Below are 57,154 nucleotides of genomic sequence, written 5' to 3'. Positions count from 1 at the left end.
AACAGCGTGACGGCGAATTCGCCCAGCGCGGTGGCGGCGGCGAACGCCAGCCCGCGCCGGAACGCCGGCTGCAGCAGCGGCCACACCACGCGGACGAAGGCTCGCGGCGCGCTGGCGCCCAACGTGCGCGCCGCCTGTGGCCATTGCGGCGGCACGCCGTCCAGCGCCGCCGCCACGCTCTTGGTGACGAAGGGATAGGCCAGCAGGGCATAGGCACCGAGCAGCAGCGTCAGGCTGGCACTCCACCCCGGGTACAGCAGCAACAGGCCGAACGCCACGCACACCGGCGACAGCACGAAGGGCAGGAAGGCGGCGGCGCGCAGCCACAGCCAGCGTTGCGCCGCCAGCGCGTGCGCCAACCCCAGTACCGCAGCCAGCGTCAGCGCCAGCGCCGAGAAGCGCAGGGTGTTGGCCAGCGCCGCCAGCGTGTCGCCCTCGCCCAGCACCGCCCACGCCTCGACCCCGGCCGACAGCGCACGCCCGGCCACGGCCAACAGCGGCGCCGCGGCGAACAGCGCCAGCAAGGCCAACGCCCCCGCCAGCAGCGTCCGTTCCGCCAGGGTTACCGCCGGACGCGGCGGCAGCGGCTCGACCTTGCCCGGCGTGGCCAGACGCCGCTCCAGCCAGGCGTAGCCGAACGCCACCCCGCCGCTCAGGCACAGCAGCAGCAGCGCCAGCGCGCCGGCGTCGGCCAGGTTCAGCTCGTACGCCACCAGCGAGTAGATCTCCACCTCCACCGTGGCGTAGCGCTGCCCGCCCAAGAGCAGCGCCAGCCCGAAGCCGGAGAAGCAATACAGGAACACCAGACACAGCGCCGACGCCAGCCACGGTCGCGCCACCGGCCACTCCACGCGCCAGAAGGCGCGCCAGGCGGTGCAACCGAGCGTGCGCGCCGCCGCCAGGCGCGAGGCCGGCACCGAGGCCAGCGCCTCGCTGGCGGCGCGGATCACCAGCGGCAGGTTGTAGAACAGGTTGCCGTACAGCAGCAGCCACGGCGTGTCCTGCAGGTTGAGGCCGGTGACGCCATGCGGGCCGAACAGCGCCAGCACGCCGAGCGCGGCCACCAGCGTCGGCATCACGAACGGCAGCAGCAACAGGCGCAGGATCAGCGCCCGCCCGGGAAAGGCGAAACGCGTCAGCACCCAGGCCAGCGGCAGGCCGATGGCGAGCGCCAGCACACAGGTGACGACGGCCTGCGTCAGCGACCAGAGCAGGCGCCAGCGCAGGTAGTCGTCCTGGAAAAGGTTGGCCGAAAAGCCGCTGCCGCCCTCGTACAGCAGCCGCGCCAACGGCGCCAGCGCCATCAGGGTGAGAAACGCCAGCGGCAGCAAGGCCAGGGCCTGGCGGGAAAACACGGCACGCATCGCGGCCCTCGACAAAGACCAACGGCAGACAGGCTGCCGTATTGGAAACACCTAACGTAAGGCCCGGGAGCTTGTGAAGAAATCGTCCCACAGGGATTCTCTGCGGTCATCGCCCCCCCAGGCCGGTTCGACCCGAGGAAAATCGACTGACTCAGCCGTACAAGTGGTACGGCAAGCATCACAGAGCCGGGATGGGGGTGCGCGGCAGAGTTATTCCAAGCTCTCAGTAGCCGGACTTCAACACCACGCGGGTCCAGCGGCTCACCCAGCCGGCGCTCTTGGCGGCGATGGCCCGGCTGTCCGGGGTATCGTGCGCCGTCGGCTGTTGCGCCAGCGCGAACACCGGGTTCAGCTTGACGCCGGGCAGCACCGGGTACATCCACATCTGCGTCGGCAGGTCGGCCTGCACCGCGCCGGAGCGCAGGAAGTCGACGAACTGCTGGGCCGCCTGCTTCTGCCCGCCGCCCTTGACCAGCGCCACGCCCTCCACCTGCTGGAACACGCCGCCCTTGAGCAGCAGGTTGCCGGTCGGCGCTTCGGCCAACTTCTCCTTGCTGTAGAACACCTCGGCCGCCGGGCTGGTGGCGTAGCTCACCACGATCGGGCGGCTGCCGCCGTTCTTGCTGAAATCGGTGTAATAGGCTTCGCTCCAGCCCTTGGCGACCTTGACGCCGTTGTCGCGCAGCTTGCCCCACCAGGCGAAGGCCGGCTCCTCGCCCAGGCCCTTGACGGTGGCGAGCAGGAAGGCCAGTCCCGGACTCGACGTCGCCGGGTTTTCCACCACCACCAGGTTCTTGTAGGCCGGGCGCGTCAGCTCGTCGAGCGAGGTGGGCAGCGCCAGCTTCTGCCTGGCGAACCAGGCCTTGTCGTAATTGAGCGTGACGTAGCCGTAGTCGACGCTCACCATCCCCGGCAGCGTCTGCTTCACGGCGGCGCCGGCCGGGCTCGCGGTCGGCTCCAGCACACCGGCCTGCTGCGCCTTGCCGAGCAGCGTGTTGTCGATACCGTAGACTACGTCGGCGATCGGATTGGCGCGGGTCAGGATCAGCTTGTTGACCATCTCGCCGGCGTCGCCGGCCTTGATCACCACCACCTTGACGCCGGACTGCTGCTCGAACCCCGCCAGCAGTTCCTTGGACAGCGCGAACGAGCTGTGCGTCAGCACGCGCAGTTCGGCCGCCTGGGCGCCCAGCGCGCTCGTACACAACGCCAGCCACAGCACTTTCTTGAACATAGGAACACTCTCCTTGCCGATCGCGGGGCCTCCGCCTCCGTCTTGCCAGGGCAAAACGGGGCAAACACGGCCCCGGCCTCGGGCCGCCGCCACGGCCGGGCGCCGATGCCTGACGGCACCGTCACGCTCCCTCCGCTGGCACGACCCAGATCAGGTTGCGGGGTCTCTCTCAGCCGCGACGAATCGCGGCACCCCCGGTGACGAAAAACGGCAGTATAGCGCCAAGCCGTGCGGCACGGCAGGCCGGGAAGACGGGCAGGCGACGGGCAAAAAAATGGCCTGAAGGACGAATCCTCCAGGCGAGGCTTACACACGTAAAAGAGGCTAACGAAACGAGAGACTGACTCGCGCGGCCCACGCACAACAAGACCGCAGGTGAACTCTTTGCAAACGCCATGCCAGCCCTGGAGCCGGCTTGTGCCGCTGCCGGATTTGCGCAATGCACCACAAGAAGACCGTGGCGCACCACAACATCACGGGGGTGCGCCACCCGAGCGCCGGTGGCCTGCGTTATGATTGCGCCATGGATAGCCTGCCCAACACCAAGAAGCCCGTCGTCGCGGCGGCCGAGAAACCGGCGCTGCCGGCACCCGAGAGCGAAGCCTACCTCGCCAGCCAGGCCATGCCGCTGGGCGAGACCGTGCTGATGCTGTCGCGCGATGGCGTGGCGATCTACGGCATACTGCACCGCAGCCGCGCCATGACCGGCCAGTCCGACTATTTCCGGCTGCAGTTCCGCGGCTACGCCGCCGCGGCCGGCACCCAGTGGCAGCCGTTCGGCGGCGACGACGCGCAATTCCACACCGTCTACAACAGCGCCTGGGTGCGGGCCGACCACCCCAGCCGCACCGCCACCTTCGGCCCCAAGGGCGGCGTCATGGCGAGCGAGACCTTCCGTCACGCCGGGCTCGACACCTTCCTGCTGGCCCAGGTCATCGGCTGGATCAAGGGCATCTACCCCGATTACGCCGTCAGCCCCGGGCTGGTCACCCTGCCCGCCACCTGCAGCGAGGACGAGCGCCTGCAGCGCAACGCCTTCTTTGCGCGCCAGGGCTTCGAGTTCGAATGGCAGGACAGCAACCAGAAGAACGCCCTGTTCTTCAAGGACAAGGTCAACAAGCTGCTCGGGGTATGGGACAAGGAACACATCACCGAATACAGCGGCGAAGCCATGCTGCAGAACATGGCGCAGCAGGAAGAGACGCGCGCCCACCTGGAACAGCGCGTGAGCGCCCTGGAGTCGCGCCAGACGACACTGCAGCAGGCGCTGCAGAAGGAGCGCAGCACCGCCCAGATCATGACCGGCGTGGTGATCCTGATCCTGATCATCGGCATGTGGGCGGTGCTGTAAGCGGGGACCGCCCGCGCCATGGCTGAACCCGTTTCATCCATGCCATGAGCAGCCATCGTTTGTCCGTCGGCGTCCGCTCTGGCCTAATACGGCCATTCGCCCCCCGGGCGCCAAGGAGCACGCCATGATTCACGGCAAAACCCTGCAGCAATGGTACCGCGACCATCCCCTGCTGGAAAAACTGGTCGCGCTGGAGGAATGCAGCTGGTTCAACCCGGCCATTACGCCATTTGAAGAAGCCCTGCCCCACGTCGGCCTCGGCGTGGACGACGTGGCCGAGGCCAGCGCCCGGCTGCAACGCTTCGCCGCCTACTTCCGCGCCGCCTTCCCGGAAACCCGCGACGCCGGCGGCATCCTGGAATCCCCGCTGCAGGCCATCCCCGCCATGCAGCAGGCGTTGTGCCAGCGCTACGGCATCGACTCCGTCGGCACCCTGCTGATCAAGCTCGACAGCCACCTGCCGATCTCCGGTTCGATCAAGGCGCGCGGCGGCATCCACGAGGTGCTCAAGTACGCCGAAGACCTGGCCCTCTCCGCCGGCCTGCTGCACCTTGACGACGACTACGCCCGGCTCGACAGCGACGCCTTCCGCGCCTTCTTCGGCCAGTACGCCATCGCCGTCGGCTCGACCGGCAACCTCGGGCTGTCGATCGGCCTGATCGGCGCCAAGCTGGGTTTCCGCACCACGGTGCACATGTCGGCCGACGCGCGCGAATGGAAGAAACGCCGCCTGCGCGAGCACGGCGTCACGGTGGTGGAATACCCCTCCGACTACAGCGCGGCGGTGGCCGAAGGACGGCGCCAGGCGGCCGGCGACCCGCGCTGCCATTTCGTCGACGACGAGAACTCGCCGCAGCTGTTCCTCGGCTACGCGGTCGCGGCCGAACGGCTCAAGTGCCAGTTCGACCAGGCCGGCATCGTCGTCGACGCCGAGCACCCGCTGTTCGTCTACCTGCCCTGCGGCGTCGGCGGCGGCCCGGGCGGGGTGGCGTTCGGCCTGAAGCTGGCGTTCCAGGACCACGTGCACTGCATCTTCGCCGAGCCGACCCACGCGCCGTGCATGCTGCTGGGCGTACTCACCGGGCGGCACGACGAGGTCGCGGTGCAGGACTTCGGCATCGACAACGTCACCGCCGCCGACGGCCTGGCGGTGGGGCGTCCCTCCGGCTTCGTCGGGCGGGCGATGGAACGGATGCTGGACGGCTACTACACCGTCAGCGACGACGAGCTCTACCGCCTTCTCGCCCTGCTACAACAACAGGAAGGCATCGCGCTGGAGCCGTCGGCGCTGGCCGGTATGCCGGGCATGGCGCGCGTGCTGACGGAAAACCAGGGCTACCGCGAGCGCATGGGGCTCACCCCGCAGCGCCTGGCGGCGGCGCATCACCTGGTGTGGGCCACCGGCGGCAGCATGGTGCCGGCGGAAGAAATGGCCGACTACCTGCAGCGCGGCCGGGAAGCCTGATCCCGCACCTCGCACGGACAATACGCCCTTGACGCTCCCCGGACACCCCACCCGCCTCGACAGCGGCCAGCTCGCGGCTCTACATACCTTCGAGTGCGCCGCACGCCACCTGAGCTTCACCCTGGCGGCGGCCGAGCTATGCCTGACGCCCAGCGCCGTCAGTCACCGCATCCTCAAGCTGGAACAGCAACTCGGCTTTCGTCTGTTCCAGCGCCGGCCCCGGCAACTGCAGCTGAGCGACGAGGGGCGGCGCCTGTTCGCGCTGCTCAACGACTCGCTGCAGCGTGTCGGCCAGGAGATCGACGACATCCGCCGCCACGAGCTGTCCGGCACGCTGACGCTATTCGCCCGCCCGTCGCTCGCGCAGTGCTGGCTGGTGCCGCGGCTGGCGGATTTCGGCCAACGTTACCCCGCCATCCGGCTCGACCTGCGCACCGGCAACGAAGAGGTGGATTTCCGCACCCAGCCGGTCGACCTGGCGCTGTACTACGGCACCTTGCCGCCAGCCGGGCAACGCGTGCTGCCGTTGATGGACGAAACCCTGACGCCGGTCTGCTCGCCCGACTACGCCCGCCGCCGGCAGCTGTTCGAGCGGCCGGAGCAACTGGCGCACTGCACCCTGCTGCACGACGCCCGCGCCTGGCCGCAGGCCGGCCACGATGCCGAGTGGCAGGCCTGGGCCGCGCAGCATGGCATCATCGGCCTCGACGACGCACCGGCGATGATCTTCGACCGCTCCGACCTGGCCGTGACGGCGGCGCAGCATCACGTCGGCGTGGCCATGGGGCGGCGGCGCCTGGTCGAGCAGGCGCTGCGCCAAGGCAGCCTGGTCGCCCCCTTCCCAGTGCTCTCCAGCCGCGCCGCGCAGCATTACTACCTGGTCTTGCCCGAGCGCTCGCCGCCGTCGCCACGCCTCGGGGTGTTCATCCAGTGGCTGATGGCGCAGGCCGGCCATGACCAGTCCTGGGAGCCCGCCGACGGATAGCGGTCCGCCCAAGCGGCAGAAAAACAGAAACCCCGAGGATTGCTCCTCGGGGTTTCGTCTGCTGGCGCCAGCGGCGCTCGCCGCCCGGCTTACTCCGGCAGGGCCACGGTGTTGTCGGTGCTGAACTGGTAGTCGCGGAACACGTGCTCGGCGCTGAGGATCTGGTAGGTCCCGTCCTCGTTGCGGCGCGTGGTGTCCTTCAGGCGATAAGTGTAGTGGCCGCAGGTCCAGCAATCGAAGTTGCGCATGTGGGTGCACAGGCAGGTCTTGTCCCACACCTTGACGCGGCGCGCATCCGGGTGCGCCGCCACCTCGCGGTTGTAGGCGTCGATGTAGGCGCAGCTGCCCTTGGCGTCGAGCAGGTAGCCGTAGGCCTCGCAGTTCGGGCGGATGCCGTCGCCGATGGCCGGGCAGTGCTTGATCATGCGCATCGGGTAGCCGGTCGGGGAAATCTGGTTGACCTCGATGTCGTCCTCGTTGGCCTTGAAGTACTCCTGCTGCACTTTCTCCGGCAGGCCGCACTCGTGGGTCACGGTGAAGCGCGTCGCCACCTGCACCGCCGCGGCGCCCATTTCCAGGAAGCCCACGGCGTCGGAACCGGTGAAGATGCCGCCGGCCGGAATCAGCGGGATATCCAGCTGCTCGGCTTTCAGCCAGTCGCGGATTTCGGCGACGATGGTCGCCAGGTCGTACTCGGCCCAGTCCATGCCGAAGCCCAGGTGGCCGCCGGCGAGCGGGCCTTCCACCACCACGTAGTCGGGCAGGCGGTTGAGACGGGCATTCTTCTTCAGGAACAGCTGCAAGGCGCGCAGCGACGACACGATGATGCCGAGCTTGGCGTCGCGGAAGCGCGGGTGATCCTCGATCAGCGCGAACGAGCCCAGGTGCAGGCCGGCCGCCAGCGTGATGCCGTCGATGCCGGCATCCAGCGCCGCCCGCATGCGCACGCGCAAGGTGTCCTTGGGCGCGTTCATCGTCAGCTTTTCCATGCAGTTGATGAAGATCAGGCCCTCGCCGCGCTTGGCGTCCATGGTGCTGCCGACGTGCATCTTGGTGGCTTCGGCCAACAGGCCGAGGTCGAACTGCACCACCGACTTGTCGGTGTTGGCGACGTTGAACTTGTACTGCTGCAGCTTGTTCTTAACGTACTTGGTATTGAAGCGGCGATCGGCAACCGTCGGCACCATGGCGTCCGAGATATGGCCGATGCCGCCGAGGCGGGCCGCCTCGAGGGACAGAGCAGAGGTCGAGATATCCACCCCCATGCCACCGACCATGATGGGCACCAGTTCATGCTTGCCCAATCTCAGGCGAAAGTCATCCACGCGCTTCATTAGTTGCCTCTCCGTATTTCGTAACCCCACATTATCACCCAGGCGGGGCCCGAAAGCCAAAAAAGCCGCTACATCAAGCGTTCGAATCACCCAAAATGGCTAGAGGCGAGGGGAAAAACGGCAGCGCCGCCCGCTCGGCGCCAGGACCCGAGCCAGGGCGCCATACGCGGCGGCAACACATGATGTTGGACGGTATAATACCAAGATCAATTGTCACCCACGTTGCTATTTCATGTCTTCACTGGATCCACACCACCGCCGGGCGATCACCCTGCTCTCCTGCGCCGCCTTTGCCAGCTCCGCCTCGGCGCGTCTTTGCGACCCGATGCTGCCGAACCTGGCCAAGGCCTTCCTCGCCACGCCGGCCGATGCCGCCCAGGTGGTATCGTCGTTCTCCGTAGCCTACGGCCTGATGCAGTTGTTCTTCGGCCCGCTGGGCGACCGCTTCGGCAAGTACCGGATGATCGCCTGGACCACGCTGGCCAGCCTCGTCGGCAGCCTGGGCGCGGCGCTGTCCTACTCGCTGGGCTGGCTGGTGCTGGCGCGCCTGCTCACCGGCGTTACTGCCGCCGGCATCATCCCGCTCTCCATGGCCTGGATCGGCGACACCGTGCCCTACGAACAGCGCCAGGCCACGCTGGCGCGCTTTCTCGGCGGCCAGATCATGGGCGTGATCGGCGGCCAGTTCATCGGCGGCCTGTTCACCGACACCCTGGGCTGGCGCTGGGCCTTCGCCGCGCTGGCACTGGTCTACCTCTTGGTGGGATGGCGCGTGCTGGCCGAGTCGCGCGCCAACCCGCTGGCGCGCCCCACCCCGGCACCGGCCGGGCACACGCTCGGCGTCCTCGCCCAGGGCCGCACCGTGATCGGCGTCGGCTGGGCGCGCGTCATCCTGCTCACGGTGTTTCTGGAAGGGATCGTGGTGTTCGGCGCGCTGGCCTTCGTGCCGTCCTACCTGCATCAGCGCTTCGGCCTGTCACTCACCATGGCGGGCGCCCTGATGGCGTTCTTCGGGGTCGGCGGCCTGTCCTACATCCTGTTCGCCCGGCATTTCGTGCGCCGCTTCGGCGAAGTGGGGCTGGCCGCCGGCGGCGGCGTGCTGATCGGCGGCGCCTGGCTGCTGCTGGCGCTGGGTGATGCCTGGGCCTGGGCCATTCCGGCCAGCTACCTGGTGGGGCTGGGCTACTACATGATGCACAACACGCTGCAGACCAACGCCACGCAGATGGCGCCGCAGGTGCGCGGCACCGCGGTGTCGCTGTTCGCCTCGGCCTTCTTCCTCGGCCAGTCGCTGGGGGTGGTACTGGCCGCGGCCCTGCTGGCGCGCTCCGGCGCCACCACGGTGTTCATCGCCGCCGCCGCCATCACGCCGGTGCTGGGCACCGTCTTCGCCCGCCGCATCCGGCTGCAGCATCGCCGGCTGCAGACGGCTCAGGCCTCGTGAGGCCGGCCGTCAGCGCGCGGCCAGCGCCCGCTCGATGAAATTGCGCGGCACCCGCGGGCGCGGCACCCGGCCGTAGAACCAGCGCCGCACGTCCTCGTCCAGCGCGATGCCGTGCATGTAGTTGTACAACGCCTTGTTCAAGGCCTCGCCCATGGCGTCGTGATCGACCCCGGTCGGGTCGATGAAGCCGACGTCGTTCTTGGCGAAGCTCACCTCGGGCAGCGGGACCAACTGCACACCGTACTCTTCCGGATTCTGCCCGACCGGCGAGTGCACCGTGCAGGCGAAGCGGTGGAAGAAGCCGGACTGGATGCAGCCGTTGTCGAACAGCTGGCGCACGTATTCCAGCGCGTCCACCGTGTCCTGCACCGTCTGGGTCGGGAAGCCGTACATCAGGTAGGCGTGCACCAGGATGCCGGCCTCGGTGAAGCCCTGCGTCACCCGCGCCACCTGCTCCACCGACACGCCCTTCTTCATCAGCTTGAGCAGCCGGTCCGACGCCACCTCCAGCCCGCCCGAGATGGCGATGCAGCCGGATTCGGCCAACAGCTGGCACAGTTCCGGGGTGAAGGATTTCTCGAAGCGGATATTGCCCCACCACGAAATCGACACGTTGCGCCGCAGCAGTTCTTCGGCCAGCGCGCGCAGCATCTTGGGCGGCGCGGCCTCGTCGACGAAGTGGAAGCCGGTCTGACCGGTCTCGGCGATGATCGCCTCGATGCGGTCCACCAGCGTTGCGGCCGAGGCGGTTTCGTAGCGCGAGATGTAGTCCAGCGTGACGTCGCAGAAGCTGCACTTCTTCCAGTAGCAGCCGTGCGCCACCGTCAGCTTGTTCCAGCGCCCGTCGCTCCACAGCCGGTGCATCGGGTTGAGCATGTCCAAGAGCGACAGGTAGCGCTCGATCGGCAGGCCGTCCCAGGTCGGCGTGCCGACCTCCTCGAACGGGATGTCGGCTTCCATCAGGTTGACGTAACGTACCTGGCCCTCCTCCCGCACGAAGGTGCGCACCAGGCGCGAGGTGGAACGCTGGCCCTGCAGGTGCTCCAGCAGCGCCAGGATCGGCTTTTCGCCGTCGTCCAGCGTGACGAAGTCGAAGTAATCGAACACGCGCGGCTCTTTCAGCTCGCGCAGCTCGGTGTTGACGAAACCGCCGCCCAGCGCGGTCTTGATGTTCGGCCAACGTGCCTTGATGGTCTGCGCGATACGGAACGCCGCATACACCGAGCCTGGGAACGGCACCGACAGCAGCACCAGCTCGGGCTGGTGGCGCTCGATGGCGTCGAGCGTGAGCGCCTGCAAGGTGTCGTCCACCAGCGAGGGCTTGGCGGCCAGCGCCTTGGCCAGCGGCTCGAAGGTGGGTTGGCTCATCGCCAGCGACTCGGCGTAGCGCACGAACTCGAAACGCGCGTCGACCGCCTCGCGCAGCACGTCGGAGATATCGTTCAGGTAGAGCGTGGCGAGATGGCGCGCGCGGTCCTGCTGCCCCAAGGCGCCGAAGGCCCAGGCCAGCGGATCGCCGCCGTAGGGATCGTCCGGATCGACGTACACCTCCAGCGAGGCGAAGCGCGCCCCTTCCGGCAGGAAATGGCGGCTGCAGATGCGGTGGCTCACGGTGGAGTCGCGCCCCTGCAGGAAGGCCATGGTGGGCGAGATGGTAGCGAGATAGCGCTCGAACTGCTCGACGAAACCATGCACCTGGGCGCTGCGCTTCTTCGGCGGGATGGCGTCGATGCGTTCGCGGATCGCCTGCAGCCCTTCCGCGGAAAACAGCCGCAACACCAGCGCCAGCGCCAGGTCCTCCTGCACCGCGGGCACCCCGCGCGAACGCAGGAAGCCGGTGATGTAGGCGGTGGACGGATACGGGGTATTGAGCTGCGTCATCGGCGGGATGAGCGACAGCACGCGCAGGGACGAACTGACCACGAAGAAACCTCAGGAGGATGGACCCGCCATTCTGCCAGAATCGGTCGGCGCTGGCAGGGCGAGGCAGAGGGTGGCCGGGCCGTATAGAATGACAGCATCCCCATCCATTCGAGATCGAACCGACGTCATGACTCCCGAACCGCTGTTCCGCTTCCTGCACCTCGCCAGCGTCGCCCTGTGGGTCGGCGGCATGTTCTTCGCCTACGTCTGCCTGCGTCCGAGCGCGGCCGAGCTGCTCGACCCGCCGCACCGGCTGCGGCTGTGGCAGCGCGTGTTCGCGCGCTTCTTCGCCTGGGTGTGGGGCGCTGTCATTTTGATCCCGGTGAGCGGGCTCGCCATGATCGCCCGCGTCGGTTTCGATGCCGCCCCGCTCAACTGGCACCTGATGCTGATGGTCGGGCTCGCCATGATCGCGATCTACCTCTACGTGTTCTTTGGCCCCTATGCCGAACTCAAACGCGCCGTCGCCGCGGAAGAATGGAAAGCCGGCGGCGACGCGCTGGGCCGCATCCGCAAGGCAGTGGGTATCAACCTCTGGCTGGGCGTCCTGACCATCGCCACCGCCACGCTGGGGCGCTGGCTGGCCTGATGCGCGGCCGTTCAGCCGAACGGCCGCACGCCGATCAACCAGCCGTGCAGCAGGAAGGCAAACAAGCCCCAGAGCACGAGCCCGGCGACCACGGCGGCGACATCACGCTCCAGCCTCCCGGGCAGATAGCGCGTTCCCGCCACGCGGTCGCGGCGGCGCGCCGAGACGAAGTCCAGCACCGACCAGAGCAGGAAGGCGCCGAACAGCACCACGGCCGCCAGTGTTCCGTTGGCGAGAAGATGAGCAACGGCCCACAGCTGCACCCCCAGCACCATTGGATGGCCCAGCACGGCCTTGACATGATTGCCCGGCACCTTCGCCGCTGCGAACAACACGAAGGACACGGCGGTCAGTAACGCGGCGAGATGGCGCGCCCAGAGCGGCGGCGCCCACAATACCGCTGTCTGCTCGCGCGCCAGCCCATAGCCCCAGACGACCAACACCAGCCCCACCAGCGCCATTAAAGTGAACGCACCTTTCCACACCAGAGGCCCCCAGCGGGCGATCTGCGCTTCACGCCAAGGCTCGGCGACGATACGCACCGAATGCCCGCCCAGAAAGATCAGCAAACCCAGTAGCAATACCGTCATGGTCCTCCCCCTGCGAATGCGCTGGCCTGGTTGATGGCCACGGCGGCGCGAGCGCGCCGCCGTATTCTCAGTACAACGCCTTGGCGATGCCCGGCTGATCGATATTGCCCTTGGTCACGAACACCACCCCGGTGTCGACGTTGCGCACCTCGAGCGTCTGGCCCTGCGCTTTGCGGTAGGCCAGGAACACGCCCTGGTAGCCCATCTCGCGCGGGCGCTGCACGACCAGCCCGTAGAGATCGCCCAGACGCACCGCGCTGGCGAGATACTGGTTGCTGTCGAAGCCGATATGCAGCACTTTCCCGGCCAGTCCCATCTTCTTCAGCTGGATCACCGCCCCCAGGGTGGTCGACTCGTTGGGGGTAAACACGCCATCGATCTTTCCGCGCAGCGCCGCCAGCACTTTTTCCGCCTCGACCCGTGAATCCCCCACCGAGGTGCCGATGTAGGCACTGCGCACCACCTTCAGTCCGGCACGGGTGGCCGCCTCGATGAAACCGCGGGCGCGGTCTTCGGTCGACACCACGTCGGCGCGCTCCCGCAACACCGCCACGCGTTTTCTCTTGCCCAACGCCCGCGCCATTTCCTCCCCGGCCAACTGGCCGGCCCGGAGGTTATTAGTTGCCACCACCGCCGCGACATCGGCCCCGCCGGTATCGCGGTCGATGTACACGGTGGGGATGCCCTGCGCCTTGAGCCGCTCGACCAGTCGCGCCCGCTCCGGCGCGTTGGGCGCCATCACCAGCGCCTGGCAATGCAGATCCCACATCATGTTGGCGATGGTTTCCTGGGCGTCGCGGTCTTCTTCCTTGGCCGGGCCGCGGAAGTAGATGTCGATGCCCAGCTCCTTCCCGGCCTGATTCGCTCCCTCGCCGACCGCCTGCCAGAAGGCATAACCGCCACCGGCGGAGACCACCTCGATGCACTCCCGGGCCTGCGCGGGCACGCTCGGTACGGCCGAACCCAACAGCACGGCCAGAATGACTCGTCTCAACATGGTTGTGATGTCTCCTCGTTGGCAGCGCCAGCCATGACGGCGATGCCTTCTGCCAGCAGCCGGGCTGTCGCCGCCGCGCCCCCGCTTTGACTGTAGCCGATGCCCACCCGCTCTGGTGGAACACCGGGACCTCCTGCCGACACACGGGGGGCAAGGCGTCGTTGCAGCCACGCTTCTCGCACCGGTCACGCATGAGCCACGGCATGCCCAAATCAAAGGCAAGAAGAGGCACGGCTGGCATACCGGCGGCCAGGCCTCGCCATAACGCTCCTGATGGCGTAAGTTAGTATCGGACTTACCCACCCTGTGCCGACTCTTTCGCCGGAATTCATTCTCGTGAAAATCCCTATCGAGGCTGCCCTGACGCTACTGCATGAGTCCACATATGGGACGCTGGCGACCAACTCGTCCCAATTGCCGGGCTATCCATACGCCACCGTCGTTCCCTATGTCCTGGATGAGAGCCACTGCCCGGTGCTCTACATCAGCGCCTTGGCCGAACACACCAAAAATCTGCTGACCGACCCGCGTGTGAGCCTGTCGGTGGTGCAGCCCGGGGCCACGGATGTGCAAGCCACAGCCCGCCTCACGTGGGTGGCCGATGCGGAAAAACACGAGGCGACACCCGCATTCCTGGCCAGGTATTTCCGCTATGAGCCAGGCTCGGAACAGCTTCTCGACCTTGACTTCATGTTCTTCAGACTCAATCCCAAACGCATACGCTTCATCGGCGGGATCGGCCGCATGGGCTGGCTGGAAGAGCCGGAGTGGAAGGCGTTGACTCGACTGCCCGCTGCCGACGAGGCTCTGCTCGTAGATGAAGTATCGGCCGTGCTTCCAGGCCGCGCGCGCGTGCTGGGCATCGACCACTATGGCATCGACTACGAACTCGCTGGGCAACGGCAACGGCAAGCGCTACCGGGAGTGACGTTGTGCCTTGAAACCGTCAAAGAAGCGGCGCGCGCCCTGGCGGCCAAACTCGAATAAGGCGGGGACAGCGGCTTCCCAAGCGGATGCCTCAGCCAGACGGGACCCGCTCCTGCTCCACGCCCCCTACGCACACCATCACCTTGCCGAATAAAAAAGCCCCAGGCTCAGACAGCCTGGGGCTTTGTTTTACTGGTCCAACACCTCAAGCGGGCCCAAACCTCACCCGCACGCCCCGATATGGCCGCAGGCGGTGCAGAACTCGCAGCCGTCCTTCTTGATCAGCGCGTGGTGGCCGCATTCCGGGCAGGGTTTGCCGGCGACCGGGGCCACGGTTTCCATTTGCACGCTGTCGAACAGGTCGCCCTGCTCCGGCACCATCACGCCCATGTTCTCCACCGGCACGCCGTCTTCGGTAAGGAGACCGAGCATGGCGAAGCGGTGGATCAGCAGGCGCGCGACGTAGGCGACGGTGGAGGGCCAGCTTTGCGATTTGTCGCTGCCGGGCACGCGGGCGAAGAAGTCGCCTTGCGGTTCGGCGTAGTTGAGCAACTTGCGCAGTTTCATGCCGATCCAGGCCGGATCGATCACGCGCATGTCGAGGCTCAGCATCTTGCACAGGCCGTCCAGTTCGCGCGGGTAGCTGCCGGCGAGCCACATCGAGAACGGGCGGCGCTGGCCGTCGGGCAGCACCAGCTCTTTCAGGAACAGCACGAAGTCATCGCCGGTTTGCGGGTTGCTGACGTCCACCGACCAGCTCATGGTGCCGTCGGTGCCGGTCTTGGGTTCTTTCTTGGCGAACAGCGCGTCCATCACCGGGGAGGTGTCGTCGGCGTGCATGTCGAGCGCGCCGAGCTGCTCGACGCGGTGGCGCACCACCTGGCCCAGCACGGCGGCGGCGGAGCTGGCATGCAGCGTGCGCTCGCCCAGTTCCAGGGTGTAGCGCCGGTCGCCCATGGTGTGCGCCAGGGCGTCGAGCTTGAGCGCGAGCCAGGCCTTGTCGCGGCAGCGCATGTCCATCGACAGCGTTTTGGCCAGGGCGCCGAGGCCGCGCGGCTGTTCGTTGCCGTTGACCCAGCATTCGAAGGGCTGGGTGTGGCCGTTTTCGACATGGCCGACGAACACGGCGAAGGCGCCGTCGTCGTGCTCGATCATGTAGGTCCACGACGGGTTGCCACCCTTCAGGCGCGGGCGGTGCGGCCACTTCAGGCTGGCGAGCGCCGGGCTCGGGGTGCTGACCAGCGCGATGCGGCGGTCCGGGTCACCTTCCTGGCTCGCCAGGAGGTCCTGCGGCGCGGCCTGGGCCGGTTCGACCGACAACACCGAGCCCAGCACGCTGTTGGGGCGGTAGGTGGTGATGCCCTTGAGGCCGGCCTTCCAGGCTTCGAGGTAGAGGTGCTCGAACTCGTCGAAGGGGTAGTCGGCCGGCACGTTGACGGTCTTGGAGATGGCGGTGTCGATGTACGGCGCCACCGCGGCCACCATTTGCATGTGGTCGAGCGCGCTCATTTCCAGCGCCGAGACGAAGTACGGCGGCAGTTTCTCGACGTCGCCGCCGTTCAGGCGGTACAGGCGGTAGGCGTGGTCTTCGACGCGGTATTCCTGCTGCGAGCCGTCGGCCATGCGCTTCTTGCGGGTGTAATACCACGAGAACGGCGGTTCGATGCCGTTGGAGGCGTTGTCGGCGAAGGCCAGCGAGATGGTGCCGGTGGGGGCGATGGAGAGCAGGTGCGAGTTGCGGATGCCGTGCTGGCGGATGCGCGCCTTGATCGCTTCGGGCAGGCGGCTGGCGCAGTGCGGTTCGGCCAGGTAGTTGTCGGCGTCGAACAGCGGGAACGCGCCCTTCTCGATGGCGAGATCGACCGAGGCGTCGTAGGCGGCGTCGCGCATGGTCTCGGCGAACTTGGCTGCCATCTGCCGCCCCTGCGGGCTGTTGTAGGCGATCTGCAGCAGGATCAGCGCGTCGCCCAGGCCGGTGAAGCCGAGGCCGACACGACGCTTGGCCTGCGCCTCGCGTTGTTGCTCGGGCAGCGGCCAGACGGTGAGGTCGAGCACGTTGTCGAGCATGCGAATGGCGCTGCGCACCACGGTCTCGAAGGCCTTGAAGTCGAAGCGGGCGCGGCGCGTGAAGGGGTGCTCGACGAAGGCGGCGAGGTTGATCGAGCCCAGGTCGCAGCAGCCGTAGTCGGGCAGCGGCTGTTCGCCGCAGGGGTTGGTCGACTCGATGACCTCGCAGTAGCTGAGGTTGTTGTCGCGGTTGATCTGGCTGAGGAACAGCACCCCCGGCTCGGCGTGGTCGTAGGTGGATTCCATGATCTGGCGCCACAGCTCGCGCGCGCGCACGGTGCGGTACACCCACAGACCGTCGTCGCGGCGGAAGGCCTCGGGGAAGGCGTCGCTGGCCGGCTCGACGGCGTGCACCAGCTGCCACGGCCCGTCGGCCTCGACCGCCTGCATGAAGGCGTCGGAGACGCCAACCGAGATGTTGAAGTTCTTCAGGTCGCCCTGGTCCTTGGCGTGGATGAAGTCCTCGACGTCGGGGTGTTCGATGTTGAGCACGCCCATCTGCGCGCCGCGCCGCGAGCCGGCCGATTCCACCGTTTCGCAGCTGCGGTCGAACACGCGCATGTACGACACCGGGCCGGAAGCACGGCTGTGGGTGCCTTTCACCCGCGCGCCCTTGGGACGGATGCGGCTGAAGTTGTAACCGACGCCGCCGCCGCGGCGCATGGTTTCCGCCGCCTGCAACAATGCCTCGTAGATGCCGACCTTGCCGCCCTCGCTCTCGCTGACGGCGTCGCCCACCGGCTGCACGAAGCAGTTGATCAGCGTCGCCTTGAGTTCGGTGCCGGCGGCGGAGTTGATGCGCCCGCCGGGGATGAAGCCGCGCTGCAGCGCGTCGAAGAACGCCGCCTCGTAACGCGCGGGTTCGGCCTCGATGCCGGCCAGGGCGCGCGCCACGCGGCGGCGCACGTCGGCGACGCTCTGTTCGTCGCCCTTGGCGTATTTCTCCAGCAGCACTTCACGCGAGATGGCCTGTTCGCTCATGGCGGCCACGTTTTCCTGTTTCACTACTCCCCCTCCCTAACTGGCATTCGGTGCGGCAAAACCGGCATTTCACGCTATCCAGCGCGGCCGGGCGTTGATGTTGGTCAAGCTCCCTCGGTGGCTGGAGCGAGGACAAGAAATCGTTGCGAGCGCACCATCCCGTCGGACGCGGGAACGGCGTTCCGCAGGATGGGTGAAGTGCGGCACAACCCATCCTGCGCCAACGACGCGGCGTACCGCCGATCGTTCGCCGGCGCTCAGCGGCTGCCGAGCGCGATGGCCAGTGCCACCCCGTCGCCGTCGGCCTTGACCCGCTTCGCCTCGCCCAGCGTCAGCCTTTCGGCCAACGTCGGGTCGGTCTTGAGCATGGCCTGGCGCGCCGCCGTGACGCGGGCCTGGGCCAGCGCCTTGAGCTCAGTTTCGGAGACCGGCTCGGCGGCGATCAGCTGCTCGCGCAGCGTCTTGTAGCGCGCCACGTTGTCCGGCAGCGAAAGCAGCCGCTGCACCAGTTTAAGCCGGCCGATGCGCTGTGCGAAGACCGATTTCACCGCCGACTGCACCGCGGGGTCGTCGAGGTCGGGCAGCGGCAGCGGCTCGCCCGCTTCCAGCTTGTGGCCGGCCGCCTGCAGGATGGCGCGGTCGATGCGCGCGCGCGCCAGCTCGCGCGTTTCCACCGCCGGGTCGTAGGTGCCCGCCAGCACCAGCGTCATGCGCGGGCGCTTCACCAGCACCGCGGCGAGCTTGTCGAGCTTTTCGCGCTCGGGCGGCGCCACGTTGGCTTCGCCGGCGACGAAGCGCACCTCGTCGAAGCCCTCGCCGCCCATCAGCGCCCCCAGCGCCCTGAACGGCGCGGTGACGATCTTGGTGATGACGTTGACGAAGGCCTTCCACACCACGCGGCCGTAGCTGAACTGCGGGTCGTCGAGGCTGCCGCTGATCGGCAGGTCGAGGTCGATGCGGCCGTCGCTGTCTTCCAGCAGGGCCACGGCCAGGCGCAGCGGCAGGCGCGTCACGCCGGGCTCCTGCACTTCTTCGCCGAGCTGGATCGAGTCGATCACGACGCGGTTCTCGGCCTTGAGCTGGCGCTTGTCAAGCAGGTAGCGCAGGTCGACCGACAGCCGGCCGTCGTTGACCTTCCAGCCGGCGAAGTTCATCGAATACGGGTTGAGGCTGGTGAGCGGGATGTTGCGGAACGCCAGCGTGATGTCGGCGTCGTCGGTCACGGCCTGCGGCGCCAGCGCGCCGCGCACGCGCACGTCGCCGTACTGGTCGACGTCGCCGTCCAGCGTCACCGTGCCGCGCCGTCCCGGCTGGCTCGACAAGCCCTGGATCGAGCCGCGCAGGTTGTGGATGCGCGTGGCGAAGCTGGGTTTCATGCCGAGGTCGGCGAACTCGATGTCGCCGCCCTGCACGTGCACCGTACGCACTTCCACCTGAGACGCACCCGGCGCCGCCGGTTTCTTCGCCTTGACCTCGACCTTGACCGGCGCGGGCGGGGCCGCCGGCGTGGCAGTGGGGGCAGGAGCAGGAGCCGCCGCGGCAGGCTTGCCGGCCAGCAGGTTGCTGACGTTGAGCTGGCGCTGCTGGTTGAGGATCAGCCGCGCCACCGGGTCGCTCAGGCGCACCTCGCGCAGCTGTACCTTGAGCGGCGTGCCGCTGCTGGCGCTGAGGCCGTTGAGCGCCAGCTGGCGCCAGGCCAGCAGCGGCTGGCGGTTGTTGGGCTCGAGCAGCGAGAACCGGTTGAGCGCCCCCTGCCCGCCCACCTTCCAGCCCTTGCTGCCGGCGTCGACATCGAGGTTGGCCGAAAGGGTGCCGCCGGCCAGTTTCAGCACGGTGCCGCTCAGCGCGTACGGGGCGAACGGCGCCAGCGGCACGGCGCTGGCGGTGATCTTGCCGCCCAGCGCGGCGCCATCCGGCGCGAGCGTCAGCTTGGCCGCCAGCCGCCCGGACTCCAGCCGGCTGTCCACGTCCAGCGCCAACGCGCCCGAATCCTGCGGCGCGGCGTTGACGGAGAGCTCGCTCAGCGTGGCGCGCAGCGGGCGCGGCAGGGTCTGGTCGAGCCAGTTGAGGCGGCCGTTTTCCAGCGTCACCGTGGGGTAGTGCAGCTGCCAGCCGGGAGCGTCGCCCGTGGCGGCGGCCGGCTTGACCGCAGGGTTGGCCGAAGACTTGGCGAACACTTGCTGCAGGTTGATCTCGCCCTGGCGGTTACGCTCGACGTCAGCCTCCAGCCCGCCCAGCGTCAGCGCCCCCAGCCGCACTTCGTGCCTGGCCAGCCGCAGCTCGCTGTCGGCCAGCGCCGCCGTGGCGAGCCGGATGACGGGCGTGCTGCCGGCAGCGCCGACACCGATGTCCGCGAGCTGTGTGCCGAGCTTGCTCAGCACCACGCCGTCCTTGGGCTCGACGGCCAGCTGTGTGCTGAGCAGCGGCATGGCGGCCTGCACCTCGAGCGGCTGGACGAATCCGGCATCGCCGAAACGGTAGCGCCAGTTCTCGGCGCGGATTTCGCCGACCTTGACCTGCCATGGCGACGGTTTGGCCGGCGCCGTCTCGGCCTTGGCGGGCGGTAGCGCGGCGAGCCAGTCGAGCTGCCCGGCACCGTTGCGCTGGGCGGAGAGTTCGCCGTCGGAGAGGCGCAGCCGGGTGATGTCGACGCTGGAGCTGGCCAGGTCGAAACGGCCGCCTTCCAGCGCCAGCTGCTTCAGTGCCAACGCGCTGCCGCCGCCGGGGGCGGCGAGGTGCAGCCGGTTAAGTGTGGCGTTGAACGGCGCCACCTTGAGCTGCGGCGTCTTGCCGCTCAGGTCGAACTGGTAGCGCGCGCTGGCGGCCAGCTCGCCTTGTGGCGGGGCGGTATGGAAGAACGGCTGCACGTAGGGCCAGAGGCTGGCAAGCGTCAGCTTGTCGAGCCGGGCCTCGCCGGACGACTGCAGCGGCTGCAGCCCCACGTTACCCTTCCAGGCCAACTTCGCGCCGTCGCCAAGCTCGGCGGTCAAGGTGTAACTGCCACCGTCCACCGGCAGCGTGCTCAGTTCCTTCAGCGTCAGGTTGACCGGTTTGAGATCGAAGGCACGCGTCTCGCCGCCGAAGTGATCGACCATGCGCACTTCGCCGCCATTAAGCTGCAACAGGTCCAACACCAGCTTGGGCAGCTCGCCCTTGCTCTCGGTGGCGGGCTTGGCCGGACCGCTCACCGCCTTGACGAAGCGCGCCCAGTTCCATTCGCCCTGGGCATTGCGCTCGACGAACCACTGCGGCTTGTCGAGCTGGAACAGCGCGGCGCGCCAGCGACCGATGAACAGCGCGGTCGGCTCGGCATCCAGCACCAGACGCCGGGCGGCAAACAGCGGCGCACCGTTGCCCTCGGCCAGGCGCACGTCGCCCAGCTCCACCTTCATCGACCACGGTTCGATCTTCATCGTGCCGATGCTGAGCTTCTGGCCCTTGCCCTGCGCCCAGTCGGCGGCGGCGTGGCGCGCCACGTCGGGCACCCCCCAGGCCAGCGCCCCCCAGCTCGCCGCCACCAATGCCAGCGCGCCGCCGCCGACCCAGTACGGCCAGCGGCGGCGCCTCATCACGCCCTTGTCCTGCTCACGTTCGCTCACGGCATAACCCCTTGTTGTTTTCATTGTCATTATGACAGCCTGCCCGGTCGATTTCAGCGCCTACCCGCCATTCGGCCAGACGATAAAGCGCTCGGAAAGGGTGGCTGGCCGGCGTGATGCGCCCGCCTGGTCGGGAGGGCGGCACGGCATCGATATGACGGGACTGGCCCGCGTCGCGATTGTTCCCTTCCCGTCGCGGTCATGTGCCCGGCGAGGCCGCAGGCGCCCCCTGGGGATGGCGCCCCCCTGCCCGGCCGGATGAAAACGCGTCATGACCGGATCGCCGGCGGACACGGGGCAAAGTGTGGAAGCGAAGGCGGAGCGGGCACCTCAAAGCCGCACGCCACGGCCGCGGCAGCAGCGTCAGCCGGTGGGCGCGTCGTTACCGGCGTGGCTGCGTGCAGGGTTGGCCGAAGCCTCGTCCGGGCCGGGCGGCCCGCGGTGGATCAGCCACGGCCGGCACGCCTCGGCCGTCAGCGGCGGCGAATAGTAGTAGCCCTGGATCTGGTCGCAGCCGGCCTCGACCAGGAAACCCAGCTGCTCGCGATTCTCCACCCCCTCGGCGATGACGGCGATGCGCAGCGAACGCGCCATGCTGATGATGGCGCGCGTCATCGAAGCGTTTTCCGGGTTGACGTTGACGTCGTCGATGAAGCTCTTGTCGATCTTGAGCTGGTCGAAGGGATAGCGGCGCAGGTAGCTCAAGGCCGAGTAGCCGGTGCCGAAATCGTCGATCGACCACTTCAGGTGCAGCGCCTTGAGTTCGGACATCACCTGCTGCGCGGTATCGACGTTCTTCATCAGCAGGCTCTCGGTGACCTCGAGCTTGATGGCGTCAGGGGGCAGGCGGCGGCTGGCCATCTCGGCCGCGATATAGGGCACGATGCCGGCTTCCTGCAGGCTCAGGGCGGAGATGTTGATCGCCACCTCGCCGGGGTCCAGCCCCTCGGCGCGCCATTCCTCGACCTGGCGGAACACCGCGCGGATCACGTAGCGGTCGATCTCGCGGATCAGCCCGGTTTCCTCGGCGATGGGGATGAACTCGAGCGGGGAGATCAGCCGCTCCCCCCGGCGCCAGCGCAACAGCGCCTCGAAGCCGCACAGCCGGTCGCTCTGCAGGTCCAGCTGCGGCTGGTAGTACATCGTCAACTCGTCCTGCGCGATGGCCCGGCGCAAGGCGCCCTCCAGTTCCACCCGCCGCTGCACCCGGTCGTTCATGTGCAGCGCAAAGCAACGCACCTGGCTCTTGCCAAGCGCCTTGGCCTGGTACATGGCGGTGTCGGCGTTGCTCAGGAGTTCGTCGACGCTGCTGCCGTCGTCCGGGTAGAAGCAGCAGCCGATGCTGGCGGAGAGAAACAGCTCGGTACCGCTGAGCTCGACCGGCTGGTTCAGCTGGTCGGTGACGTTTTTGAGTGCGAGATCCAGCTGCTCGGCGGTCTTCACCCCGGGCAGCAGCAGCACGAAGTCGTCCCCGCCCAGCCGCGACACCGTCGCCAGCGCCGGCACGCTGCTCTCGATGCGCCGCGCCACCTCGATCAGCAGCGCGTCGCCCAGGGTATGGCCCAGGCTGTCGTTGACGTACTTGAAGTTGTCCAGGTCGAGCAGCGCCACGGCGAAACGCTCGTCCTTGCTCCTGGCCACGGCGATGCCCTGGCCCAGCCGGTCCTGCAGCAGGTTGCGGTTGGGCAGGCCGGTCAGGGTGTCGAAGTTGGCCTGGCGTTCCAGCTCCTCCTGATAGCGCTTGGCCTCGGTCACGTCGTTGAGCACGCCGATGTAATGGCTGACCTCGCCCTGGCTGTCCCGCACCGGCGCCACCCGCAGCTCGTTCCAGAACATCGAGCCGTCCTTGCGGTAGTTGCGCAGCAGCGCCTTGCCTTCGTGCCGGTTCTCCAGCGCGCGGCGGATCGCCGTCAGCTCCGGCTGGGCGGTGTCACGGCCCTGCAGGAAGCGGCAGTTGCGGCCGATCACCGTCGCGCGCGCGTAGCCGGTGATGCGCTCGAAGGCCGGGTTGACGTAGATGATGGGGTTGTCCGGACGGCGGTTGTCGGTGATCAGCACCGCGTTGACGCTGGCCTCGATGGCGCGCTGGCGAACGCGCAGTTCCAGGTCGATCACCTGCTGCGCCGTGATGTCCTGCTCGACCAGAATGCCGCCCCGGACCTGATCGTCGTCGTCGGTCAACGGCACCTCGGCGTCGAGCACGGTGCGCGCCGCGCCGTCGAACGACAGGATCTGGCGCACCAGGTTGTGCACGGTGCCGTCGTGACGGATGGTGCGCAGCAGCTCACGGTCGTCGGTGGCAATCTGCTGGCCCTGCGGGCCATACCAGCGTCGTTGCGGCTCGGTGCCCGGGTTGGCCCCCCAGATGCGCTCCCCTTCGGAGTTGTGCAGCAGGATTCCCCCCTTCTCGTCGGTCACCCAGACCCCGACCGGCAGCGTCTCCAGCACCTTGTGCAGCAGCGCCTCGCTCTGGCGCAAGGCCGCCTCGGCACGCGCGCGCTCGCCCATTTCGCTACGCAGGGCACGGGTGCGCTCGGCTACCAACGACTCCAGGCTCTCGAACATCCGGGCCCGGGCCAGCGCCACGGCCAGTTGCCGGCCGATCATGGTGAAGGCGTCCAGCGCCGGCTCGTCCCACGGCACGCGGCCGGCCCGCAGCACGTTGAGCACCCCGATTACCTCGTCCCCCAGCAGCAGCGGACTGCAGGCGTGCCAGTGCCCTTCCCCGGCGCCGCTCAGGGCCGGGCATTGCGCGATGTTGAACGCCTGACGCAACTCCTCCTGGCGGCCGGCGTAAAGGCAGGGACAGCCGTCCGCGATGGCTCGGCGCAAGGCGGGCTCGTCCAGCCGGCCATTCCACCCCGCCAGCTGCATCGGTTCGGCGAGGGCCTGCGTGTCGGCCAGCAACAGCCAGGCGGCGGCGCCGTCCGGGAAGGCCAGCACCTCCTCCAGCGCCCGCCCGATCACGTCATGTTCGGTCTGCGCCGCGGACATGGCGGCCGAAAAGCGGAACAGGCCGTCCAAGAGGGCGTGCGAGCGCGACAGTTCGGCATGCTTGGCCTGCAGGTCCTGGTTGAGCTGGATGCTCTGCTCGTAGGTCGAGATCAGCAGGTCGAGGATTTGCTGACGCGCCGAGGTGATGAAGTGGCGCTCGCCCTCCAGCATCACCGCCATGCCGACGGCCGCGCGCTCGGGCTGGCGCAAGGCCTGGTTGGCCAGGAAGTAATGGATGCGCGACAGCAGGTATTTTTCGTCGTAGGGCTTGAGGATGAAGTTGTCGGCGCCACAGCTCAGGCCGCGCATGACGTCGCGCGGGTCCGACAAGGTGGTGACCAGGATGATGGGGATCATGGCCGTGGCCGGGTCCGCCTTGAGCTGGCTGCACAGCTCGTAGCCGTCCATCCCCGGCATCATGATGTCGCTGATCATGATGGTGGGGGGCTGTCCGGCGACCTCGCGCAAGGCCTGGTAGCCGTCGCGCGCCACCCGCACCCGGCAGCCGTGCCCTTCGAGCAGGGCCTGCAACTGGAGCGCCTGGGTCGCGCTGTCTTCGACGATCAGAATGTCGGTTCCCTGCAACATGGACTGCCTCTCGATCAGCAATGGTTCAGGCATGCCGCATCAGGCCGTTGAGCGTCAATGCCATGGTTTCCGGCGACTGCACGCGGCACGCCGCCGATAGTTCGATCGCGGCGGCGGGCATGCCGCTCACCACCGCGCTGTCGGGCTGCTGCACCAGGGTGAGCGCCCCCTTGGCCTTGAGGCGGGCCAGCGCCGCCGCGCCGTCGCTCCCCATGCCGGACAGCAGGATGGCAAGCACCTCCCCCTGCAGTTCGTCGGCCAGTCCGTCGAACAGATGGGAGATCGACGGGCAGGCCATATCCTGCGGCTCGCAACGTGCCAGCCTGAAGCGCAAATCGCGGCTCACCGCCAGATGGTGTGCCTCCGGCGACAGGTACAGATGGCCGGGCTGCAGCGGCTCGCCCGGCCGGGCGATGTGGACCGGCAGCGTCGACTGCAGACTGAGCCAGTCGCGCAGGCTGTCGAGAAAGCCGCCAGTGATGTGCTGCACCAGCAGGATCGGCCACGGACAGGGCGGCTCCAGGCCGCCCAGCAACACCTTCAGCGCGGCGGGGCCGCCGGCCGAAGCGCCGATGGCGACGAGCCGGATCGGCTTGTCCCAGCGCACCGGGTCGGCCCCGGTCGGCCCCGACCGGGACGGCGGCGAGCGCACCGTGAGCGTCTGCACCCGCTGCAGCGTCTGGATCAGTTGCGCGGCGTGCGGGTCGAACTGCGGGTGCAGCGGCCCGCGCGGCTTTTCCACCACGGCCAGCGCCCCGGCGGCGAGCGCCCGGATGACCGTCCCGGCCTCCTTGGTATTGGCGCTGGCGGTGACGATGACCACCGGCACCGCATAGACCTCGAGCAGCCGCCGGGTGGTGTCGAAGCCGTCCATGCCGGGCATATGGACATCCATGGTGACCAGGTCCGGCTGCACCCGGGTGACGAGTTCCAGCGCCTGCAGGCCGGAGCCGGCCTCGACCACGTCGTAGCCTTCGCTCTCGAGCAGGCTGCGCAGCAACTGGCGCGCCACGCTGGAATCGTCGATGACCATTACGCGCATGGGACTCTCCCCAACAGGCTCTTAGCGCCCCGCTCAGAGCAGGCGCTTCACCGCCTCGAGCAGCGTGTCCTGCTCCAGCCCGCTTTTCACCAGGTAGGCGTTGGCCCCGACATCCAGCCCGTGCGCCCGGTCTTCGGCCGACTGCAAGGCGGTAACCAGCACCACGGGCAGCTCGGTCAGGGCGCGGTCGGCGCGGATCTTGCTGGTCAGGGCGAAACCGTCCAGCCGCGGCATTTCGATATCCGACACCAGCAGGTCGAACTGCGCCTGCTTGAGGGCGTTCCAGGCATCCAGCCCGTCGTTGGCGGTCTGCACCTCGTAGCCGGCACTTTCCAGCAGCGCCTTCAGCAGGCCGCGCGAGGTGAACGAGTCTTCCGCCACCAGGATGCGCGGCCGCGCCACGCGACGCTCGGGCGGCGTGACGGCGAAGGCCGTACCGGCGCAAGACAGCGCGCTGCGCTGCAAATCCTGCGGGTGCAGCACCGGCACCAGCGTGCCGTCGCCCAACACCGTGGCGCCGAGCAGGTTGCGCACCCGCTTGAGCTGCGCCCCCAGCGACTTCAGCGTGATTTCCTGGTCCCCCAGCAACTCATCGACCTGCAGCAGGTAGCGCATCCCCTCCGCGCCCAGCAGCAGCAGCGGCACCTCTGCCCCGCCCTCGCCGGCCGGCTCCAGCCCCAGTACTTCGGCCAGCGACCACAGCGGCAGCACCTGCCCGTCGAGACTGAGCGTGACCTTGTTCTCCACGCGCCGCAGTGCCGCACGTGGCATCCGCAGGGTGCGCTCCACCGCCTGCACCGGCATGCCGAACAAGCGCTCGCCAACCCGTACCAGCACCGCGCGGAACGACGAGCGGCTGAGTGGCAGGCGCAGGCAGAACTCGCAGCCGCGGCCGGGCTCGGAGTGCACGCTGATGCGCCCGCCCAGCTTTTCAACCGCCTCGCGCACGATGGCGAGCCCCAGCCCGCGCCCGGACAGATCGGTCAGCAGCCGGCTGGTCGATAGCCCGGACTCGAAGATGTAGGACAGGACCTGCGCCTCGTCCAGTTGCCGGGCCTCGTCGGCCGCGAGCAGGCCCAACTCCACCGCCTTGGCCTTCACCCGCGCGGCGTCGATACCGCCGCCATCGTCCTGCAGCCGCAGCACGAAACGGCTACCCGGCTCCTGCCGGATGTCCAGCGTCAGGGTGCCGCTCTCCGCCTTGCCGGCCGACAGGCGCGCCGCCGGCGCCTCGATGCCGTGGTCGATGGCGTTGCGCAGCAGGTGCTGCAGCGGCGTGCGCAGCTCATCCAGAATGCGCTTGTCCACCTGCAAGGCGGTGTCCGGCAACACCAGCCGCACCCGCTTGCCGGTCTGGCGCGCCAGGTCGTCGACCAGCGGTGGCAAGCCGTCCAGCAGGGTCTGGCAAGGCAGCTGCAACACCTCCTGCAGGCCCTGGGTGAAACCGTCGCTCAGGCTGGCGAGGCCGGCCGCCAGATGCGTGCCGGCACGCGCCTGCTGGTTGCTGTTGAAGTGCAGGCGGTCGAGCTGGTCCTGATTCCAATCCAGGTAGTCGAGCAGGCCCTGCAGCGTGTCCGCCGCGGGCGCCACGCCGTCGGCCAGGTTCTCCCGCAGCAGCCGCAGCAGCGACGCGAGCGAGGTGCGGCGCTGCTTCAGCGCCTGGAAATCCTGCTGCGCCGCCCGCAGCTGCTGGCGCAGGGCCTGCGCCTCGAGTTTGCTCTGGGTCAGCTCCTCGCCGTGGTACAGCAAGGCGTCGAGCAAATGCACCGGCACCCGCACGCTGTCGCTGACGCCCCGCGGCGCTTCGGCCGGCGGCGCCACGCTCATCAGCGGCAGGGGCGAGCGCGGCGGCGGCGGCTCCCCGGCGGCCACCGCCTCCAGGGCCCGGCACAGCTCGCCGTACTGCGCTTCGGCCAACGTTTCACCGGCGTGGGCGCGCTGCAACAGGCGCAGCACATCGCGCGAGACGTCGCTCAGCAGCGGCTGAAACGCCAGCTGCCCGCGCTGCAACGCCGACAGCAGCGTCTCCCAGGCATGGCTCAGGCGCTCCAGCTCGGTCAGCCCGACCGCCCGCGCCGCCCCTTTCAGGCTGTGCACTTCGCGAAATACCGTCTCGAGCGATTCCTGCTGCGGCGGCGCCTGCTGCCAGCGCCGCAGTTCGTGCTCCAACACGCCCAGACGCTCCGCCGCCTCCTCGCGGAAGCTGCTCAGCAGGCGCTGGCGCAGGGCTTCACGATCGATGGCCATGGCGCATCACAACTTGAAAAGGCTGGCCTGCTGCTGCAGCCGAAGCCCCAGTTGATGCAGGTTGCGCGCCGCCTGGTCCACCTGGCGGGTACCCGCCACGTTGTCCTGGCTCGCCTGACGGATGTTGCCGATGGCGCTGGCCACCTGGTCCATGCCGATCAGCTGCTGCTGACTGGTGGCGGAAATCTGCAGCGCCACGTCGTTCGAGGTATCGATACTGTCGGTCAGGATATGGATCGCCTCGCCGCTGAACTGCGAACGCGCGAATCCGGCCTCGACCGCCTTGCCGCTTTGTTCCGCCGCCAGCACCGCCTTGGTCATCGCCCGCTGCACGTCGCCGAGAATGGCCCGTACCTGTGCCGTGGCCTGCTTGGACTGCTCGGCCAGCGCCTTGACCTCCTGTGCCACCACCGAGAACCCCTTGCCGACGTCCCCCGCCTTGACCGCCTCGATCGAGGCGTTCACCCCCAGCAGGTTCGATTGCTCCGCCAGGTCGTTGACCGTGGCGACGATCTCGCCGATGGTCTGGCTCTGCTCGCCAAGGCGCATGATGCTCTCGGCCACCGCGCTGACCTGGCGGCGAATCTGCGCCATGCTGTCCAGGCTCTCTTGCACCGCCTCGCTCCCCTGCTGCGCCACCTCGCGGGTATGCGCCGCCGCCTCGGTCACCTGGCGCGCCCGGCTGTTGGCCATCACGGCGGTCTGTTTCACTTCCTCCACCGTGGTGGCGATCTCGGTCACCGCCGTGGCGGTTTCCTGAGCCCCTACCGCCACCTGGCTCGCCACGCTGAGAATGTCCTCGCTCGCCGCCGCCAGCACCGCGATGCCCTCGTGCATTTCCTGCACCAGGGTGCGCAGATTGGCCACCATGCGGGCGAAGGACTGGCCGAGCAGGTCGTGCTCGGAGCACGGCTGCACCTCCCCCCCCAGTTCACCCGCCGCCAGCCGTTCCGCCTGGTTTGCCAACTGTTGCAGGTAGCTGGCCATGCGGGCAAAAGACTGGCCCAGTTGCCCCACCTCGTCGTGGCGCGCGGTGAAGTCGATCTGCCCGGGCAGCTCCCCGACGCTGATCTGCTCGGCGTAGCGGGTCAATTGCCGCAACGGCCGGGCAATGCTGCGAGTCAGCAGCCACGCCAGCAGCGCCGTCAACAATAGCAGCCCGCCTCCCACCGACAGGAACAGCTGCTGCTGACGCACCACCAGCGCGCGACTCCTGTCGTCGAGCCGCTGCTGTTCGCGCGCGATCACCATGTCGAGGCGCCGCGCCAGCTGGCGGAACGTATCCACCCGCTCGTTCTGCGCCCCGACGACCAGCCGGCGCGCCTCCTCCAGCCGGCCGTCCTTCATGCGCGGCATGAGCTGCTGGTCAAAACTCCCCACGTAGGTCCGCCATTGTTGATGGATTTCCGCAATCAGCGGCGCCAGATCCGGAGAGGCGGCGGCACGGAGCTGCAAGCGCGCCAGCGTGGCCCGGTCCTCCTCGGTGCGACTCCGGAAATCGCGCTCGAGGCCGTCCAGTTCGCGGTCGCCGCGTATCAGCGCCTCCATCGTCTCCGCGCGCATGGTATTGACGTTGATCCGCAGGTCCTTGACGTCGGCAATGTCGCGGTCGAGCTGTGCGATCGCCTGGCCCTGTTCGTGGCTCTGTCGGATGCTGTCCTGCGCCAGATACAGCAGGCCGACAAAACTCCCCGTCACCACGGCGAAGGCCAGCAGCAACTTGGTACCGGTACGCAGGTTCACTAGCAGCATGGCCTCTCCTTAGGTGTTGAACTCCACCTGCAGTTGTTCGTTGCCCAGCAGCTTGGCGCCATCCAGGATCACCCATTGCTGCGGGGTGATGCCGAGCAGGCAGGACGGCAGGATGCCGCTCAGGCCGACCAGCTCGGGCTGCAAGGTCTGGGGCGAGACCCACTGCATGCCGAGGATGGCGTCGGCCAGCACCCCGAACTCCATGTCATCGTGCTGTAGCAGCACCAGGTGGTTGCGCTCCGACAAGCCGCGCCGGGGAATCTCGAACAGCACGCGCAGGTCGAGCACCGACACGATGCGCCCGCGCAAGTTGACGATGCCGAGCACGAACGGCGGCGTTCCCGGCAGCGGCGTGAACTGACGCAACGGGACGACTTCCGCCACGAAGTGCGGCACGATGCCGTAGCACTCGTCCCCCAGCGAAAAGCCCAGCACCTCGAACGGCGCTTGCGCCGCCGCCACGGCTTCCGGCTCGGCCCAGTAGGCGGTGCGTTCGCGCAGCTGCTGCGCGAGCGCCGCGGGATCGCCCTCGCCATCGCCCGCCAGCAGGCTTTCCAGGCGGGCCAGCCGCGCGGACACCGCCGCCCACAGAGCGGCGTCACCGGCCGACGATGCCGCGTTATCGTCACTCATGACCTGTTCTCCATCGGCTGTCGGCCCAACGCCAGACATTGCAGCCGCAGCTGTTTGACGCTCAGCCCGTCGCCCTCGGCCACCAGGGCATCGTCGGCGTACCCCGCCAGCAGCGCCAGGCAATACTGCCGCACCCGTTCGGCACGCTCCCCCTCCCCCTGCCGCAGACGGATCTGCAGTTCGAGAAAGGGGGCCAGCACGAAGTCCGGCTCGAGGTAGCGCACCCTCTTCAGGCCCGCCAGCGCCTCGTCCTGCCGGCCCTGCTGGTAGCGCAGCAGGCTCAGCAGCCAGTACGGACGCGGGTCCAGCCGGTCGAGCGCGCGGGCATGCGCCAGCCACTGCTCGGCCTGCTCGGGCTGGCCGCCGTTGATGCAGGCGTGGACCAGTTGGAGGCACGTTTCCATGCGCTCATGAGCCGACAGGCCGTCGCCGGCGAAACGGCGCTCCAGCAGCAAGGCCGCCTCCGCGTAGCGTCCGGCCGCCATCGCCCGCTCTGCCTCCGTCCCCGGCGTCCTCTCCTCTGCCGGAGCCGCCAGCGGCGACAACGGCGCCGGATGGCCGCGGTGACGCACGCCAGGCGGCATCCGGGCCGACGCCCGCCCTGATAGCGCCCGCCCTGAGAGCGCCGCCGTCGCGACGGGCTGCCGCAGGGCGTAGCCATCTCCCAGCCATGTGCCGACCCGGCCGGCGTCCAACGCGATCCCCGCTTCCACCGCCGACAAGAGCAGCACCCCGTCCGGCGCCAGACACGCCAGCAGCCGCTCCAGCACCAGGCCCGCCTGTTCCGGCGCGAAGTACATCAGCACGTTGCGGCACAAGATCACATCCAGTTCGGCCAAGCCACGCCGGGCATCGGGGTAGTCCGGGCGGGACAGGTTCAGGTTGAAGAAACGGATGCGGTCACGCCAGGGCGGCGCAACCCGCCACTGCCCGTCGTCCTCCACGAAATGCCGCGCACGCCAGGCAGGGCAGGCCTGCCGGAAGGCGTAGCCGCCGTACACGCCGCGCCGCGCCCGGGCAAGAAAGTCCGGGTTGACATCGCTCGCCAGCAGCTCGAGTCGCCAGTCGTCGCGCTCGTCGCCCAGCAGCTCGTCCACCATGAACAGCAGGCCATAGGCCTCTTCGCCGGTACAACAGGCCGCACTCCACATCCTCAACTGCGGCTGCCGCCCACGACGGGACTCGACCAGCGGCTGCAACACGGTGTCGCGCAACGCGGTGAAGCAGGCCGGATCGCGCAGGAAATAGGTTTCCCCCACGGTGAGATAGCGCGCCAGCTGCTGCACCTGCGCCGAACTCCAGCGGTGCGCCGCCAACTCGGCCAGCCACTGCGCTGCCCGCCCGCCACCCAGCTCGTGCGCGGCCTGGGCGAGCTGGTGCGCCAGTTCGCCATGACGCGCGGGCGGATACGCCAGCCCGAGTTCCACGCGGATGCGCAGGGCCAGCCGCTCCAGCAAGGGCCCCGTCGGCAACGGCGGAGCCTCATTCCGCCGCGTCGCGTGCGTCATGATCGGCCAGGGCCCGCTCAAGGGCTCGCTCTTCGTCGGCGGAAAGAAAGGCGTCCAGGTCGTACAACAGATACAGGCCGTCGCTGGAGCGCAGCACGCCGGAAACGTTGCCCTGCACCTTGGCCAGCTTGGCGGCCGGCGTCCAGTCGGCGGCACCGACACGCCGGACCGGCATCACGCTCTCGACCGGCAGCAGCAGGTCGCGCCGCTCGGTGCAGGCCCAGATCCAGGGCGACCAGCGGCGCAGCGGCGGTGCCGCCCAGCCCAGCCGGGCACACAGATCGACCACCGTCACCAGCTGGCCGCGCAGCGCCACCACGCCGGCCACCACGGCCGGCGCGCCGGGCAACGGAATCGCCTTCAGCGTGGGCAACACGCGCCGCACCTGGGCCAGCGGCAAGGCAAAGCGTTCTGCCTGCAAAGTGAACGGCAACAGCTGGATGTCCACACTATCCCCTCGTCGATCACGGCCCGCCGGGCCGCACGGCGGCGCGCAAACAGGCCCTTCCTGAGAGTAAGCGTAGTCCAGCATTAATCGATTCGCTTATGCCATGCGTATTTATAGGCCGTCTCCGTATTTTCATGGCACGGCATGTCCGGTCCACCGGCCCGCCACGGCGCCCTCCGCGCGCCTTGACGGGAGAGAAACCCGCCGGACGCCGTCGCCGGTGGTATCCTCGGCAGCGTTTCCACTTTTCCCCGCACGCCATGCCGCACCGCCCTGCCGCCCGCCACTGGGACATTTTCTGCACCGTCATCGACAACTACGGCGATATCGGCGTCACCTGGCGGCTGGCGCGCCAGCTGCAGCGGGAGTTCGGCCAACGTGTCCGGCTCTGGGTCGACGACCTGGCGAGCTTCGCGCGGCTCTGTCCCGGACTCGACCCGGAATGCGACGTACAAGAGCGGCAAGGCATTACCCTGCAACGTTGGCCGAAAACGTTTCCGGACGGCATCGCCGCCGCCGATGTGGTGATCGAAGCCTTCGGCTGCCAGTTGCCCGATGCCTACCTGGCCGCCATGGCGGCACGCCCGGTCAAGCCGGCCTGGCTCAACCTGGAATACCTCAGCGCCGAGGACTGGGTGGAGGGCTGCCACGGCCTCCCCTCGCCGCATCCGCGCCTGCCGCTGACCAAGCATTTCTTCTTTCCCGGCTTCACCGAACGCACCGGCGGCCTGATCTGCGAGGCCGACCTGCTCGTCGAGCGCGCACGCTGGCAGGCGGATGCGGCGGTACAGGCAGCCTACTGGAAGGGTCTCGGCGTACCGCCGCAGGCAGAAGGCGAACTGCGCGTCAGCCTGTTCAGCTACGCCACCCCGGCCGCTGGCGAGCTACTGAGGGCGTGGGCCGCCGGAAACCAGCCGGTGCGCGTGCTGGTGCCAGAGGGCAAGGTGCTGGGCGACGTGGCGGCGGTGTTCGGTGACGAGACCTTGCAGGCCGGCGACATGCGGCAGAAGGGCCACCTCGCCGTACACGTGCTGCCGTTCACCGACCAGCCCGGCTACGACAAGCTGCTGTGGTCGTGCGATTTCAACATCGTGCGCGGCGAAGACAGCTTCGTGCGCGCGCAGTGGGCGGCGCGCCCCTTTCTCTGGCACATCTATCAGCAGGAAGAAGACGCGCACCTGGTCAAGCTTGATGCGTTTTTGTCACACTACGGCGCCAGTCTGTCCGACAGCACCCGCCACGCTCTCGTCACCGCCGCCTACGCCTGGAACCGTGGCCAGGGGATGGCCGCAGCGTGGGCCGGGCTGGCGCCGCAACTGGACGAACTGCGACGCCACGCCCAGGGTTGGCCGAAGCAGGCGCTGGGATCGGCCGGCTTGGCAAGCCGGCTGGTGCAAATGGTTGAAAACACGCTACAATAGCTGGTTTTTACGGAAATCCGTTTCCGATTCCGACTCAAGATTTGGGACTTTGAAGCAATGAAAACCGCACAGGAACTCCGCGCAGGCAACGTATTCATGGTCGGCTCCGAGCCGATGGTCGTGCAGAAGGCCGAATTCAGCAAATCCGGCCGTAACGCCTCCGTCGTCAAGATGAAGATGAAGAACCTGCTGACCGGCGCCGGCTCCGAAACCGTTTACCGCGCCGACGACAAGTTCGACGTGATCGTTCTGGACCGCAAGGACTGCACCTACTCCTACTTCGCCGACCCGATGTACGTGTTCATGGACACCGAGTACAACCAGTACGAAGTGGAAGCCGACAACCTCGGCGACACCATCAACTACATCGTCGACGGCATGGAAGACGTGTGCCAGGTCACCTTCTACGACGGCAAGGCCATCTCGGTCGAACTGCCGACCAGCGTGGTGCGCGAAGTGGAATACACCGAGCCGGCCGTACGCGGCGATACCTCGGGCAAGGTGCTGAAACCCGCCCGTCTGGTCGGTACCACCTTCGAAGTTCAGGTTCCGGCTTTCGTCAACACCGGCGAGAAAATCGAAATCGATACCCGCACCAACGAATTCAAGAAGCGCGTGTAATCGCGACGCTCCTCGTCAAAAAAGCGGCCTGATGGCCGCTTTTTTGTTGTCTTGCCACCGAGGTTGCCCCTCCTGGGGGCGCCTCGCCTGGCACCATTACAGCGCGATCGACTGCAGCGACTCGAGCTTGAAGTTGTCGACCAGGTGCGGCAACTCCAGGTAGCTGCTCGACTGCATCTCGGTGAGACGGCTCGCGGTGCGGAAGAACTCGCTGGCCTGCATCCCCTCGGTGTAGATATCGTCGATCTCCACCGCGCAGCTGGCCACCAGTTTGACGCGGTGGTCGTAGAACACGTCCACCAGCCAGGTCAGCCGGCGCGCCGGCGAAGCGTCGTTGGCCGACAGCCTGGGGATACCCGAAACGAACACGGTATGATATCCGGCGGCGATATCGAGGTAGTCGGTCTGCGAACGCGGGCCGCCGCACAGCGTGGCGAAATCGAACCAGATCACCCCCGGCGCGTGGCGCTTGACCATCAGCTTGCGCCCCTGGATTTCGATCTGGCGCGGCGACTCCGACGCCCCGGCGGTAAGACGGTCGAACATCGCCTCCATGCGCGCGTCGCTGTCGGCGCCGGACGGCACCATGAACAGCGGCTCGCGCGTCAGCTCACGCAGCCGGTAGTCGTTGCCGCCGTCGAGGTTGAACACCGCCAGGTGCTGCTTCAAGAGCTCGATCGCCGGCAGGAAGTTGTTGCGCTGCAAACCGTTGGGGTAGAGCTGGTCGGGGGGATAGTTCGAGGTCAACACCATGATCACGCCATGGCGGAACAGCTCGCTCAACAGGCGAGACAGGATCATGGCGTCGGCGATGTCGCTGACGTGGAACTCGTCGAAACACAACAGCCGCGTCGTCTGGGCGATGCGTGCCGCCACCGTCACCAGCGGGTCGGCCTCCTTGCTCAACGAGCGCAGCTGGTTGTGCACCTCGGCCATGAAATGATGGAAGTGCACGCGGCGCTTGCGCCGGTATGGCACGCAGGTGAAGAAGGCATCCATCAGGAAGCTCTTGCCGCGCCCCACCCCGCCCCAGAAGTACAGGCCCTGCGGCACTTCGGGACTTCTCAGGCTACGCCCGAGGAAACGGTTGCGCTTGGCCTTGAAGTCGACCAGCTGTTGCCACAGCGTGTCGAGCATGCCGACCGCGGTCTCCTGCACCGGATCGTGGATGAAGCCAACCTTCTGCGAAGCGGCCTGGTACCAGGCCAGCGGGCTCATCGAGCCGTCTTTGTCGGGAGAAAAAGCGTGTTGTGCCATGCGGACGGTGTCAGAAAATCGGAAACAGGCTCAGAGCGGGTGAAAGAAACGTGGCGAACGCCCGAGACCGGTTAAGGCGGCGAACGCCACGACAGCGATATCGGCGCACCGCCGATTTAGTCACACGCGCTCAGGGAAACAGGCCGGTGGACAGGTAACGGTCACCGCGGTCGCAGACGATGGAGACGATCACCGCGTTTTCCAGCTGCTGCGACAGTTGCAGCGCCACGGCCAGCGCCCCGCCGGACGACGGCCCCGCCATGATGCCCTCGATGCGGGCCAGGTCGCGCGCGGTCTGCTCGGCCAGCTGCTGCGACACCAGCCGGAGCTCGTCGATGCGCGAATAATCGCAAATCTTGGGCAGGTACTCGTCTTCCCACTTGCGGATGCCGGTGATCTGGCTGCCCGGCTCCGGCTGCACGCCGACGATCTGGATCGCCGGGTTCTTTTCCTTCAGGAAACGGCTGGTGCCCATGATGGTGCCGGTGGTGCCCATGCTGGAAACGAAGTGCGTCACGGTGCCGGCGGTATCGGCCCAGATCTCCGGGCCGGTGCCCTCGTAATGCGCCAGCGGATTGTCCGGGTTGGCAAACTGGTCGAGGATGATGCCCCCGCCCGCCGCTTCCATGCGGCGCGCCTCGTCGATCGAGCCCGGCATCGACAGCGCCGCCGGCGTCAGCACCACCTCGGCGCCGTAGGCACGCATGGTCTGCACGCGTTCGGCGCTGGAATTGTCCGGCATCACCAGGATCATGCGGTAACCCATCATCGCCGCCGCCATCGCCAGCGCGATGCCGGTGTTGCCGCTGGTGGGCTCGATCAGCGTATCACCCGGCTTGATGTCGCCACGCGCCTCGGCGCGGCGGATCATCGACAGGGCAGGACGGTCCTTGACCGAGCCGGCCGGGTTGTTGCCCTCCAGCTTGACCAGCACGATGTTGCTGGTATTGCCGGGCAGACGCTTGAGCTGGACCAGCGGGGTGTGGCCGACGAAATCTTCCAGATACTTGAACGTGGGCAGGGTCATGCGGATTCTCCCTATAAGCCGATCATTATACCGGTTGCGCGCCAAAAAAAATCCACGGCCTCGACAGGGCTTTGCCACAGGTGCCGGCTACCGAACGGTTTAATTCAATATTTCTGTAATGTTCAAAATGTACGATTGCGCTATCCGGGAATCACGGCAAGGGATGTCCCCTTCGACGCACCATCATTCCCGCCTTTTTCCATAAGCGAGTCCGCCATGAAACAACGTGTTTTTGCTTCGAAACTGGTAATGGCCTTGCTGGCCGCCACCCTGCTGCCGGCCCAGTTTGCACTGGCCGACGAGGCGGCCGATGCCGCGCTGGCCGCCAAGGTCAAGACCGCCATCGACGCCAACCCCACGCTCAAGGCGTTCAACCTGAAGGTCAGTGGCAAAAACAACGACGTCACCATCGAAGGCAATGTCGATGAAGGCCTGCAGATGGCCGAAGTCGGCGCCATCGCCGAGAAGGTCGACGGCGTGAAGTTCGTCTTCAACAATATCATGCCGAAGAACTGATCTAGCTCTCCAGGCACTTCGGCCCCAAGACAAACAGCCCGCGATGCGGGCTGTTTGTCATTCCACCGCGGACCAAAGCGATGCAGCGCTTGGAGAAGAAATCGTCCCACAGGGATTCCCTGCGGTCATCACCGCGGCCCCGGCCAGCTCGAGAAGCACAGCCGTACAAGTGGTACGGCGAGCATCACAGAACCGGGATGGGGATGTGGCGCTCGTGCCGCGGATTAGAACTGCTAACAAGCACCAGCGCAGCGGTCTTGGCTAGGCGCGCGGCCGCAGACAGTACAAGTAGTACGACAAGTGCTTGCTGGGCGAATCTCCGCGTGCAAATCTTCAATTTGCCCAGTGATAGATTCGCACGCGAGGGCAACAACGCCAAGAGGGGATTTGTTCGCAGTTCTGCTCAGCGGCTCATCAACCAATCGACATACCTATCAACGCCTTGCTCCACCGACAGCATCGGCTCGTCGTAGCCGGCGTCACGCAGCTTGCCGATGTCGGCCTGGGTGAAGCTCTGGTACTTGCCCTTGAGCGCGTCCGGGAACGGCGTGTACTCGAGGATGCCCTGCTCCACCAGCTCGGCATGGCTCAAGGCCGGCTTGCCCTCGTGGCGGCGGCAGGCGTTGACGGTGGCCACGGCCACGTCGTTGAACGGCTGTGCCCGCCCGGAACCGAGGTTGTAGATGCCGGAGAGTTCCGGATTGTCGAGGAAGAACAGGTTGACCTTGACCACGTCCTCCACCGAGACGAAGTCGCGGCTCTGGCAGCCGTCGCCCCAGCCGTCCCAGCCGCCGAACAGCTTGACCTTGCCAGTCTCGCGGTACTGGTTGAAATTGTGGAACGCCACCGAGGCCATGCGCCCCTTGTGCTGCTCGCGCGGGCCGTAGACGTTGAAGTAGCGGAAACCGGCCACCTGCGCGGTCAGGCCTTCCTTCATGCGCTGGCGCAGCACTTGGTCGAACAGGAACTTGGAGTAGCCGTAGACGTTGAGCGGCCCCTCGAACTCGCGCTCCTCCTTGAAAGTGCTGCCGCCGCCGTACACCGCTGCACTGGAGGCGTACAAGAACTGGATTTCCTCGCTCTGACAGTAGTCGAGCAGCGCCAGCGTGTACTGATAGTTGTTGTCCATCATGTACTTGCCGTCGTGGTTCATGGTGTCGGAGCAGGCGCCCTCGTGCACGATGGCCATCAGCTCGCCGTCGTACTCGCCGTCCAGCAGCAGGTCGAGGAATTCGTGCTTGTCGAGGTAGTGGCTGATCTCGCAGTCGACCAGATTGCGGAACTTGTCGCCGGAGCTCAGGTTGTCGACGGCGATGATGTCGGTGATGCCGCGGCCGTTGAGCGCCTTGACGATATTGGAGCCGATGAAGCCGGCGGCGCCGGTAACGACGATGGTCATGGTGTAGTCCTTTTCAGACGGATTCTTCAGAAGGAGGAACCGGGTTCCTCGAGGAACGCCGCTTCTTCCGCGGTGCTTTCCCGGCCCAGCGCGGCATTGCGATGGGGAAAGCGCCCGAAACGTTCGATTACCGCTCTGTGGCGACGGGCGTAATCGATCACATTGTCCTGGCCGGGGTAGCCGGCCAGCGCGGCAAACAGCCGCACCGCCTCGTCCTGGTCGGCAAGCGCCTCGCTATGCTCGAACGGTAGGTAGACGAACCAGCGCGCCACCGGCGGCAGTTGGGTGTCGAGCCCGGCCGCTACCGCCTGCCGCGCCACCTCGCGCGCCCGCGCGTCGCAGCCGAAGGCACGCGCCGTGCCTCGAAACAGGTTGCGCGGAAACTGGTCGGCGACGATCAGCCAGGCCAGCGTGGCGCGGGCATCGCCGAGATCGGGCGGCAAGGCCCCCGCCTCCAGCGCCTCGACCAGCGTCAGGAAGCGCTGCCGGATCGTGTCGTCGAATGCGGCATCCTTGCGGAACCAGGCGCCGCGTTCGCGCGCCAGGCTTTCCTCCTCGACGCCGCCGAACCAGAATGACAGCACCTCGTCGTGCCACAGCATGGCGTGTCCCCTTTGCCAGCCGATTACAACGCGAACAGTTCCGGCTGGGTGCACACCGCGGTGCCCAACTTGCCGACCACGATGCCGGCGGCGGCGTTGGCCAGCGACATCGCCAGCGGCAGCGGCAGCCCGGCGGCCAGCGCCAGTCCCAGCGTGCCGATCACGGTATCCCCGGCGCCCGATACGTCGTACACCTCGCGCGCCAGGGTCGGCTGGTGCAACGCGCCGTCGGCACGGAACAGCGTCATGCCCTCCTCGCTGCGCGTCACCAGCAGGGCGTCGAGGTTCAGTTCGGCACGTAGCGCCTCGGCCTTGGCGACGAGCTGTTCCTCGCTCTGCCAGCTGCCGGCGACCTGCTTGAATTCGCTGCGGTTGGGGGTGAGCAGCGTGGCCCCGGCATACTTGCTGTAGTCGTCGCCCTTGGGGTCGATCAGCACCGGCTTGCCGGCCGCGCGCGCCAGCTCGATCATGCGCGAGACGTGGGTCAGCCCGCCCTTGCCGTAATCGGACAGGATCACCACGTCGTGGTCGGCAACGATGGCGGCGTACTCGTCCAGCTTGTCGGCGAGGATCTCATGGCTCGGCGCATCTTCGAAGTCGAGCCGGATCAGCTGCTGCTGACGCGCCACCACGCGCAACTTGATGGTGGTGGAGATGCCGGCGTCGCGCTTGAACGAGGTGGCGATACCGTCGGCATCCATCAGCCGTTCCAGCGCGCTGGCGGCCTCGTCGTCCCCGACCACCGACAGGATGGTGGCCTTGCCGCCAAGACCAGCGATATTGCGCGCCACGTTGGCGGCACCACCGGCACGCTCTTCCATGCGGCCGATCTTGGCCACCGGCACCGGCGCCTCCGGCGAGATGCGGGAAACGTCACCGAACCAGTAGCGGTCCAGCATCACGTCCCCCACCACCAGCACGCGCGCGCGCCCCATGGCTTCGGCCAGGCTGGCCGGCTGCAAGGCCAGCGCCTGCAACAGTCCCGTCGTCATGGTCTTACCTCCCGATCGCCAGGTAGTCGAAGCCCTGCTCGCGCAGCCAGGCCGGGTCGTACATATTGCGCCCGTCGATGATCACCGGCGCCTTGAGCGCGGCGCGGATCGCCTCGAAGTCCGGGGCGCGGAACATCTTCCACTCGGTGACGATCAGCAGGGCGTCGGCCCCGTCGAGCGGGCTCATCATGTCCTCGGCGAAGCGCAGGCGCGGATTGTCGCCCATCACGCGGCGCGCTTCCTCGGCGGCGACCGGGTCGTACGCCACCACCTCGGCGCCACGGCGCGTCAGCTCGGCCACGATCACCCGGGAGGGCGCCTCGCGCATGTCGTCGGTGTTGGGCTTGAACGCCAGCCCCCACAGCGCGAAGCGGCGCCCGGACAGGTCCTCGCCGAAGCGCGCCACTGCCTTGTCCACCAGGCGCAGCTTCTGCGCGTCGTTGGCGGCTTCCACCGCGTCCAGCACGCGCAGGGTATGGCCGTGGGCCTTGCCGCTGCTGATCAGCGCCTTGACGTCCTTGGGGAAGCACGAACCGCCGTAACCGGCGCCGGGGTAGAGGAAGTGGTAGCCGATGCGCGGGTCGGAGCCGATGCCGCGGCGTACCAGCTCGATGTCGGCACCCAGCGTCTCGGCCAGGTTGGCCAGTTCGTTCATGAACGAGATGCGCGTCGCCAGCATGGCGTTGGCAGCGTACTTGGTCAGCTCGGCACTACGCACGTCCATGAACAGGATGCGCTCGTGATTGCGCTGGAACGGCGCGTACAGGCGGCGCATCATCTCGACGGCGCGCTCGTCCTCGGCGCCGACCACGATGCGGTCGGGCTTCATGAAGTCCTCGATCGCCGCACCTTCCTTGAGGAATTCCGGGTTGGACACCACGCTGTAGTCGAGCTGGGCGTCGCGCTCGGCCAGCACCTCGGCGAGCGCCGCCCTGACCTTGTCGGCGGTGCCGACCGGCACCGTGGACTTGTCGACGACGACCTTGTAGCCGTCCATGTAGCGACCGATGTTGCGTGCAGCGGCCAGCACGTACTGCAGGTCGGCCGAACCGTCCTCGTCCGGCGGGGTGCCGACGGCGATGAACTGGATGTCGCCAAAGGCGACCGACTCGGCCACGTCGGTGGTGAAATGCAGGCGACCGGCCGCCACATTGCGGCGCACCATGTCGTCCAGGCCCGGTTCGTAGATCGGGATGCCGCCGGCTTGCAGTAGTTCGATCTTGGCCGGATCGACGTCGAGGCAGCACACCTCGTTACCTACTTCGGCGAGGCAGGTGCCGGTGACCAGGCCGACGTAACCCGATCCAATAACGGTAATTTTCATGCTTGGGTCATCCGGAAGTGAGCGATGTCCTGGTTGATCTTGCATAGCACCTCCAGCGGCTCAGCGGCCTTGGTGATTGGGCGACCGATCACCAGATAGTCGGCGCCGGCGGCCAGCGCGGCGGTCGGCGTCATTACACGGCGCTGGTCGTCGGCGGCGCTGTCGGGCAGGCGGATGCCCGGCGTCACCAGCTTGAACTCGGCGCCCAGCTCCGCCTTGAGCAGGCTCGCCTCCTGCGCCGAACACACCACGCCGTCGAGACCGCTGTCGCGGGTCAGCCGCGCCAGGCGCAGCACCTGCTCCTGCGGCGGCACGGTGATGCCGATTTCGGCCAGGTCGGCCGCTTCCATACTGGTCAGCACGGTAACCGCGATCAACAGCGGACGCTGGCTGTACTGCTCCAGCGCCTCGCGCGCCGCCGTCATCATGCGGCGGCCGCCGGAGGCGTGCACGTTAACCATCCACACCCCCGCCTCGGCCGCCGCCTTGCAGGCGTGCGCCACGGTGTTGGGAATGTCGTGGAACTTGAGATCGAGGAAGACCTGGAAGCCGCGTGCGGCCAGGCTTTCCACCAGCGCGCGGCCGGACGCGGTAAACAGCTCCTTGCCCACCTTGACGCGACATTCGACGGGGTCGAGGCGAGCGGCAAAAGCGAGCGCGCTGTTGGCGTCGGCGAAATCCAGCGCGACGACGACCGGAGACACAGGCGCTCCGGACAGGTTGGCCGAAACCAAAGGATTCATGCAGACTCCTGAAACGATTTAAAGCCCGCTACAGTCGGCAAGCACGCCAGGACAGCGAGAGAGCCGACAGCACGCAGGAGCCACATGTACCACGTCGTACAGGAGGACGCCACACACCGTCGGTGCTCGGGTTGCCAAGGCGTAGCCGCCTGATGAAATGGGCGTTTAGTGAATCTCCGAGCGGTTGGGGGTGAAGCTCTCCCATTCGCCGCAGGCCGGGCAGTGCCAGAAGAAGGCGCGCGAACGGAAGTTGCAGCATTTGCAGCGATGCACGGTGAGCCGCTGCGCATGTTTGGAGACCAGGGTACGAATGACCTCGGCGTCGGCACGGCCTTCCGGCGTCAGCCCGTCCATTTGCGACTCGATCAGCCGGTACACCCCATTCAGGCTGGGCCGGGCATGCACCGCCTCGCGCGCCGCTTCCAGCGCGCGCGCCTCCCCCTCGTAGGTGGCGACCTTCTGGTACAACAGATCGGTCAGCTCCAATTGCGGGAAGGTTTTCTGATAGCCGCGCAGCAGTGCAATCCCCTCGCTCGGCTTGCCAAGTTTTTCATACGCGTCGAACAGCCGCTCGGCGGCCATCGACAGGTATTCGAAATTCTGTTTCTCGATGCCCTGCCAGGCCGCGATGGCCTCTTCGAGACGGCCTTCGGCGAACTCGATGTCCCCCAAGATCAGGCTGGCGCGCACGCACTTGCGATTGGCTGCCAGCGCTTCGGTGACGTGACGACGCGCCTCGGGATAATTGGACTTGTACAACTCGCCCTGGGCCAGTTCACAGTGGTACTGGGCCACCTCGTGCTGGTAGGAGTGGGCGTCGCTGCGCAACTCCTTGGCCGTGGCGATGGCCTTCTCCCAATCGCGGTCCTGCTGGTAGATGTCGAGCAGTTGCCGCCGTGCCGAGCGCCCCATGTTGCCACTGAGCAGCTTGAGCAAAATCTCTTCGGCCCGGTCGACCAGGCCGGCCTTGCGGAAGTCCTGTGCCAGTTCGAAACGCACGGCGTCGCGTTGCTCGGACGGCAAGTCGGTCGACTCCAGCATCCGCTGGTGCAAGCGGATGGCACGGTCATTCTCGCCACGCTTGCGGTAGAGCTTGCCGAGGGTCAGCGGCAGTTCCTGCACCGCCGGTTGCTGCCGGGCCACTTCGGCCAGGGCCTTGACCGCTGCGCCACTGTCCTCTTCCACCAGGGCATCGAGGCCACGGAAGAAACCCGCCGGGACTTCCTTTGCCTGCTTCAGCACCGAACGCATGTCGACGCGCGCCGCCAGCCAGCCCAGGGCAAAAAACGCGGGGAACAGCAGCAACCACCACAGATCGAGCTCCAAGGCCATCCTTTCTCTTCAACGACAAAAATACGGCTGCCGCCCGGAGGGGCGGCAGCTTGCAACGGTCATCATCAATCGGCCAAGGCGTCGCTGGGGTCGTGCACCACGCGCGGCGAAGGCGGTCGATTGCGCAATTCCTTTTTCAGCAGCGACAGCTGACGGCGCAAGCGCAGGTAGTAGGACAGGGTCGCCAACAGGCCGACCGCCGCTCCGGCAATGAAAAACACCAGCAGAAACACGATCAGCGGTGCGCTCCAGACCTGTCCAAAGAACAGCTTGAAATCGACCTGATGGCTGTTCTGCACCGTCACGGCGATCAGCAGCACCAAGAGGACAAGTTCGATGATACGCAGCACGTAGCGCATGGTTTTTCTCGGGGTAAGGAGTAAGCCGGAGTGCAAGTTTAAACGATTGGCTGACACAACCCAAGCCGCGCGGGAGGCGGCAACGAAAAAGCGCCGCAATGAGCGGCGCTTTGCTTGGGCTGGTAAGACAGCAAGGGCAGGCCTTTCAGACCTGCTCCTGGGCAAGCAGCGCGAGATCAACCCGTTCGCGCAGTTCCTTGCCCGCCTTGAAATGCGGCACAAACTTCTCAGGAACCGAGACGCTGCTGCCCGACTTCGGGTTGCGCCCGACCCGCGGCGGCCGGTAGTTCAGATCGAAACTACCGAAGCCGCGGATTTCGATGCGCTGCCCGGTGGCCAGGCTGCCGGCCATCGCGTCCAGGATGGTCTTGACGGCCAGCTCAGCATCCTTGTAGACCAACTGAGAATTGCGCTCGGCAAGATGTTCCGCCAGCCTGGCAATCAGCTCAGATTTGGTCATGATGCCATTACTCAGCGTTGTTGCCCGAAGACAGCTTGGCTTTCAGCAGCGCGCCCAGGCTGGTGGTACCAGCGCTGACGTTAGCATCGCTGGCAGCCAGGGAGCGCAGGGCAGCGCCTTCTTCCTGGGCATCCTTGGCCTTGATGGACAGGCTGATGTTGCGGCTCTTGCGATCGACAGCGATGATCACGGCCTCAACTTCGTCACCTTCCTTCAGGTGGGTGCGGATGTCTTCCACGCGGTCGCGGGACACTTCCGAAGCGCGCAGGTAGCCTTCGACGTCACCGTCCAGCTGAATCACGGCACCCTTGGCGTCCAGCGACTTCACGGTACCCTTGACCAGGGCGCCCTTGTCGTTCATGGCAACGTAGTTGTTGAACGGATCGCCTTCGAGCTGCTTGATGCCCAGGGAGATACGCTCTTTTTCCACGTCGATGGACAGAACAACGGCTTCAACCTCGTCGCCCTTCTTGAACTTGCGCACGGCGTCTTCGCCGGTTTCGCTCCAGGACAGGTCGGACAGGTGAACCAGGCCGTCGATGCCGCCCGGCAGGCCCACGAACACGCCGAAGTCGGTGATCGACTTGATGGCGCCGACCAGCTTGTCGCCCTTCTTGTAGGTCGCAGCGAAATCGTCCCACGGGTTGGCCAGGCACTGCTTCATGCCGAGGCTGATACGGCGGCGGTCTTCGTCGATCTCGAGGATCATGACTTCGACTTCGTCGCCAACCTGAACCACCTTGGACGGGTGTACGTTCTTGTTGGTCCAGTCCATTTCGGACACGTGCACCAGACCTTCGATACCTTGTTCGATTTCAACGAACGCACCGTAGTCGGTCAGGTTGGTCACCTTGCCGAACAGGCGGGTACCGGACGGGTAGCGACGGGACAGACCAACCCACGGGTCGTCGCCCAGCTGCTTGAGGCCCAGCGAAACGCGGTTCTTTTCCTGGTCGAACTTGAGCACCTTGGCTTCGACTTCGTCGCCCACGGCGAGGACTTCGGACGGGTGCTTGACGCGGCGCCATGCCAGGTCGGTGATGTGCAGCAGACCGTCGATGCCACCCAGGTCAACGAACGCACCGTAGTCGGTGATGTTCTTGACGATACCTTTAACCACAGCGCCTTCGCACAGGGTTTCCAGCAGAGCTTTGCGCTCTTCGCCCAGGGTTTCTTCCAGCACGGCGCGGCGGGATACCACCACGTTGTTGCGCTTGCGGTCCAGCTTGATGACCTTGAACTCGACTTGCTTGCCTTCGTACGGGGTGGTGTCTTTCACCGGACGTACGTCAACCAGGGAGCCCGGCAGGAAGGCGCGGATGCCGTTGACCATGACGGTCAGGCCACCCTTGACCTTGCCGCTGATCAGGCCGGACATGATGGTGCCGGCTTCCAGAGCTTCTTCCAGCTCGATCCAGGCGGCCAGACGCTTGGCTTTTTCGCGCGACAGCTTGGTTTCGCCGAAGCCGTTTTCCAGCGCGTCGATGGCCACGGTCACGAAGTCGCCAATAGCCACTTCGATAACGCCGCTATCGGCCTTGAATTCTTCAACCGGAATCAGCGACTCGGACTTGAGGCCGGCGTTCACGGTTACAAAGTTGGAATCAAGGCCAACAACTTCGGCCGTGATCACTTCGCCTACGCGCATGTCGTGAAGGGTGAGGCTTTCTTCGAACAGCTGGGCGAAGTTTTCCATAGCGAGGGTAGTCATTAAGATTACTCACACGTGCATGCCTTGCGGCACGCGGGTTAGTGGTTGAGATACCGTCTTGCAATGCAGCAAAGACGGGTGCTAAAAAAATTAGAGGCCGGAGGCCTGTTGCTCCCTGAACCACTGAACGACTGCCTCGACCGCTTGGTCGATCGTCAGTTCGGTGGTATCAAGCAGTTTGGCATCCGGCTCCTGGCGCAGGGGGGCGACCGTTCTGGCGGCATCGCGCGCATCACGATCGACTATGTCCTGCTTAATCTTTGGAAGGTTAGCAGATTCCCCCTTGCCGATCAACTGCTTATAGCGCCGGCTGGCTCGCTCGTCGGCACTGGCAGTCAAGAAAACCTTGAGCGTCGCGGTGGGAAACACCACCGAACCCATATCGCGCCCGTCGGTGACCAGGCCGGGTGCCTGACGGAAGGCGCGCTGGCGCTCGAGCAGCGCTTCGCGCACCGCCGGCAGCGCACCGACACGCGAGGCACCCATGCCGATTTCTTCGCCGCGGATGGCGCCGCCGGCGTCTTCGCCGTCGAGCCAAACCGTGCCGTCGGCAAAGGCGACCGGCAGTTGGCGCGCCGCCTCGGCCAGCGCGGCCTCGTCGTCCATGGGGATGCCGCGGCGGATGGCGAGCAAGGCCACCAAGCGGTAGAGCGAGCCGGAATCGAGATAGTGGAATCCGAGCTGGTCGGCCACTAGGGCGGCCACGGTGCCCTTGCCGGAGGCGGAGGGTCCATCGATGGTGATGACGGGTACGGTCATGTCGAGAAAAACCTGAGCAATAAGGTTGGCCGAAGCGAACCGGAAAAAGGGATCATTCTAGCTCAGCCAACACGGCCCCGGGGCTCGGGAATAGCGCGGCGAGCCACGCGCCGTCCGGCCAAGAGCGGGCAGGAAGAAGAACCGGCCGGGCACTCGCCGTGTCAGTGAGGTCTTCCGCGCCGTCCCGGTGAGCGCTTCCTGGCGGACAGGCCCGGTTTGCCTAGACGGCGGCCACACGGGTACAGTGGAGTGCCGAAGGCGGTACGATCCGATGTCGTGCCGCGATGACTCAGACCGAACCGTTCAAGAATCCGATCCCATGGAACAGCTGCTTCTTTCGCCCTCCCCCCGCCTGTCGGGCACCATCCGCCTGCCCGGCTCCAAGAGCATCTCGAACCGCACCCTGCTGCTGGCCGCGCTGGCCCAGGGCAAGACGCTGGTGCGCGAGTTGCTCGACTCCGACGATATCCGCCACATGCTGGGCGCGCTGCGCCTGCTGGGCGTGACCATCGAGCAGGTCGGCGACAGCCGCGACTTCGTGGTGCAAGGCGTGGGCGGGGCGTTTCCGGTGAAACAGGCCGAACTGTTCCTCGGCAACGCCGGCACCGCCTTCCGCCCGCTGACCGCAGCGCTGGCGCTGATGCAGGGCGAGTACCAGCTGTCCGGCGTGGCGCGCATGCACGAGCGGCCGATCGGCGATCTGGTCGACGCGCTGCGCGTGGCCGGCGCGGACATCCGTTACCTCGGCAACGCGGGCTTCCCGCCGCTGGCGATCGCCCCGGCGACGATCGACGCCGGCCGGGTGATCCCGGTCAAGGGCAACGTGTCGAGCCAGTTCCTCACCGCGCTGTTGATGGCGCTGCCGCTGACCAGCGAAGCGGTGACCATCGAGGTGGTCGGCGAGCTGATTTCCAAACCCTACATCGAGATCACGCTCAACCTGATGGCGCGCTTCGGCGTCAAGGTCGAGCGCCAGGGCTGGCAGCGCTTCACCATTGCCGCCGGCCAGAGCTATCTCTCGCCGGGCGAGATCCACGTCGAGGGCGACGCCTCCAGCGCCTCCTACTTCCTTGCCGCCGGCGCCATCGCCGGCGGGCCGGTGCGGGTGGAAGGCGTCGGTCGCGACAGCATCCAGGGCGACGTGAAGTTTGCCGACACCCTGCGCGAGATGGGCGCGACCATCAGCATGGGCGACAACTGGATCGAGGCCAGCGCCCCGGCCGGCGGCCTCAAGGCGCTCGACGTCGACCTCAACCACATCCCCGACGCCGCGATGACCATCGCCGTGGCGGCGCTGGCGGCCGACGGCACCACCACCATCCGCAACGTGGAGAGCTGGCGCGTCAAGGAAACCGACCGCCTGTCGGCGATGGCCACCGAGCTGCGCAAGGTCGGCGCCACGGTGGAGGAAGGCCGCGACTACATCCGCATCACCCCGCCGGCGGCGCTGACGCCCAACGCCGAGATCGACACCTACGACGACCACCGCATGGCGATGTGCTTCTCGCTGGTGGCGCTGATGGGCACCCCGGTGGTGATCAACGACCCCAAGTGCGTCGCCAAGACCTTCCCCGACTACTTCGAGGTGCTGGCCTCGCTGACGCGCTGAGCGCCTCCGCGTCGGCACCGCAAAGCGCCCGTCAGCGGGCGCTTTTTTCATGCCAAAACACCTTATCTTGTTATCACAAGGCAAATCGATAACAATATATTGACCAAAACCCGCGACTTCAACGCCATGACCGACTTCTTCGCCCTGCGCCGCGAGTTCATGCAGCGCTTCGACCTGACCCCGCCCGCCCAGCCGACGCCGCAGCCGACCGACCTGACCTTATGGGAGACCATGCTGCGCGAGGAACTGGCCGAATTCTGGCAGGCGCTCGCCGAGTACAAGGCGCTGGCCGGCGTGGACGAGGCCGAGCGCGTGCGACGCATGGCGGAGCTCGCCGCCGAAGGGGTGGACGTGATGAACGTGATGACCGGGCTGTTGCTGTCGCAGGGCCTGCCGGTGGCCGAGATGGCGCGGGAAATCCACGCCGCCAACCTGCGCAAATGCGTCGACGGCCAGGTGCGGCGGCGTGCCGACGGCAAGATATTGAAGCCGGACGGCTGGCAGCCGGCCGACAAGGAAGGGGTGATCCGCGCCGCCCTGCCGCAGGAGCGCTAGCGCCGCCTTGCCAGCAGCCGGTCGAGCTGGGCGGCGAAGGCCTGGCGCTCACGTTGGCCGAAGGCCGACGGCCCGCCGGTCATGACGCCGCTGTCGCGCAGCTCGGTCAAGAAATTGCGTAGCGCCAGCGCCTCGCGGATGCTGGCGTCGCTGTACAGCTCGCCGCGCGGGTTGAGCGCCAGCGCGCCGCGCTCCACCACCTGGGCAGCGAGCGGAATGTCGGCGGTGATCACGATATCCCCCACCTCGACCTGCTGCGCGATGTAGTTGTCGGCGACGTCGAAGCCGGCCGGCACCTGTACCGTGCGGATATGCGCAGACGGTGGCGTGGCGAGCAAGCGGTTGGCCACCAGCACCAGCGCCGTGGCGGTACGCTCCGCGGCGCGGTACAGGATGTCCTTGATCACCACCGGACAGGCATCGGCATCCACCCAGATCGTCATCGTTCTTGCCCTTTCTTGCATGGCCTATCCCTGGCGCATGAAGCGCTGATTCCACGCCACGCGTGCCGCGCGCGCGGTGTCGAACACCTCGGCCAGACCGGTGCCGTCGCCCGCTGCCAGCAGGGCTTGCAGCCGGCCGAGCGCCGCACGGTAGTCATCGAGCTCGCTCAGCAGCGCCGCGCGGTTGGCCAGGCTGATGTCGCGCCACATTTCCGGGTGGCTGCCGGCAATGCGGGTGAAGTCGCGAAAGCCGGTGGCGGCAAAGTCGAAGCAGCGCGCGGCGTCGTCCTTGCCGGCGATCATGTCGACGTAGGCAAAGGCCAAGAGATGCGGTAGATGGCTGACGGCGGCGAACACCGCGTCGTGCTCGGCGGCGCTCATCACGTGCACCTTGGCTCCGCAGGCCTGCCACAGGCGGCTCACCAGCTCGCTGGCGTCGGCGCCGGTTTCGGCCAGCGGCGCCAGCACCACCTTGCGGTTTTCGTACAGGCCGTACTGGGCGGCGACGGCGCCGGACAGGTCGGAACCGGCGATCGGGTGGGCCGGCACGCAGCGCGCCAATTGCCGCGGCAGGTGCTGGCGGAACAGCGCGACCACGTCGCTCTTGGTGCTGCCGGCGTCGGTGACGATGGTGTGCGCCGGCAAGGTGTCGGCCATGGCCGCCAACAGTGCCCCCATCTGCCCGACCGGCGTGGCGAGCAGCACCATGTCCGCCTGCGTCACCGCGTCGGCGATGTCCTGGCTGATCTCGTCCACCACGCCCAGTTGCAGGGCGCGCTGCAGATTCTCCAGCGTGCGGCCGACGCCGATCACGCGCTCCACCAGGCCGGCGCGCTTGAGCGCCAGCGCAAACGAGCCGCCGATCAGACCGACTCCGACCACCACCAAGGTCTTGATGCCTTGCTGCACCGTTTTTCCCCTTCAACCCGGCAAGACCGCTCCGGCAGGCCGGCGCGGCGTGTGAACTATGGTAAAGGGTCTATCATAAGCGATTTTGCCGGGCGGCTGCCGAGCAAAGGTCGATTCAACATCCCGGGGAGAACACCATGACGCATTCGCTGTACCTGTACTACCAGGTCGCCGTGCCCGACGCCAGGCTATACCAGACGGTGCAGGCGCTGCAGCAGGAGCTGTGCGCGCGCTGCGGGGTGAGCGCGCGGCTGCTGCGCCGGCGCGATGATCCAAACACCTGGATGGAGGTTTACGAAGGGATCGCCGACGACGCGGCATTTGTTGCCACGTTGGCCGAAGCCGAGCAACGCCACGGCATCGCGGCCTTGAGCGGCCCCCGCCACGCCGAATGGTTCCAGCCTCTGGACGAAGCAGGCCCGGCGCCCTGAGCGGCGCCGCGTGAAACCGTGCAGCGCCAAGCCGTTGGCGAAAGATCGGAGGGGCGGAATACCGCGAAGTGCATCGTTGCAGAAGCCTGGCGCGCTCCGCACCACGACCGTGTGTGCTTTTCAGGCCGCCGCAGCGAGCTGTGCCGCGAGCGCCCGCAAGGCGTGCGGAATCGGCCAGGTCCGCTCCCCCAGCCGCACCACCGGCCAGATCCCGATCAGGCTGTTGCACAGGAACACAGCCTCGGCGGCGTCGAGATCGGCCAGCGTCAGGCGCGCCTCACGCACCGCCAGGCCGAGCGCCGGGGCGTTGTCCAGCACCCAGGCGCGCAGCGCACCGGCCACGCCGCTGCGGTCGAGCAAGGGCGTGGCGAGTTCGCCACCGCGCAGCAGGAACAGATTGCTCATGGTGCCCTCGACCAGATAGCCCTCGCTGTCCAGCAGCAGCCCCTCGTGGATCGTCGGGTCGCTCCATTCCGAGCGCGCCAGCACGTTTTCCAGCCGGTTGAGATGCTTGATGCCGGCCAGGCGTGGCTGCAGGCCGAGGCGCAGCTCGCACCGCCGTACCGTCACCCCCTGCTCCGCCAGTTCGGCCGGGTAGCCGGTCCAGGGAGATGCCGACACGATGCGCGTCGGCACCGCGTCGGCCGGCATGGCGTAACCGCGCCGCCCGACGCCGCGCGTCAGCACGATCTTGGCCACGGCACGCTCCAGACCGACCGCGGCCTGCGCCAGTTCGGCCAGGACCAGACGCTCGTCCGGCAACGGCAAGGCAAGCCGTGCGCAGTCTTCGGCCAACCTTTGCCATTGCCAGCGCCACAGCCGGGGCCGTCCACCAACCAGCTGCAGCGTGCGGTACACGCCGTCGCCGTAGGCGAGGCCGCGATCGAGCGCCGAGACCTGCTCGTCCGGCACGCCGTCGATCAGCATCGCCATCAGGCCTGCTCCACGCCCAGCGCGCGCAGCAGGCCGCGCGCCTTGTGGCGCGTCTCCTGCAGCTCGCGCTCGGGGTCGGAGTCGGCCACGATGCCGCCGCCGGCGCGGAAGCGCAGCTGCTGGCCTTCCTGCATGAAGGTGCGGATCAGGATGTTCAGGTCCATGCTGCCGTCGCGGTTCAGGTAGCCCAAGCTGCCGGTGTAGGCGCGGCGTGCGCCGGCTTCCAGCTCGCGGATGATCTGCATGGTGCGCACCTTGGGGCAGCCGGTGATGGTGCCGCCGGGGAACAGCGCGCGCAGCACCTCGGCCGGCGTCACCTCGGGGCGCAGCCGGCCGCGCACGTTGGATTCGATGTGGTGCACGTAGGCGTAGCTGGCCACCGCCATCAGCTCGTTCACCTCCACCGTGCCGGGCTGGCTGATGCGGCCGAGGTCGTTGCGCTCGAGGTCGATCAGCATGACGTGCTCGGCGCGCTCCTTGGTGCTGGAGATCAGGCGCTGTTTCAGCGCAGCGTCCTCCGCCGGGTCGGGCGAGCGCGGATGGGTGCCGGCGATCGGCCGCGTCTCGGCCCAGCCGTCCCGGACCCGCACCAGCCGCTCCGGCGACGAGCTGACGATCTGCGCCGTGCCGAAGTCGGCCAGCGCCGAGAACGGCGCCGGGTTGGCGCGGCGCAGCGCGGCGAACAGGTCGGCGGCGCGCACCGCGTCGGCCAGCGTGGCGCGCCAGCCGCGCGAGATGTTGACCTGGAACACGTCGCCTTCGACGATGTAGCGCTTGAGCCGCACCACGGCGTCGGTGTACCAGCTCGGGTCGTCCTCCGTCAGGCTTTGCAGCGCCACCGGGCGCGGCGTGAACGGCGCCACGGCCCCCACCCTGGCGCGCAGTTCCGCCAGTTCCGTGGCGCTTTCCGCCACCAGCCAGCCTTGGCCGGCCGCGCGGTCGAGCAGCACCGCCGCCGGCACGCGCGCGAGCGCCGCCAGCGGGAAGCTGTCCGGCACCCCGGCCGGCACGCTGGGCTCGAACTCCGACAGCAGGTCGTAGCCGAGAAACACGAACCAGCCGCCGACGAAGGGCAGGCGGTGCGGGTTGTCCACCGGCTGCGGCACGATGGCGCGCACCGCGTCGAGAAACGCGCCGCCCTCGCCGTCGTAAAACAGCCGGGTCTCGCCCGGCAGGGCGAACAGCATGTCCCAGCCCTGCTCGCCGGAAGACATCAGCAGGTAGGGAAAACGGGCCCGATCGGCGGCGTGCAGCGCCAGCAGATCGGGGGAAACATCGAGTCGTTCGGTAAACATGACCGGTCCTGGGCCCGCGTCGGGACGACGTTGGCCGAAAAAAGAAAAACCGCTGCGAGTGTAACGCAGCGGTTTCGGCTGTCAATGACGCTTCAGGACGCTCAGACGCGCTTGAAGACCAGTGTGCCGTTGGTGCCGCCAAAGCCGAAGGAGTTGGAGATCGCCACATTGATCGGCATCTCGCGGGCGGTGTTGGCGACGTAGTCCAGATCGCAACCGCCCTCGACATCCTGTTCGAACAGGTTGATGGTCGGTGGCGACACCTGGTTGTACAGCGCCAGCACCGAGTACAGCGCCTCGACGCCACCGGCGCCACCCAGCAGGTGACCGGTCATCGACTTGGTCGAGTTCACCACCAGCTTCTTGGCGTGATCGCCGAAAGCCAGCTTCAGTGCGGTAGTCTCGTTGGCATCCCCCAGCGGAGTGGAAGTACCGTGCGCATTGACGTAGTCCACCTCGTCCGGGTTGACACCGGCATCGCGCAGCGCGTTCTTCACGCCACGGGCCGGGCCTTCGCTGTTCGGCGCGGTGATGTGGTGCGCGTCCGAACTCATGCCGAAGCCGATCAGTTCGGCATAAATGCGGGCGCCACGCTTCTTGGCGTGTTCGTACTCTTCCAGCACTAGCACGCCGGCGCCCTCGCCCATCACGAAACCGTCACGGCCCTTGTCCCACGGACGGGACGCGGTGGCCGGATCGTCGTTGCGCGTCGACAATGCCTTCATCGCGGCAAACCCGCCGATGCCCAGACGCGAGATGGCGCCTTCGGCACCACCTGCCACCATCACGTCGACGTCGCCGTACTGGATCAGGCGCGCGGCGTCACCGATGCAGTGCGCGCCGGTGGTGCAGGCGGAAACGATGCCGTAGGTCGGCCCCTGGTAGCCCTTGAAGATCGACACGTGGCCGGCAATCAGGTTGACCAGCGAACCCGGGATGAAGAACGGGCCGATCTTGCGCGGACCGCCTTCCATCAGGGCCACGCCGGTTTCCTCGATCAGCGGCAGGCCGCCGATGCCGGAACCGATGTTGACGCCGACGCGGGTCTTGTCGAGATCGGGAACGTCCTCGAGCCCGGCATCGGCGATGGCCTGGAAGGCCGCGGCGATGCCGTAATGGATGAACACGTCCATGCGGCGTGCATCCTTCGGCGCGATGTAGTCGCCGATGTTGAAATCTTTCACCTCACCGGCGATCTGGCACGCCAGGTCGCTGGCGTCGAAACGGGTGATGGTGCCGATGCCGGACTTGCCGGCCAGCAGGTTGGCCCAGCCGGAGGCAACATCGTTGCCAATCGGGGACACATGGCCAAGGCCGGTTACTACTACTCTACGTTTGGTCACGGGGCTTTCTCCGCAAAGGCAGGGAGGGCGTTCTCCCGATTGTTTCGAAACGGCCGCACCCAGATCAGACAAAACCGGGGCGCACATGACACCCGTTTCGAAGTCGCCAACAAAAAGGACCTCTGCTGCGAGCGCATGGCGCTATCGGGCAGAGGTCCCTGGGTACAGCGAAAAAAATTACTTGTTCAGATGAGCGTTGACGAAGTCAATCGCTTGCTGAACGGTGGTGATCTTCTCGGCTTCTTCATCCGGAATTTCGCATTCGAACTCTTCTTCCAGAGCCATCACCAGTTCAACGGTATCCAGGGAGTCAGCGCCCAGATCGTCGACGAAGGAAGATTCGATTTTCACTTCGGCTTCGTTCACACCCAGTTGTTCGGCAACGATCTTCTTGACGCGCTGTTCAATGTTTTCCATTTGTATTAACCCTTTACCTTTCTGATTCGGGATAACAAAACCCGAGTATTCTACAAAAAAAATTTAGAGTAGCCTACCTAAATGCTTTAACCGCCCGCGAACAGGCGGATTAGGGCATCAGCATGCCACCATTCACATGCAATGTCTGGCCGGTGATGTAGGCCGCGCGATCCGATGCCAAAAAGCCCACGGCATCGGCGATGTCCTTGGCGTCGCCGAGGCGGCCCAGGGCGATCTGCTGCACCAGCATCTCGCGCTGCGCTTCCGGCAGTGCGCGGGTCATGTCGGTGTCGATGAAGCCCGGCGCCACGCAGTTGACGGTGATGTTGCGGCTGCCCACTTCACGCGCCATCGACTTGGTGAAGCCCATGATGCCGGCCTTGGCGGCCGCGTAGTTGGTCTGGCCGGCGTTGCCCATCGCGCCCACCACCGAAGCGATGTTGACGATGCGGCCCCAGCGCGCCTTCATCATGCCACGCAGCACGGCCTTGGAGGCCTTGAACACCGAGCGCAGGTTGGTGTCCATGATGGCGTCCCAGTCCTCGTCCTTCATGCGCATCAAGAGACCGTCGCGGGTGATGCCGGCGTTGTTGACCAGGATGGCGATGTCGCCGTATTCCTTGGCGATGGTGTCGATCAGCGCCTCGATGGCCCCCTCTTCACCGACGTTGAGCACCATGCCCACGCCGCCTTGCGCCGCCAGGCGCTCGCCGATGGCGGCGGCCCCTGCCTCGGAGGTGGCGGTGCCGATGACTTTGGCTCCCTCGGCGGCCAGTGCTTCGGCAATCGCCGCACCGATGCCGCGGGACGCGCCGGTCACCAGCGCCACTTTACCCTGCAGACTCATCAACTTTCTCCTCGAAATGCCCCACCGCCGGAATGACACGGCGACGGAGAAGTGTCTCTTTTTTACCGCAGATCGCGTTATTTCAGCTCTTCGCAAGCCGCTTGCAGCGCTGCGGCATCAGTCAGTGCCAAGCCCTTGACGTTGCCGTCGATGCGCTTGGCAAGCCCGGCCAGCACCTTGCCCGGGCCGCATTCGGCCAGTTGCAGCACGCCGTCGGCAGCCAGTTTCTGCACCGTTTCGGTCCAGCGCACCGGGCTGTAGAGCTGACGCACCAGCGCGTCGCGAATCTGTGCCGGATCGCTGTAGCTCGCCACGTCGGCGTTGTGCAGCACCGGAATCGACGGTGCCTTGATCTCCACCTCGGCCAGGGCCGCGGCGAGACGCTCGGCGGCCGGCTTCATCAGCGCGCAGTGCGACGGCACCGATACCGGCAGCGGCAGCGCGCGCTTGGCGCCCTTGGCCTTGCACAGCTCCATGGCGCGCTCCACGGCGGCCTTGGCCCCGGCGATAACCACCTGGCCCGGCGAGTTGAAGTTGACCGCTTCCACCACCTCGCCCTGCGCGGCTTCGGCGCAGGCGGCGCGGATGTCGTCGTCGGACAGGTTGAGAATGGCCGCCATCGCCCCCTCCCCCGCCGGCACGGCTTCCTGCATCGCCTGGGCACGCAGGCGCACCAGCTTGACGGCATCGGCGAAGCCGAGCGCCCCGGCGGCGACCAGCGCGCTGTATTCGCCCAGGCTGTGGCCGGCCACGGCGACCGGCAGCGCACCGCCGACGGCCAGCCAGGCGCGCCAAGTGGCGACGCCGGCGGCCAACATCAGCGGCTGGGTGTTGACGGTGGCGTTGATGGCGTCGGCCGACTCGGCCTTGAGCATGGTCCACAGATCGTCACCGAGCACGGCGGAAGCTTCGTCGAAAGTCTGCTTCACGACCGGCAGGTCGGCGAAACCGTCCATCATGTTGAGGCTTTGCGAGCCTTGCCCCGGGAAAACGAAGGCAAACGACATGGTGAATCTCCCAAGAAAACGTCAGGAACGATGAACGCCAAGGGGCGCCGTCCCGACGCCGATCGCGTCAATTCCGGGACGGCGCACGCCTTGGCGTGCTTGTGTCATCAGAAGGTGAGCAGTACCGCGCCCCAGGCGAAACCGCCGCCGATGCCTTCCAGCATCACGGTCTGGCCACGCTTGATGCGGCCGTCGCGCACCGCGGCGTCGAGCGCCAGCGGGATCGAGGCGGCCGAGGTGTTGCCTTGCTCGGGCAGCGTCACCACCACGCGCTCCATCGGCAGGCCGAGATGCTTGGCGGTGGATTCTATGATGCGCAGGTTGGCCTGATGCGGCACCAGCCAGTCGACCTGGTCCTTGCTCATGCCGACCTCGCCCAGCGTCTTCTCGGCGATGTCCGACAGCGCCTTGACGGCAAACTTGAAGACCGCCGGCCCGTCCATGTGCAGGTAGGGCATGCCCTGGATCTTGCCATCGGCGATCTGCGCCGGGGTGTTCAGGATGTCCTTGTAGCGGCCGTCGGCGGCCAGCTTGGCGTGCAGGATGCCGGGTTCGTCCGACTCGCCCAGCACCACGGCGCCGGCGCCGTCGCCGAACAGGACGCAGGTGCGGCGGTCTTGCCAGTCGAGGATGCGAGACATCACCTCGGCCCCGACCACCAGCGCCTTCTTGGCCATGCCGGACTTGATGTAGTTGTTGGCCGTGATCAGCGCGTACATGAAGCCGGCGCACACCGCCTGCACGTCGAATGCGGCGCAACCGTGCACGCCCAGCTTTTCC

At 67.1% G+C, this 57,154-nt stretch carries 48 protein-coding genes and 1 riboswitch (2 of these 49 only partly in view); of the genes, 12 read left to right on the top strand and 36 right to left on the bottom strand.

All coding sequences use genetic code 11. The features are described 5' to 3' along the window. Together FURADRAFT_RS15170 and FURADRAFT_RS15165 are read right to left on the bottom strand one after the other, a co-directional pair. Window positions 1-1,364 carry the 5' portion of an ABC transporter permease gene (locus FURADRAFT_RS15170; RefSeq protein ID WP_008955047.1) on the bottom strand. It extends 181 nt beyond the left edge of the window, so the window shows 1,364 of its 1,545 coding nt (coding positions 1-1,364); the start codon lies at window positions 1,362-1,364; the stop codon falls past the left edge of the window. A gap of 223 nt (window positions 1,365-1,587) precedes the next feature. Next, the gene (locus FURADRAFT_RS15165) at window positions 1,588-2,598 is read right to left on the bottom strand and encodes a thiamine ABC transporter substrate-binding protein (RefSeq protein WP_008955046.1); all 1,011 of its coding nucleotides are present in this window, start codon (window positions 2,596-2,598) and stop codon (window positions 1,588-1,590) included. Window positions 2,599-2,707: 109 nt separating this feature from the next. After that, a riboswitch (TPP riboswitch) is annotated at window positions 2,708-2,804 on the bottom strand. A gap of 233 nt (window positions 2,805-3,037) precedes the next feature. Between FURADRAFT_RS15165 and FURADRAFT_RS15160 the strand changes: the two genes are divergently transcribed. From FURADRAFT_RS15160 to dsdC, 3 genes are all read left to right on the top strand, one after another. Next, window positions 3,038-3,949 (top strand): hypothetical protein, encoded by a 912-nt coding sequence (locus FURADRAFT_RS15160; protein WP_008955045.1) that lies wholly within the window; start codon window positions 3,038-3,040, stop codon window positions 3,947-3,949. Between the two features lie 124 nt (window positions 3,950-4,073). Beyond that, a complete protein-coding gene (gene dsdA / locus FURADRAFT_RS15155) occupies window positions 4,074-5,414 on the top strand; it encodes a D-serine ammonia-lyase (RefSeq protein ID WP_008955044.1) in 1,341 nt (446 codons plus the stop codon). Between the two features lie 28 nt (window positions 5,415-5,442). Then, window positions 5,443-6,399, top strand: coding sequence for a DNA-binding transcriptional regulator DsdC (gene dsdC, locus FURADRAFT_RS15150; protein ID WP_008955043.1), 957 nt, complete (start codon window positions 5,443-5,445; stop codon window positions 6,397-6,399). 89 nt (window positions 6,400-6,488) lie between these two features. Here dsdC and FURADRAFT_RS15145 read toward each other — a convergent pair whose 3' ends face one another. Next, entirely contained in the window at window positions 6,489-7,733 is a 1,245-nt protein-coding gene (locus FURADRAFT_RS15145; RefSeq protein ID WP_008955042.1) for a nitronate monooxygenase, read from the bottom strand. Window positions 7,734-7,965: 232 nt separating this feature from the next. Here FURADRAFT_RS15145 and FURADRAFT_RS15140 point away from each other — a divergent pair, with 232 nt between their 5' ends. Continuing rightward, on the top strand, window positions 7,966-9,177 hold the full coding sequence (locus tag FURADRAFT_RS15140) for an MFS transporter (protein ID WP_008955041.1): 1,212 nt from the start codon (window positions 7,966-7,968) through the stop codon (window positions 9,175-9,177). A 9-nt stretch (window positions 9,178-9,186) separates the two neighbouring features. Here FURADRAFT_RS15140 and FURADRAFT_RS15135 read toward each other — a convergent pair whose 3' ends face one another. After that, window positions 9,187-11,100, bottom strand: a complete 1,914-nt coding sequence (locus tag FURADRAFT_RS15135; protein ID WP_008955040.1) for a B12-binding domain-containing radical SAM protein — start codon at window positions 11,098-11,100, stop codon at window positions 9,187-9,189. 127 nt (window positions 11,101-11,227) lie between these two features. Here FURADRAFT_RS15135 and FURADRAFT_RS15130 point away from each other — a divergent pair, with 127 nt between their 5' ends. Beyond that, the gene (locus FURADRAFT_RS15130) at window positions 11,228-11,689 is read left to right on the top strand and encodes a CopD family protein (protein ID WP_008955039.1); all 462 of its coding nucleotides are present in this window, start codon (window positions 11,228-11,230) and stop codon (window positions 11,687-11,689) included. A gap of 11 nt (window positions 11,690-11,700) precedes the next feature. On the opposite strand, the gene FURADRAFT_RS15125 is transcribed toward FURADRAFT_RS15130, so the two are convergent. Both FURADRAFT_RS15125 and FURADRAFT_RS15120 read right to left on the bottom strand, forming a co-directional pair. Further along, window positions 11,701-12,279, bottom strand: coding sequence for an NnrU family protein (locus FURADRAFT_RS15125; protein ID WP_008955038.1), 579 nt, complete (start codon window positions 12,277-12,279; stop codon window positions 11,701-11,703). A gap of 67 nt (window positions 12,280-12,346) precedes the next feature. Next, window positions 12,347-13,276 carry a substrate-binding domain-containing protein gene (locus FURADRAFT_RS15120; RefSeq protein WP_008955037.1) on the bottom strand — a complete coding sequence of 310 codons (930 nt, stop codon included), beginning with the start codon at window positions 13,274-13,276 and terminating at the stop codon, window positions 12,347-12,349. A 336-nt stretch (window positions 13,277-13,612) separates the two neighbouring features. Here FURADRAFT_RS15120 and FURADRAFT_RS15115 point away from each other — a divergent pair, with 336 nt between their 5' ends. Further along, window positions 13,613-14,263 (top strand): HugZ family pyridoxamine 5'-phosphate oxidase, encoded by a 651-nt coding sequence (locus tag FURADRAFT_RS15115; RefSeq protein WP_008955036.1) that lies wholly within the window; start codon window positions 13,613-13,615, stop codon window positions 14,261-14,263. A gap of 162 nt (window positions 14,264-14,425) precedes the next feature. Here the strand turns inward: FURADRAFT_RS15115 and FURADRAFT_RS15110 are convergent, their stop codons facing one another. From FURADRAFT_RS15110 to FURADRAFT_RS15070, 9 genes are all read right to left on the bottom strand, one after another. Beyond that, window positions 14,426-17,275, bottom strand: a complete 2,850-nt coding sequence (locus tag FURADRAFT_RS15110) for an adenosylcobalamin-dependent ribonucleoside-diphosphate reductase (protein WP_008955035.1) — start codon at window positions 17,273-17,275, stop codon at window positions 14,426-14,428. Between the two features lie 233 nt (window positions 17,276-17,508). Further along, window positions 17,509-20,850 (bottom strand): DUF748 domain-containing protein, encoded by a 3,342-nt coding sequence (locus FURADRAFT_RS15105; protein WP_150105083.1) that lies wholly within the window; start codon window positions 20,848-20,850, stop codon window positions 17,509-17,511. Between the two features lie 363 nt (window positions 20,851-21,213). After that, complete coding sequence (locus tag FURADRAFT_RS15100; protein WP_008955033.1) at window positions 21,214-24,432, bottom strand: EAL domain-containing protein; 3,219 nt, start codon at window positions 24,430-24,432, stop codon at window positions 21,214-21,216. Window positions 24,433-24,457: 25 nt separating this feature from the next. Then, entirely contained in the window at window positions 24,458-25,474 is a 1,017-nt protein-coding gene (locus FURADRAFT_RS15095; RefSeq protein WP_008955032.1) for a chemotaxis protein CheB, read from the bottom strand. A 33-nt stretch (window positions 25,475-25,507) separates the two neighbouring features. Then, window positions 25,508-27,721 (bottom strand): hybrid sensor histidine kinase/response regulator, encoded by a 2,214-nt coding sequence (locus FURADRAFT_RS15090; protein ID WP_008955031.1) that lies wholly within the window; start codon window positions 27,719-27,721, stop codon window positions 25,508-25,510. 6 nt (window positions 27,722-27,727) lie between these two features. Then, window positions 27,728-29,473, bottom strand: coding sequence for a methyl-accepting chemotaxis protein (locus FURADRAFT_RS15085; RefSeq protein ID WP_008955030.1), 1,746 nt, complete (start codon window positions 29,471-29,473; stop codon window positions 27,728-27,730). A gap of 9 nt (window positions 29,474-29,482) precedes the next feature. Then, on the bottom strand, window positions 29,483-30,106 hold the full coding sequence (locus tag FURADRAFT_RS15080; RefSeq protein WP_008955029.1) for a chemotaxis protein CheW: 624 nt from the start codon (window positions 30,104-30,106) through the stop codon (window positions 29,483-29,485). Beyond that, window positions 30,103-31,578 (bottom strand): CheR family methyltransferase, encoded by a 1,476-nt coding sequence (locus FURADRAFT_RS15075; RefSeq protein ID WP_008955028.1) that lies wholly within the window; start codon window positions 31,576-31,578, stop codon window positions 30,103-30,105. The genes FURADRAFT_RS15080 and FURADRAFT_RS15075 overlap by 4 nt, the downstream gene beginning before the upstream one ends. Window positions 31,579-31,588: 10 nt before the next feature. Continuing rightward, the gene (locus FURADRAFT_RS15070; protein ID WP_008955027.1) at window positions 31,589-32,062 is read right to left on the bottom strand and encodes a chemotaxis protein CheW; all 474 of its coding nucleotides are present in this window, start codon (window positions 32,060-32,062) and stop codon (window positions 31,589-31,591) included. Between the two features lie 260 nt (window positions 32,063-32,322). Between FURADRAFT_RS15070 and earP the strand changes: the two genes are divergently transcribed. Together earP and efp are read left to right on the top strand one after the other, a co-directional pair. Continuing rightward, window positions 32,323-33,483 (top strand): elongation factor P maturation arginine rhamnosyltransferase EarP, encoded by a 1,161-nt coding sequence (earP, locus tag FURADRAFT_RS15065; RefSeq protein WP_008955026.1) that lies wholly within the window; start codon window positions 32,323-32,325, stop codon window positions 33,481-33,483. A gap of 57 nt (window positions 33,484-33,540) precedes the next feature. After that, on the top strand, window positions 33,541-34,104 hold the full coding sequence (gene efp / locus FURADRAFT_RS15060) for an elongation factor P (protein ID WP_008955025.1): 564 nt from the start codon (window positions 33,541-33,543) through the stop codon (window positions 34,102-34,104). Between the two features lie 96 nt (window positions 34,105-34,200). On the opposite strand, the gene zapE is transcribed toward efp, so the two are convergent. Together zapE and cysM are read right to left on the bottom strand one after the other, a co-directional pair. Next, on the bottom strand, window positions 34,201-35,322 hold the full coding sequence (zapE, locus tag FURADRAFT_RS15055; RefSeq protein WP_008955024.1) for a cell division protein ZapE: 1,122 nt from the start codon (window positions 35,320-35,322) through the stop codon (window positions 34,201-34,203). 169 nt (window positions 35,323-35,491) lie between these two features. Continuing rightward, window positions 35,492-36,388 (bottom strand): cysteine synthase CysM, encoded by an 897-nt coding sequence (gene cysM / locus FURADRAFT_RS15050; protein ID WP_008955023.1) that lies wholly within the window; start codon window positions 36,386-36,388, stop codon window positions 35,492-35,494. Between the two features lie 216 nt (window positions 36,389-36,604). On the opposite strand from cysM, the gene FURADRAFT_RS15045 reads away from it, so the two are divergent. Next, window positions 36,605-36,904: a BON domain-containing protein gene (locus FURADRAFT_RS15045; protein ID WP_008955022.1), complete on the top strand. Its 300-nt coding sequence runs from the start codon at window positions 36,605-36,607 to the stop codon at window positions 36,902-36,904. A 403-nt stretch (window positions 36,905-37,307) separates the two neighbouring features. Here the strand turns inward: FURADRAFT_RS15045 and rfaD are convergent, their stop codons facing one another. From rfaD to cmk, 10 genes are all read right to left on the bottom strand, one after another. Next, window positions 37,308-38,303 carry an ADP-glyceromanno-heptose 6-epimerase gene (rfaD, locus tag FURADRAFT_RS15040; RefSeq protein ID WP_008955021.1) on the bottom strand — a complete coding sequence of 332 codons (996 nt, stop codon included), beginning with the start codon at window positions 38,301-38,303 and terminating at the stop codon, window positions 37,308-37,310. 26 nt (window positions 38,304-38,329) lie between these two features. Further along, complete coding sequence (locus FURADRAFT_RS15035) at window positions 38,330-38,905, bottom strand: DUF924 family protein (protein WP_008955020.1); 576 nt, start codon at window positions 38,903-38,905, stop codon at window positions 38,330-38,332. Window positions 38,906-38,928: 23 nt separating this feature from the next. After that, on the bottom strand, window positions 38,929-39,897 hold the full coding sequence (rfaE1, locus tag FURADRAFT_RS15030) for a D-glycero-beta-D-manno-heptose-7-phosphate kinase (RefSeq protein WP_008955019.1): 969 nt from the start codon (window positions 39,895-39,897) through the stop codon (window positions 38,929-38,931). A 4-nt stretch (window positions 39,898-39,901) separates the two neighbouring features. Further along, a complete protein-coding gene (locus FURADRAFT_RS15025; RefSeq protein WP_008955018.1) occupies window positions 39,902-41,221 on the bottom strand; it encodes a UDP-glucose dehydrogenase family protein in 1,320 nt (439 codons plus the stop codon). Then, on the bottom strand, window positions 41,218-41,964 hold the full coding sequence (gene pyrF / locus FURADRAFT_RS15020; protein ID WP_008955017.1) for an orotidine-5'-phosphate decarboxylase: 747 nt from the start codon (window positions 41,962-41,964) through the stop codon (window positions 41,218-41,220). Before pyrF ends, FURADRAFT_RS15025 begins: the two co-directional genes overlap by 4 nt. A 165-nt stretch (window positions 41,965-42,129) precedes the next feature. Beyond that, the gene (gene lapB, locus FURADRAFT_RS15015; RefSeq protein WP_173387107.1) at window positions 42,130-43,290 is read right to left on the bottom strand and encodes a lipopolysaccharide assembly protein LapB; all 1,161 of its coding nucleotides are present in this window, start codon (window positions 43,288-43,290) and stop codon (window positions 42,130-42,132) included. Between the two features lie 71 nt (window positions 43,291-43,361). After that, window positions 43,362-43,655, bottom strand: coding sequence for a lipopolysaccharide assembly protein LapA domain-containing protein (locus tag FURADRAFT_RS15010; RefSeq protein ID WP_008955015.1), 294 nt, complete (start codon window positions 43,653-43,655; stop codon window positions 43,362-43,364). A gap of 145 nt (window positions 43,656-43,800) precedes the next feature. Further along, window positions 43,801-44,115, bottom strand: coding sequence for an integration host factor subunit beta (locus tag FURADRAFT_RS15005; RefSeq protein WP_008955014.1), 315 nt, complete (start codon window positions 44,113-44,115; stop codon window positions 43,801-43,803). A 7-nt stretch (window positions 44,116-44,122) separates the two neighbouring features. Then, entirely contained in the window at window positions 44,123-45,826 is a 1,704-nt protein-coding gene (gene rpsA, locus FURADRAFT_RS15000; RefSeq protein WP_008955013.1) for a 30S ribosomal protein S1, read from the bottom strand. Between the two features lie 90 nt (window positions 45,827-45,916). Further along, entirely contained in the window at window positions 45,917-46,585 is a 669-nt protein-coding gene (gene cmk / locus FURADRAFT_RS14995) for a (d)CMP kinase (RefSeq protein ID WP_008955012.1), read from the bottom strand. 319 nt (window positions 46,586-46,904) lie between these two features. On the opposite strand from cmk, the gene aroA reads away from it, so the two are divergent. Next, on the top strand, window positions 46,905-48,194 hold the full coding sequence (gene aroA, locus FURADRAFT_RS14990) for a 3-phosphoshikimate 1-carboxyvinyltransferase (RefSeq protein ID WP_008955011.1): 1,290 nt from the start codon (window positions 46,905-46,907) through the stop codon (window positions 48,192-48,194). A gap of 99 nt (window positions 48,195-48,293) precedes the next feature. Beyond that, the gene (locus FURADRAFT_RS14985; protein WP_150105082.1) at window positions 48,294-48,749 is read left to right on the top strand and encodes a pyrophosphohydrolase domain-containing protein; all 456 of its coding nucleotides are present in this window, start codon (window positions 48,294-48,296) and stop codon (window positions 48,747-48,749) included. On the opposite strand, the gene FURADRAFT_RS14980 is transcribed toward FURADRAFT_RS14985, so the two are convergent. Both FURADRAFT_RS14980 and FURADRAFT_RS14975 read right to left on the bottom strand, forming a co-directional pair. Then, window positions 48,746-49,192, bottom strand: a complete 447-nt coding sequence (locus FURADRAFT_RS14980) for a YaiI/YqxD family protein (RefSeq protein ID WP_008955009.1) — start codon at window positions 49,190-49,192, stop codon at window positions 48,746-48,748. The genes FURADRAFT_RS14985 and FURADRAFT_RS14980 overlap by 4 nt on opposite strands. A gap of 24 nt (window positions 49,193-49,216) precedes the next feature. Beyond that, on the bottom strand, window positions 49,217-50,101 hold the full coding sequence (locus FURADRAFT_RS14975) for a prephenate dehydrogenase (RefSeq protein ID WP_008955008.1): 885 nt from the start codon (window positions 50,099-50,101) through the stop codon (window positions 49,217-49,219). Between the two features lie 137 nt (window positions 50,102-50,238). Here FURADRAFT_RS14975 and FURADRAFT_RS14970 point away from each other — a divergent pair, with 137 nt between their 5' ends. Next, entirely contained in the window at window positions 50,239-50,532 is a 294-nt protein-coding gene (locus tag FURADRAFT_RS14970) for a DUF4936 family protein (protein ID WP_008955007.1), read from the top strand. A 120-nt stretch (window positions 50,533-50,652) separates the two neighbouring features. Here FURADRAFT_RS14970 and pabC read toward each other — a convergent pair whose 3' ends face one another. The 7 genes from pabC to FURADRAFT_RS14935 form a co-directional block, all read right to left on the bottom strand. Beyond that, complete coding sequence (gene pabC, locus FURADRAFT_RS14965; RefSeq protein ID WP_008955006.1) at window positions 50,653-51,465, bottom strand: aminodeoxychorismate lyase; 813 nt, start codon at window positions 51,463-51,465, stop codon at window positions 50,653-50,655. After that, a complete protein-coding gene (locus FURADRAFT_RS14960) occupies window positions 51,465-52,760 on the bottom strand; it encodes an aminodeoxychorismate synthase component I (RefSeq protein WP_008955005.1) in 1,296 nt (431 codons plus the stop codon). Before FURADRAFT_RS14960 ends, pabC begins: the two co-directional genes overlap by 1 nt. Before the next feature lie 101 nt (window positions 52,761-52,861). Continuing rightward, window positions 52,862-54,103, bottom strand: a complete 1,242-nt coding sequence (fabF, locus tag FURADRAFT_RS14955) for a beta-ketoacyl-ACP synthase II (RefSeq protein ID WP_008955004.1) — start codon at window positions 54,101-54,103, stop codon at window positions 52,862-52,864. Window positions 54,104-54,280: 177 nt separating this feature from the next. Beyond that, window positions 54,281-54,520, bottom strand: a complete 240-nt coding sequence (gene acpP / locus FURADRAFT_RS14950; RefSeq protein WP_008955003.1) for an acyl carrier protein — start codon at window positions 54,518-54,520, stop codon at window positions 54,281-54,283. Window positions 54,521-54,629: 109 nt separating this feature from the next. Beyond that, entirely contained in the window at window positions 54,630-55,367 is a 738-nt protein-coding gene (gene fabG, locus FURADRAFT_RS14945; protein WP_008955002.1) for a 3-oxoacyl-ACP reductase FabG, read from the bottom strand. A gap of 77 nt (window positions 55,368-55,444) precedes the next feature. Further along, on the bottom strand, window positions 55,445-56,374 hold the full coding sequence (fabD, locus tag FURADRAFT_RS14940; RefSeq protein ID WP_008955001.1) for an ACP S-malonyltransferase: 930 nt from the start codon (window positions 56,372-56,374) through the stop codon (window positions 55,445-55,447). 107 nt (window positions 56,375-56,481) lie between these two features. Further along, a protein-coding gene (locus tag FURADRAFT_RS14935) for a beta-ketoacyl-ACP synthase III (RefSeq protein ID WP_008955000.1) crosses the window boundary here: on the bottom strand, window positions 56,482-57,154 show its 3' portion. It continues 287 nt past the right edge of the window; the window shows 673 of its 960 coding nt (coding positions 288-960); its start codon lies beyond the right edge, outside the window; its stop codon occupies window positions 56,482-56,484.

The organism is Pseudogulbenkiania ferrooxidans 2002 (assembly GCF_000174355.1).
Lineage (GTDB): Bacteria > Pseudomonadota > Gammaproteobacteria > Burkholderiales > Chromobacteriaceae > Pseudogulbenkiania > Pseudogulbenkiania ferrooxidans.
The sequence above is the reverse complement of the archived record's forward strand: the minus strand, read 5'-3'. Positions and strand labels throughout refer to the sequence as shown.

Excerpts from the sequence above, each read along its gene's own strand:
- FURADRAFT_RS15160 (WP_008955045.1), top strand. The coding sequence starts at position 3,038 with ATGCACCACAAGAAGACCGTGGCGCACCACAACATCACGGGGGTGCGC.
- FURADRAFT_RS15010 (WP_008955015.1), bottom strand. The coding sequence starts at position 43,655 with ATGCGCTACGTGCTGCGTATCATCGAACTTGTCCTCTTGGTGCTGCTG.
- FURADRAFT_RS15145 (WP_008955042.1), bottom strand. The coding sequence starts at position 7,733 with ATGAAGCGCGTGGATGACTTTCGCCTGAGATTGGGCAAGCATGAACTG.
- FURADRAFT_RS15165 (WP_008955046.1), bottom strand. The coding sequence starts at position 2,598 with ATGTTCAAGAAAGTGCTGTGGCTGGCGTTGTGTACGAGCGCGCTGGGC.
- FURADRAFT_RS15025 (WP_008955018.1), bottom strand. The coding sequence starts at position 41,221 with ATGAAAATTACCGTTATTGGATCGGGTTACGTCGGCCTGGTCACCGGC.
- rpsA (WP_008955013.1), bottom strand. The coding sequence starts at position 45,826 with ATGACTACCCTCGCTATGGAAAACTTCGCCCAGCTGTTCGAAGAAAGC.
- FURADRAFT_RS15100 (WP_008955033.1), bottom strand. The coding sequence starts at position 24,432 with ATGTTGCAGGGAACCGACATTCTGATCGTCGAAGACAGCGCGACCCAG.
- FURADRAFT_RS15095 (WP_008955032.1), bottom strand. The coding sequence starts at position 25,474 with ATGCGCGTAATGGTCATCGACGATTCCAGCGTGGCGCGCCAGTTGCTG.
- cmk (WP_008955012.1), bottom strand. The coding sequence starts at position 46,585 with ATGACCGTACCCGTCATCACCATCGATGGACCCTCCGCCTCCGGCAAG.
- rfaD (WP_008955021.1), bottom strand. The coding sequence starts at position 38,303 with ATGACCATCGTCGTTACCGGCGCCGCCGGCTTCATCGGCTCCAATATC.
- aroA (WP_008955011.1), top strand. The coding sequence starts at position 46,905 with ATGGAACAGCTGCTTCTTTCGCCCTCCCCCCGCCTGTCGGGCACCATC.
- acpP (WP_008955003.1), bottom strand. The coding sequence starts at position 54,520 with ATGGAAAACATTGAACAGCGCGTCAAGAAGATCGTTGCCGAACAACTG.
- FURADRAFT_RS15080 (WP_008955029.1), bottom strand. The coding sequence starts at position 30,106 with ATGAGTGACGATAACGCGGCATCGTCGGCCGGTGACGCCGCTCTGTGG.
- FURADRAFT_RS15085 (WP_008955030.1), bottom strand. The coding sequence starts at position 29,473 with ATGCTGCTAGTGAACCTGCGTACCGGTACCAAGTTGCTGCTGGCCTTC.
- FURADRAFT_RS14980 (WP_008955009.1), bottom strand. The coding sequence starts at position 49,192 with ATGACGATCTGGGTGGATGCCGATGCCTGTCCGGTGGTGATCAAGGAC.
- FURADRAFT_RS14960 (WP_008955005.1), bottom strand. The coding sequence starts at position 52,760 with ATGTTTACCGAACGACTCGATGTTTCCCCCGATCTGCTGGCGCTGCAC.
- FURADRAFT_RS15005 (WP_008955014.1), bottom strand. The coding sequence starts at position 44,115 with ATGACCAAATCTGAGCTGATTGCCAGGCTGGCGGAACATCTTGCCGAG.
- zapE (WP_008955024.1), bottom strand. The coding sequence starts at position 35,322 with ATGAGCCCGCTGGCCTGGTACCAGGCCGCTTCGCAGAAGGTTGGCTTC.
- FURADRAFT_RS14970 (WP_008955007.1), top strand. The coding sequence starts at position 50,239 with ATGACGCATTCGCTGTACCTGTACTACCAGGTCGCCGTGCCCGACGCC.
- FURADRAFT_RS15125 (WP_008955038.1), bottom strand. The coding sequence starts at position 12,279 with ATGACGGTATTGCTACTGGGTTTGCTGATCTTTCTGGGCGGGCATTCG.
- cysM (WP_008955023.1), bottom strand. The coding sequence starts at position 36,388 with ATGACCCTGCCCACGTTCAAGTATCTGGAAGATTTCGTCGGCCACACC.
- FURADRAFT_RS15035 (WP_008955020.1), bottom strand. The coding sequence starts at position 38,905 with ATGCTGTGGCACGACGAGGTGCTGTCATTCTGGTTCGGCGGCGTCGAG.
- dsdA (WP_008955044.1), top strand. The coding sequence starts at position 4,074 with ATGATTCACGGCAAAACCCTGCAGCAATGGTACCGCGACCATCCCCTG.
- FURADRAFT_RS15140 (WP_008955041.1), top strand. The coding sequence starts at position 7,966 with ATGTCTTCACTGGATCCACACCACCGCCGGGCGATCACCCTGCTCTCC.
- FURADRAFT_RS15130 (WP_008955039.1), top strand. The coding sequence starts at position 11,228 with ATGACTCCCGAACCGCTGTTCCGCTTCCTGCACCTCGCCAGCGTCGCC.
- earP (WP_008955026.1), top strand. The coding sequence starts at position 32,323 with ATGCCGCACCGCCCTGCCGCCCGCCACTGGGACATTTTCTGCACCGTC.
- fabG (WP_008955002.1), bottom strand. The coding sequence starts at position 55,367 with ATGAGTCTGCAGGGTAAAGTGGCGCTGGTGACCGGCGCGTCCCGCGGC.
- FURADRAFT_RS15120 (WP_008955037.1), bottom strand. The coding sequence starts at position 13,276 with ATGTTGAGACGAGTCATTCTGGCCGTGCTGTTGGGTTCGGCCGTACCG.
- efp (WP_008955025.1), top strand. The coding sequence starts at position 33,541 with ATGAAAACCGCACAGGAACTCCGCGCAGGCAACGTATTCATGGTCGGC.
- pabC (WP_008955006.1), bottom strand. The coding sequence starts at position 51,465 with ATGGCGATGCTGATCGACGGCGTGCCGGACGAGCAGGTCTCGGCGCTC.
- FURADRAFT_RS15090 (WP_008955031.1), bottom strand. The coding sequence starts at position 27,721 with ATGGCCATCGATCGTGAAGCCCTGCGCCAGCGCCTGCTGAGCAGCTTC.
- pyrF (WP_008955017.1), bottom strand. The coding sequence starts at position 41,964 with ATGAATCCTTTGGTTTCGGCCAACCTGTCCGGAGCGCCTGTGTCTCCG.
- FURADRAFT_RS15045 (WP_008955022.1), top strand. The coding sequence starts at position 36,605 with ATGAAACAACGTGTTTTTGCTTCGAAACTGGTAATGGCCTTGCTGGCC.
- fabD (WP_008955001.1), bottom strand. The coding sequence starts at position 56,374 with ATGTCGTTTGCCTTCGTTTTCCCGGGGCAAGGCTCGCAAAGCCTCAAC.
- rfaE1 (WP_008955019.1), bottom strand. The coding sequence starts at position 39,897 with ATGACGACGGGACTGTTGCAGGCGCTGGCCTTGCAGCCGGCCAGCCTG.